We start from the raw sequence: 56529 nt of genomic DNA on the forward strand, positions 1-56529 counted from the left end.
CCAGCAGGCGCTCAGTCCGCCGAGAAGAGTCGGGGGCTGCCTGGGTCGTCACGCGCGCCGAGTCGGGGCCTACTGTTACGGTTTGGGCATGCAGAGGTCCGCTGCCCGCAAGCCAGAAAAGTACCGCACCCATCACCTGAAGAAAGCGCCGAAAGTTCATGGCAAGAGTTGGGACGAAGTAGGGAGAGGGAAGTGAAACCCGATCGGCATACCCGGGGCTGGCGCCGCACTTCGGGTGGTCAGGAGAGTGGATGGGAAACGAAGCGCCAGGTTTTCACTCACGCCGGGGTTACGTAAGTGGGCGGCGGTTATTGCGTCCGGAATTTATAGCCCGTAAAGTGCCGTGGTGTTGCCTGCTGCCCGTGGCTACCGGTGCCAGCAGCGGAGCGAGCGGTAATAGGAAAGCTATAGGGCCTGATCCGGGCGTAAAAAGCGAAAGGAAAGGCGAAACCTGAGTTTCGCCTTTTCAATGGGTTAAGCCGGCTGCAGAATGTGCAGGATGCGCTGCATATCCTCCACCGAGTCGAAGGCAATCTTGATTTCGCCGCGTCCCTGAGGGCCGGGCTTCACCATTACCCGGCTGCCAAAGCGCTCGGAGAGGTGGCGCTCCGCCCGCTTTAGCTCGGCGGGGGGCACTACGGGCGGAGCAGGTTGGGTAGGCTTTTTCTCGGTTTCGGGGGTAGCACCGGCACCGCTGCGCACCAGCTGCTCTACACGCCGCACCGAGAGGTCTTCATCAACGATACGGCGGAACAGGCCCAGCTGCTGCTCAGTGTCTTCCACGTTTACCAGGGCCCGGGCATGACCCATGCTGATAACGTTGTCGCGCAGGCCAATCTGAATGTCGGGGGGGAGCTTGAGCAGGCGCAGGTAATTCGTGACCGTCGAGCGATTTTTGCCCACCCGGTCGCCGAGTTCCTCCTGCTTCAAATTGCACTCGCTCACCAGCCGCTGGTAGCTAAGGGCAATTTCGATGGCGTTGAGGTTTTCGCGCTGGATGTTCTCGATGAGGGCCATTTCCAGCATCTGCTGGTCGTCGGCCTTCCGGATGTAAGCCGGAATGGCATCGAGGCCCGCCAATTTCGAGGCCTGCAAGCGTCGCTCCCCGCTGATGAGCTGGTAAGAGTTGGTACCGGTCTGGCGCAGCGTGACGGGCTGAATGATGCCCTGGAGCTTGATGCTTTCGGCTAGTTCCTGCAGAGCCGCCTGGTCGAAGTGAGTGCGGGGCTGATAGGGATTGGCCTCGATCTGGCTCACGGCAATCAGGCCCACGGAGTTCACCGGGTGCGGAACCAGGCCCAGCCGCTCGCTTTTCTTTTCGTAGCTGCCTTCAATCAGCGCGTTCAGACCCCGGCCCAGACCGCCGATTTTGCGCTTGGCGGCGGCAGGAGCGGCGGCCGGCGTATTCTTCTCTTCGTTTTTCTCTGACATACCTACAATCAACCCTCGCCCAATAGCACGGGACGAAAGCGGAATTCAAAAATACACAAACGCCCGGGATGCCGGGAGATTTTGTTCCACGCCGAAAAAAAATTGTGGAACATGCAGGCAAAAACAAAGTCGGCCAGCAACTTAAGTTACTGGCCGACTTTCAGGGTGCTGCGGCAAACGAATTATTGCCGCGCTATTATTTCTAGGCTGCCGTATCCTCGGCCGTTTGTTCCTGCTCGGGGTCGGCGGCTAGCACGTTCTTTTCCACGATTTCGCGAGCCAGGTTGAGGTAGCTGATGCTGCCCTTGCTTTCGGCGTCGTGCAGGATAACGGGAATGCCAAAGCTCGGCGACTCCGACAGCTTCACGTTGCGCGGAATGATGGTATCGAACACCAACTGCTGGAAATGCAGCTTTACTTCTTCCACTACCTGGTTGGAGAGGCGCAAACGCACGTCGTACATCGTCAGCAAGATGCCTTCGATTTCCAGCTCCTCGTTCAAGCGGCTCTGAATGATTTTGATGGTGTTGAGCAGCTTGCCCAGGCCTTCCAGAGCGAAGTACTCGCACTGCACCGGCACAATAACTGAGTGCGCGGCGGTCAGGGCATTCACCGTAATCAAGCCCAGGGAAGGCGAGCAGTCGATAATGATGAAGTCGTACTGATCGGCGAGGGGGCGCAGGGCCTCCTTCATCTTCTCCTCCCGGTTAGGCAGGTTGATCATCTCCACCTCGGCCCCTACTAGGTCGATGTGGGAAGGAATCAGGTCGAGGTGGGGCAGGAGGGTAGTTTGCAGGATGATGTCCTGCACGTTGATACCGTCCACCATGCACTCGTAAATGCTGGTCTGAATATCCTTCGGGTCGAAGCCCACGCCGGAGGTAGCGTTGGCCTGGGGGTCGGCATCCACGAGCAGGGTCCGATACTCCAGCGCCGCCAAGGAGGCCGCGAGGTTAATCGAGGAGGTGGTTTTGCCTACCCCGCCCTTTTGGTTGGCTACCGCAATGATTTTGCCCATTTTCGTTTGTTGTGAGTTGTCAGTTGCCGGTTGTCAGTGGGTGCAAGCTGCAGTTTAAGCTAGTAAACCGGCAACTGGCAACTGACAACTGGTAACTCATAAGGTAATCGTTTCGCCAATGGTTAGCAGCACCAGCTCTTTGCCGGCTTGCTGGGCCTGGTTTTTGGCTTCGTCGTGGTTGATGACGAGGGGAGGGAAGGTGTCGTAGTGCATCCCAATCACCTTGGCAGCGCCCGTCCAGTCGGCGGCAATCAGGGCATCGGCCACGCCCATGGTATAGTGCCCCCCGATGGGTAGGATGGCAAAGTCGAGCCGGTGTTGCTCGCCGATGATTTTCATGTCGTAGGTCAGGGCCGTGTCGCCGGCGAAATAGAAGGTTTTGCCTTCCGTTTCGATAACGAAGCCAGCCGCCAGCCCACCGTACGAGCCATCGGGCATGGAGCTGGAGTGCGCCGCGGCTACCATCTTCACCGAGCCGAAGGGCAGCTTCACAGTACCGCCCAGGTTCATGGCGTAGGTGGCTTTCAGGCCTTTCTGCCCAAACCAGCCCAGTACTTCTACCATACCCACCAGCTCAGCGCCCGTGCGCTGCCCGATTTCTTCTACGTCGCCGACATGGTCGCCGTGGCCGTGGCTGAGCAGAATGAAATCCGCCTCGATTTTATCTACATCAACATCCTGAGCCAGGGGGTTGTGGCGGATGAAGGGGTCGAAGAGCACTTTGCTGCCACCGGCTTCCAGCAGGAAGCAGGCGTGGCCGTAGTAGGTCAGGTTCATAAGGAAAGGGTAGTTGAGCAGCGCAGTAGCTGCAAACCCCGGATGTGGGATACCTTTGCAAATATACACTGTTTCGCCGTTCCCATGCTTTCGTTTTCGCGCCGTGTTGCCGGTTTTGCTTTGCTTTTGACCGGCCTGCTCACGGGCTGTTCCGAACCGACTACTACCACCGATGCGCGCCGGGTGTTTCGCTACAACCAGCCCGAAAGCCTGACCTCTCTCGACCCGGCGTTTGCCCGCAACCAGGCCAACACCTGGGCCGTGACCCAGCTCTACAACGGGCTGGTAGAACTCGACGACAGCCTCAAGCCCGGCCCCTCCCTGGCGCACCGCTACAACATCAGTCCCGACGGCCGCCGCTACACCTTCACGCTCCGGCCCGACGTGTTCTTTCACGATTCGGAGGTTTTTCCGAGCGGCAGGGGTAGGCGCGTAACGGCCCAGGATTTCGTGTACAGCTTCCGGCGCTTGCTGGACGGAGCTACGGCCAGCCCCGGTGGCTGGATTTTTCGGGGCAAAGTGCTGGAGCAGGCCGACGGGGAACCCTCGGATACGTGCTTTGTGGCGGTCAACGACTCTACCCTGCGCATTCACCTGAAGGAGCCGTTTATTCCGTTTCTGGGCATCCTGACCATGCCCTACGCCTACGTGGTGCCGCGCGAGGCAGTGCAGAAATACGGCAAAGACTTCCGGGAGCACCCGGTGGGCACGGGCCCGTTTCTGTTCAAGGAGTGGGACGAAGGCAACGCCATTATCTACCACCGCAACCCCGGCTACTGGAAGAAGGACGCCCAGGGCCAGCGCCTGCCTTACCTGGATGCCGTGCAGATCAGCTTTATTCAGGACCGCAAAACCGAGTTCCTGACGTTTATGCAAGGCAAGCTGGATTTCCTCAGCGGCATCCGCTCGGGCTCCCGCGACCTGATTATGTACCCCGACGGCACGGTGCGGGAGGACTTCCGGGGCAAGTTTCGGCTGCAGAAAGTGCCCTACCTCAATACGGAGTATCTGGGCATGCAGCAGGACCTGAAGAACCTGCGCGGCGACAACGCCGAAACCGGCCGCGCCCTCCAGGACAAGCGTGTGCGCCAGGCCCTGAACTATGCCCTCAACAAGCCTGAGTTTCTGGCTTACTTCCTGAATAATGTAGGCAAGCCCGGCAGCTCCGGCTTCGTACCCGCTTCCCTACCCTCCTTCGACCAACAGAAGGTGCCTGGCTACACCTACCAGCCTGACAAGGCCCGGCAGCTGCTGCGGGCCGCAGGCTACGGCCCCGGCAAGCCGCTGCGGCTACGGCTGAGCACGGTAGCCGAAACCAAAGAGTTCTGCGAGTACTACCAGAAAAAGTGGGCCGAAGTAGGCGTGCAGGTGGAAATCGACGTGAACCAGGGCGCGGCCCACGGGGAGCTGATTGATAACGGCCGGGCTGCCTTCTTCACCCGCAGCTGGCTGGGCGACTACCCCGACGCGGAAAACTACCTGGCCCTGTTCTACAGCCCGAACTTCGCCCCGGTCGGTCCCAACAAAACCCACTTCAAAAGCCCCGCCTACGACCGGCTCTACGAACAAGCCAAGCTGGAGCAGGACGCCGCCCGGCGCTACGCCCTCTACCAGCAGATGGACCGTATTGTGGTAGAAGAGTGCCCGGTAGTAGCAGTGTATTACGATGAGGTAGTGCGCCTGACCCAGAACAACGTGCAAGGCCTCACGCCCAACCCCATGAACCAGCTAGTGCTGGAGCGGGTGCGGAAAAACTAGCCGCCTCCGATTCCGATCCGACGCCGGAGGCGTCAGACCGGTTGACGCCTGCGCCATCCGTGCCGAAAGAACGAAGGGGGCCTACCCTCGGCACCAACCTGAATCCTTTGGGATGCGGGCGTCAGCACGAAACCAACCGGTTGGACGGGCTCCGCCCGTCGGACCGGACCGGGTAGGCGGCGCGGATATCCGGTAAAACAATAACGCCCCGCAGCCAGAGGTTGCGGGGCGTTGGAGGGGTAGGGGGAGGCTACGAATTACGAGCGGCGCGTTTTGCGCGGGCGCTTGGGCGAGATATCCGAGGCGCCGGTGCCGGGTTCAGCATCCGTATCGTCGGTGTCATCAGCGGCGGGGCGGCCACCCTGGCGGGCCTGGGCTTCTTTTTCCTGGGCGGCTTTCATGGCATCGGCCAGGCGGGCACTGAAGCCGGAGGGCTTCTTGTCCTTGTTCTTCACCTTGTTGGCTTCCAGCTTGGCACGCACCTTGGTGTCGTCGACGAAGCGGCGGGTGAGGGCCTGCTGGCCCAGGGTTACGAGGTTGGAAACGAGGTAGTACCAGGTTAGGCCGGCGGCGAAGTCATTCAGCACGAAGAAGAAAATCAGCGGCATCAGGTAGCTGTAGAACTTCATCGGGCCCTGCATGGCCGTGGGGTTCGCCTGGTTGCTCTGGTAGGTCATGGCCAGCGTCGAAATCGTCATCAGCAGCGTAAACAGGCTGATGTGATTGCCGAGGAAGGGCACGGTGAAGGGCAACTTGATCAGGTCGTCGTAGGTGCTCAGGTCATTCGCCCACAGGAAGTGCTCCTGCCGCAGCTCAATGGCATTGGGGAAGAACTGGAACATAGCGAACAGAATCGGGATGGTGAGCAGCGTGGGCACGCAGCCGCTCAGCGGCGATACGCCCATGGTCTGATACAGCTTCATCTGCTCCTGCTGCTGCTTCATGGCGTCATCGGGGTACTTTTCCTTGATGGCGTCCAGCTCGGGCTTGAGCACCTTCATGCGCGCCTGCGACTCGTACGTTTTGTAGGTCAGGGGCCAGGTTACCAGCTTAATCAGCACTACCAGCAGGGCGATGATGATACCGTAGGAGCTGACAAATTTCTCCAGTACGTGGAACACGGGCAGAATCACGAACTGGTTTACCCAGCGGAACAAGCCCCAGCCCAGGTACACGTTCCGGTCGAAGCCCGGAGTTACCTCCTTCAGAATGTTGAAGGCGTTGGGCCCGAAGTAGAAGCGGAAGTTGGCTTTACCCTGCTGCACGTCGGCGGCCGGAATGGTCAGCGTTGAGGTCAGCGTTTTAATGAAGGTCGTGTCATTCAGGTCAACGGTAGAGTTGAACTGACCGGTGCTGAACTCCTTATCAGCAATGATGCCGGCCACGAAGAAGTCGTGCTTGTGCGCCGCCCACTTCAGTGGCTCGGCCACCTTGATTTCCTCGGGGTTCTCCGAGGCCTCGGCCAGGGCCGTATGGTCGCCGGAAACGAGGTAGTGGTTGATGGTGGTGTGGTTGCGGTTCTGCTTGGCCATCTTCTCCGTCTGGCGCACCCGGTCGAGGAAGGTGAAGGTCAGGGGTTCCTGGGCCAGGGCGTTATTCAGGCCATTGAAACGCAGATTGTAGCTCAGCTCGAAGCTGCCAGCGGGCAGGGTGTAGAGCTGCTCAATCTGGCCACCGGCTACGTCGGCCACAAAACGCAGGGCGTTGCTACCCTGGGGCTCGGGGCGGAAGTACAGGTCGGAGAGCTTGATCTGGCGGCCATCGGTAGTGCGGAAGCGGGTATCCAGCTGGGCACTCTGGGCATCGAGCAAATCCAGGGGCTGCCCACGGAAGGTCTTGTACTTGTTCAGGCGCACGGCTTCCACCCGGCCCCCCTTCGAAGAGAAGGTGATGGTAAGGTTTTCGTTCTGCAGCTGGGTAGTCTGGGCGGTGCCTTGCGCGGCTCCTGCAAACGCGCCCAACTGCTGGGCCAGAACCGCCGAGTCCGGCGCCGCGGGGGGAGTGCCGGGGGCGGCCGCAGTGGTTTTGGCAGGCTGAGGTGCCGGCTCCGGTTTCGGCTTGGGGGCAAACTGCAGGTAAAGCAGGAGCAAGGCGGCCATCAGAAAGATGCCTATTGCTGAATTTCGGTCCATTCAGGTACTAATGAAGGCGAATAAAGGAAGTGAGATGGTGCGCCACCAGCAAAAACCGGCGCCGCTGCCGCAAAGGTCGGACTTGTCAGGCGAATATTTTTCGCAGCGGCGCTTTTGTCAGGTAGAAATGGGGTGATGGGGTAAATGGTGAAGAGGTGACAGGTGAACGGTCTGGCGGCAGACTTCTGGCCGCCGGCCGGGCCTCTGCCCGCCGATAAATGGGGCAAGTCTCCCGACTTGCGGCCGCCGCAGGCGGCCACCTCGCGTTTGGTTCATCCGCGCAGCTCCCCTGAGTAACCCCGCTCATTATAAAGCTAAAAAGGAAGCCCATGCTGGATTGACAGCACGAACTTCCTCTTAATTGAACGTTGCGTTAAGTGCCAAAATTGGCCGAACGGCGCAAACGCGAGGTGGCCGCCTGCGGCGGCCGCAAGTCAGGAGACTTGCCCCATTTATCGGCGGGCAGACGCCTGGCCGGCGGCCAGAAGTCTGCCGCCAGACCGTTCACCTGTCACCTCTTCACCTCTTCACCTCTTCACCTCTCCTACCCCTTACGGTTCTGGATGGCGGCGCGCACGAAGCGCACGAACAAGGGGTGAGGGTTCTGAACCGTGCTTTTCAGTTCGGGGTGGAACTGGCCGGCCACAAACCACGGGTGGTTCGGAATTTCTACGACTTCCACCAGGCCGGTTTCAGGGTTGAGGCCCGAGGCCAGCATACCCGCTTCCTCGTAGCGCTTCAGGTACTCGTTGTTGAACTCGTAGCGGTGGCGGTGCCGCTCACTGATGTGGTTACGGCCGTAGGCTTTGGCCGCTTTCGAGCCCTTGCGCAGCTCACAATCATAGGCCCCCAGGCGCATGGTGCCGCCCTTTTGGGTGATGCTTTTCTGCTCCTCCATCATGGCAATGACGGGGTCGGGCGTCTGGGCGTTCATCTCCGTGGACGAAGCTTCTTTCAGCCCCAGCACGTGGCGGGCAAACTCTACCACCGCCACCTGCATGCCCAGGCAAATGCCGAAGAAGGGGATGTTGTTTTCCCGAACGTGCTTCACCGCCAGGATCTTGCCTTCAAAGCCCCGCTCGCCGAAGCCCGGCGCTACCAGCACGCCGTCTACGCCGTGCAGCAGCTGAGCCACGTTATCGGAGTTGATGTGGTCCGACTGGATGCTGCGCACCGTCACTTTGCACTCGTTCTGAGCGCCGGCGTGCACAAAGGCCTCGTTGATGGACTTGTAGGCGTCGGGCAGCTCCACATACTTACCCACCAGCGCAATGGTCACTTCCTCGGTGGGGTTTTTCAGGCGGCCCAAGAAGTCTTTCCAGGCTTCCAGATCAGGCTGAGGGGCGCCGCCCGGCAGCTTCAGCTTCTTGATAACCCGCTCGTCGAGGTGCTCTTTGAGCATGAGCAGGGGCACCGAGTAAATGCTGTCGGCGTCGAGGCTCTCGATAACCGAGTTGATGTTCACGTTGCAGAACAGCGCAATTTTGCGGCGCATTTCGGCCGGAATCGGGTGCTCGGAGCGGCACACCAAGATATCGGGCTGGAGGCCGGCGCTGCGCAGGTCGCGCACCGAGTGCTGGGTAGGCTTGGTTTTCAGCTCGCCCGCCGCCTTGAGGTAGGGTAGGAGGGTGAGGTGGATTACTAGCGAGCTATTTTCGGGCAGCTCCCAGCGCAGCTGGCGCACCGACTCCACGAAGGGCAGCGACTCAATATCGCCAATCGAGCCCCCGATTTCGGTAATGACCACGTCGAAGTCGCCGGTTTGGCCCAGCAGCAGCATGCGACGCTTAATCTCGTCGGTGATGTGGGGCACCACTTGCACGGTTTTGCCGAGGTAGGCGCCTTCACGCTCCTGCCGGATAACGTGGTCGTAGATGCGGCCAGTGGTGACGTTGTTGGCCTGGGAGGTCGGTACGTTCAGGAAACGCTCGTAGTGACCCAGGTCGAGGTCGGTTTCGGCGCCGTCGTCGGTTACATAACACTCGCCGTGCTCATACGGGTTGAGCGTGCCGGGGTCAATGTTGATGTAAGGGTCGAACTTCTGGATAGTGACCCGGAAGCCGCGAGCTTGCAGCAGCTTGGCTAGGGAGGCCGAGATGATGCCTTTACCCAGTGAGGACGTAACGCCGCCCGTTACGAAAATGAACTTGGCCGTAGTGGCAGCCGCGGAAGTGGAGGTTCGGTCTGGCATAACGGGAAACAAAGTTAGCGGATATATCCGGGGGCGCCCACGAAACTTTGTGCTACGCGCGTGGCTAAACCCATCATCTTCCTGTTTCTTCTTTATAAACGCAACAATGTTTCATATATTCGCATCCGTTTTATTCTTTCCCTTATCACTCCGGTACCCATGGAAAACAACCTTGTTGCGGACGTACTCATTATTGGGGGTAGCACGGCGGGGCTGAGCGCGGCCCTATCGTTAGGACGTGCCCTCCGGAGGGTAGTAGTGCTGGATGGCGGCCAGCCCTGTAACCGCCAGACGCCCCATTCGCATAATTTTTTCACCCGCGACGGTGAGACGCCAACTCAGCTGTTGGCTCTGGGGCGGGCGCAGCTGCAAGCTTATCCAACGGTGCAGGTGCTGGCGCATACGGTAATAAAAGCCGGCCAGGAGGATGGGCTGTTTCAGGTGACTACCGCTGAAGGAACCCTGTTTCAGGGCAAGCGTTTGCTGCTGGCTACTGGCCTTCAGGACCAGCTGCCACCTATTCCGGGTTTGGCCGAATGCTGGGGAATATCGGTCTTGCACTGCCCTTACTGCCACGGCTACGAAGTGCGCGGGGAGCAGATAGGAGTGCTCGGCAATGGGGACATGGGCTTCGAGTTTGCCCGCCTCATCCACCACTGGACGCCTAACCTGCACCTGCTAACCAATGGTCCATCCACGCTATCGGCGGCACAAACCGAGCAATTGGTAGCCCACGGCATTCAGATTGTAGAAGCACCGTTGGTTGAAATTGAGCATGAGAAAGGGCAACTGCACCATCTCCACTTAGATGGGGGAAAACGCCTGGCGCTTACAGCTCTGTACGCCCGGGTGCCCTTCGTACTGTCGGGCAATCTGGTTCAGCAGCTTGGCTGCGAGCTGACTGAGCAGGGACTTATCCGGGTAAACGAGTTCGGACAAACCTCCGTGCCGGGTGTGTCGGCGGCCGGCGACAACAGCTCGCCCATGCGCCAAATGATACAAGCCGCTGCCAACGGTTCCAAGGCCGGCGCTTTCCTCAATAATGAGTTGATAGCAGCCGAATTTTAAGTCCGGCGCTTTCCTCAATAATGAGTTGATAGCAGCCGAATTTTAAGTCCGGCCAGCACACAAAAGCGCAATGGCCTCCTCAGAATAGCTTTATTCCGGGGAAGCCATTGCGCTTTTGTGTGCTGGGTTGAAACTGCTTTTACGCCTCTTTAGGCTCCGGGCCACGAAAAGCATCGGTGCCTTTCACTTCGGTCAGCTTCACCGGGCGGCCTTCGCGGGCCGACTGATAAATGGCCTCCATGATGCGGTGATCCTGCAGGCCCTCCTCGCCGGGAGTGTGCGGCGGCTTATCTTCTAGTACGCACTCCGAGAAATGGTCCATTTCGGCCGCAAACTGATTTTTCTCGCTTAGAACTATCTGGTTTTTCATCTTGGCCAGCCCCTCAGCGTGGGAGGTTTGCAGCTGCTGGCCGGTGTAGGCGTAGGCATTGTCCACGTGAATCCAGCCCCGCTCGGTGTTCACGCGGTAAAAGCGGGAGTCGTGGGTATTGTAGTGGGTAATGCAGTTGACGATAACGCCGTCCGGGAAGCGCATCTGCCACGACATGGCTTCCTCAATTTCCTTGAACAACGGGTTGCCCGGCGTGCTGTAGGAATAGGCAAATACCTCGGTGGGCTCGGTGCCCAGCACGAAGCGGCTGGTGTTCAGGCAGTACAGGCCAATATCGGGGAGGGCGCCGCCGCCGGCCAAATCCTTTTTGTGGCGCCAGTGGTCGGGGTTGGCGGAGCTTTGGCTGTTCTGGGCTTCGATGTACTTGGGCTTGCCGAACTTGTTGCCCCGCACCATCTCCTTTACCTGCCGGTTGTAGGGCTCGTACTGAATGCGGTAAGCTACCATCAGCTTTTTGTTGGCCTTTTTGCAGGCGGCAATCATGGCCTCGCACTCCTGGGCGGAGTTGGCCATGGGCTTCTCGCAGAGAATGTGCTTGCCGGCCTGGGCCCCCCGAATGGTGTACTCGGCGTGCATGGAGTTGGGCAGCACAATGTAAATCACCTGCACCTCGGGGTTATCCTTGAGCTTGTCGTAGTCCTGGTAGCTGTAGCAGCTTTCGGGCTTGATGCCATACTGCTGGGCTACTTTCTTAAGCTTTTCCGGCGAGCCGCTGACCAGGGCCACGGGCTTCGATTTTTTGCACTCCCCGAAGGCCGGCAACAGTTCTTCCAGCGTTAGGTGGCCCAGGCCCACCAGGGCGTAGCCCACCCGTTTGTCCGGGGGCAGGGGGGTAGGCACCGGGCCCGATTGGGGGTCCACATCCGACTTCCACGCTTCCAGCTCAATGGGCTTGCTGAGGTCAGTGGGTACTTTGGCCGGGGGCGATACCGCTTCGGAAGAAGGAATTTTCTGGCCGTCGGGCGCGGTGTAAATCGTCGAGCCATCTACCTCCGAGGCGGGCGTGCCGGTAGTGGGCGTGGTGGCCGCCGCAGCCGAGCTGGCTTTGTCCTGGCAGCTGGCCAGGGCACCGGCCGCTACCCCTACGGCGAGGCCCCGACCCGCGAGGCTTAGAAACTCTTTGCGCGAAACCTCCTGGCCGGCGTGGCGCAGAACGGTGTTGAGTAGTTCGTTGGTGACAGACATAACCAGCCGGTAGTTCGTGACAGATATACCATCTCATACTGACAGGGAGTGAGCAGGTTGCCTTTGCTGATCGTGCTGCCGCTATGAAATTATGACGTTCGGGGGCACAGGCGCTGAAAAGGGTGGCGGCGATTTAGGAAAACAGCCAGGGGGTAGGGCCGGAGAGAGGATAAGATCAGCGAGGGTAGTATGTGGACAGTTACTGAAGAAAACGCTTTTCGTTTCGGTGAAAATCAGCTGTCATCCTGAGCGGAGCGAAGAACTTCTACTATTAATCACTCCCGGTAAAGGTCCTTCGCTCCGCTCAGGATGACAGGGTTTTCCGTTCTCATCTACGCTTCTCAAAAGGAGAGACGGTTGAAAACCATCGTGGTTTTGCCCAAGTTGCGGGCGTTTTGCCTATTGCTGCTGCCCTGATGTCGTTCTTTTGCTTTCTGCAACGTGCCGTGTTGATGCTCTTGTGCCTGTCGGCTGGCGCTGTTGCGGCCCAAACGCTGCCTGTTGCTACCCCCGTGCCTGCCCCCAACCTGCCTTGGCTGGAGCAACTGTTGCACGAGTCGGCGGTGCTGGGGCGGCACCATGTGGGCGTGTGCCTCACCGATGCCACCACCGGCCAGCAGCTATTCGGGCAGCATGAAGACCGGTACTTCACCCCGGCCAGCACCATGAAGCTGTTCAGCCTGTACGCCGGCCTGCGGATGCTGCCCGATTCGCTGCCCGCCCTGCGCTACGTACTGCGCCCCGATACCCTCCTGTTCTGGGGCACCGGCGACCCTACCCTGCTCCACGGCGACGTACCCTCCCGGCGGGCGCTGGCGTTCCTGCAGAGCCGCCCCGAAAAGCTGGTGTACGCCGAAGTGCCTACCGGTACGGCCTTCGGGCCCGGCTGGAGCTGGGACGACTACAACTATTACTTTCAGCCCGAGCGCGGCGCGTTTCCGGTGTACGGGCACACGGTACGCTTCTACGCCAAAGCCGGGCAGCCCCTGCCCCGCGTGTACCCGCGCTTTTTCCGCCCACTGACGGAGGCGGCACCGGCTGGCACTCCCAACCTTGCCGACGACCACGTGCGCCGCGCCCAGCTGGAAAACCGCTTCACGGTGTTTCCGAGCACCAAAAATTGGGTTGATGAAACGCCTTTCCGCACCAGTCCGGCCTTGCTGCTGCAGCTGCTGCAGGATACCCTGCGCCGGCCGGTAGTGCAGGCGCCGTTTCGGCTGCGGCCCCAGGATGCGGTGTACACCCTGCGCGGGCTGCCCGTTGATTCGCTGTACCGGCGCATGATTCGGGTGAGCGACAATTTCCTGGCCGAGCAGCTGCTGCTGCTGTGCGCCTCCACCCTGAGCCCGGATTCGCTTAGTGCTGCCCGGGTGATAAAAGCCATGCAGGCCAACTATCTGCGCAGCCTGCCCGACCGTGCTATCTGGGTAGATGGCTCCGGTCTTTCGCGCCTGAACCTGACTACGCCCCGTACCCTCACGGCCCTGCTGGTGCGCCTACATCAGGAGGTGGAGGAGCCGCGCCTGCTCAGCCTGCTGGCAACCGGGGGCGGGCAGGGGACGCTGCGGCGGCGCTACCGCCCGGTGGCGGGCAACCCCTGGCTGTGGGGTAAAACCGGCACGCTCACCAACAACCACAACCTGGTAGGGTACATCCGGACGAAATCGGGCCGGCTGCTGGCTTTCAGCTTTTTCAATAACAATATTCCCGGCGACGACGCTCCTGTGCGCAACGAAATGGAACGCATCCTGACCCAAGTGCGGGAGCGGCTGTAGGCCACTTGTATTCAATTCTTCTTAAGAAGCGCCCGGCTTTCAGCGGGTTTATTGCTCATCCGTGAACCGCATTTCGTCCTTCCCAATTTGTGCCCTGAGCGTGGCACTGGCTGTATCAGTGCTAGGCTGCCAATCAAAGCCCGAGTCGGCCGTAACGCAAGCGCCTGCAGCAGCCCCGGCTGCTACCCCCTCTACCTCGGCCAAGCCTCCATCAACTCCCGTGGGCCCCGATTCAGCGGCTTTGGTGCGACAATTTGTACCGGCTGGCTACCGCTTGCTCGACATGGAAACCGGCGACCTGAACCGCGACGCCTACCCCGATAAGCTGCTGGTGCTGGACAGTGTGCAGACCGATTCGACTGCTTTCGGCAGCGAGGCTCGCCGGCCCCTGCTGGTACTGACCTCCAACGTGCAGGGCCAGTACACCCTTGCCGCCCGCAACGACAATGCCGCTATGTGCAGTGGTTGCGGTGGCATGATGGGCGACCCCTACCAGGGCCTGACCATCAAGAATGGCTATTTCTCGGTGGAGCACTACGGCGGCAGCGCCTGGCGCTGGACCCACATCGTTACGTTCAAGTACAACCCCGCTGACCACCACTGGTACCTCCACCGCGAAGGCGGCGACAGTTTCCACGCCGCCGACCCCGAGAAAGTAGAAACGCATGTCAAAACCACCCGCGACTTTGGCCGGGTGCGGTTTGAGCAGTACACGGGAGAAGAGGCAGGAGAGAAATAACCCGGGCGTTAGTCTGTAGTTACTCCGGCGCCTATGGGCTAATGTCTGAGCGCTACCCTCGTCGGCTACCCTGAGTCTGCGGCCGGTTGGTTCTCTATTCTACGTAGAACGCCATGCCACATTGGGCTCTCTGGCTAACGTAGAACATTGCAACGAAACTGTAAAGATGCTTCGACCGCACTCGGTATGAGAGTCTTTTGCTCACGATTCGCACTCCGGTTTGGCGGGCAGGCGGCCCTTTTGCGGCTCTCCACCAGTGCCAGTGGTCTTGACAGAATGCCGCCCACGGACCCGAACCTACATTCGTTAGTACCAACAGCCCCCGCCATTTCAGGGTAGCACTGAAGCGGCGGGGGCTGTTGGTAGTGTTACGAGGAAATGGCGGAAAGGCTATAACGGTAGTACCCGGGTGCTTTCTTCGCCAAATTGGCTGATAACGCGCACCGCCACCCGGCGGCCTTTCTGTTGCGGGATAGGATGAGAGCGGAAGCCGTACAGGCGTGCCCACGCATCTTCGTCCAATTCTACGCGCAAGGCGGCTTCGGCGCGTTTTTTAGCCGTAGCACTGGCCTGATTATCCAGCTTCTGTCGCCACTTGCGAAACTCGGTTTTCTCTCCGCCGCAGAAAAATACCTGCCGCACCAGAAAGTTGGAGCCGTCGTAGTCGTCGTCGAGCATCCAGTAGGCAATGTCCTCCACCGAGCGGGCGGCCAGGCGGTTGTGAATGGGGTCCCAGATGTCGAGGCCACGCACCTCCACGCACACTTCGCCGGGCGTTTCGGCGGGCACTACGGCAATTTCCGGCTCGCCAATGGTGACGAAGGAAGCCGCTTTCTTGTCCTTTTTCAGCAATCCTTCCTGCAGCAAATCCTCGCCGATGCGCACCCGCGTGACTTGGAACGTGCCGGCCGAGAAGGTTTGCTCCCGGTTTTCAATGCTATCATCGAAGGCGAAGCCCAGCAGCACCAGCCAGTCGGCGTCGCCCAGTTGGCGGCACTCGCGCACGGCTTCGTTCACTTGGCTCTTACTAACCGTACCGAAGCGCGGACCCAGCAGGAAATAGGCCTTCCGCTCGTGCCCACCGGCGTCGCGCCAGTAGCCCTCGGCCGGCAGGGAGGGCGAGGCGCGCTGCTCCACGCGCAGGAACACGGCGTGCTCATTTTTGGCCCCGTTGCGAATGCCGGCCGAGGTGAGGCCGGCAAACACCCGCTGCTCAAACTGCTGCTGACTTTCCAACTCCTCCGGCGCAGCCGCCGCGGCCGTTACCTCCTCCGGCGCTACCGGATTGAGGCTCTGCAGCGTTTCGACGGTGAAAGGGCCCGCCACGCGCAGACGCTTCTTGTCTTCCTCGGGCTGGTCGTAGAGCTTTTCGGTGGCCGGCGGCTCGTCGTTGGCCAGGCTTTTCAGGGTGATGTGCGGAACTTCCTTGTAGATGAAACCCTGGCGCAAATCCTGCCCGCTTTCGTCGTAAAGCTTGTAGTAGGGGAAAGCCGCAGTCATCAACCGTGTTTTAGCAATGTTGAGGGCAATGCGCGAGGTGTCAATAGTAATCCAGCGCCGGCCCCACTGCTCAGCCACGTACGCTGTGGTGCCGCTGCCGCAGGTCGGGTCAAGCACCAGGTCGCCGGGGTCGGTGCACATGAGCATGCACCGTTGGATAACCTTCGCTGAAGTTTCGACAATATATTTTTTATCCGAAGCGAAACCTGCTATGCTGGTGTCATTCCAAATATTAGAAATAGGAAAAACCGGAAAATCGTTGAAGTAGCGACGATAATACAAATTAGTACCTACTGCCTCAAGGCGATTTTTAGCAGCTAGATTCCTAAGGCCTTTTTCGTCGGTTTTGAAAGTGCCCTTTCCTGGTGTGAAAACTTTATTCCAAAGATGAAATTCTCTTAAATCAGTTCCCGATGCACCTCGTTGGCTGGTTAGGTTATCTATGCGATAAATCTGAGCGCCCAAAGGTAAACGGCCAATATCTGCTCTTTCTTCAGCTGTAAGACTGCGCTTAGTCCCATCTACCAATTCAACTTTGCCATAAGCTGTTCCGCCCTCACCACCTACTACCTTGAGGTTATAGAGTTGACGGTATTTTAGGCTTGTTTTCGCTCTAGCATACCAAATAATATAATCGGCAACGCTTTCAAGTAATTGCTCTCCCGTGCTAGTGGTAGTTTTGTACGAAATCTGAGCTACGAAATTTCCTGCACCAAACACCTCATCCATCAGGTTCCTTACCAAATGCACGTTCTCGTCGGAAATCTGCACGAAGCAGGAGCCGGATTCGGTGAGTAGCTCGCGGGCCACCAGCAGGCGGTTGCGTAGGTAGCTGAGGTAGGAGTGGATGCCCAGCTCCCAGGTGTCGCGGAAGGCTTTGATTTGCTCGGGTTCGGAGGACAGGTGCTCGTCCTTACCGTCCTGCACGGTGCGGTTATTGAGCTTGATTTGCCAGTTCGAGCCGTATTTGATGCCGTAGGGCGGGTCGAGGTACACCATTTGCACTTGGCCGTTAAGGCCTTCCCGTTCGAGCAGGGAGGTCATGACGGCCAGCGAATCGCCCAGGATGAGGCGGTTTTCCCAGTCGGAGTGGTGCTGGTAGTAGCTCAGGGGCTTGTCCAACTCGTCCACGTCCTGGTAGCTGGGGCCAAACAGGTCGAGTTGGGGCGCGCCGGCCTGGCGCTGGCGGTAGAGGCGCTGCATGAGGGCCTCGGGGCGCACATGCTCGTGGCGGTACAGGGAGCGGATGTCGAGGCGGAGGTAGTCGGGGCGCTGCTCGGGGTCGTCGTAGTCGTACTTGCCCAGCCAGTTCAGGTGCGGATCCTGGCCGCGGTGGATGATGGGGTCTTTGTCGAGCACTTTGGTAGCGTGGTGTTGAACTTTGGGATTGATTTGCTCGGCGCCAGCCTCGGCTTCCGACGGGATAAGGGGCCGCTGGTCGCGGTGGTGGTAGGCGGCAGTAGCTTTATCAGGCATAGAGATAAAAATCAGAGGGCTTCAATCTTGGCCACCAGCTGGTTGCGGAAATACTTCTCGTCCTCGCTGATTTCCACGAAAGCCCAGGGCTCGTCGGCGGGTAGGCCCAGGGCGGCGAGGTGCTCGTTCACGGCGGGCAGCCAGTAGTGCTCGGTGTAAAGCTTCTTGGCCTGCTTGTCCTTGTTCATGCCCGTCACCTCGATGATGAGGTTGACCACCTGGCCCGTCTGGGTGCGCACGCGGGCCAGAAAATCGGGCACGTAGTCGGCCTCGCGCCCGTCGCGCAGGTAGGGAATGCGGAAGTCGAGAAAAGCATTCTTGACATAGCACAGCACCTGGGGCAAGTCTTCGAGCACCTTGGCGCAGATCTGCTCCCAGCTTTGGGTGTCGGCCACCACATAATTGACGTGGCTTTTCGTGGTTTCAAAGACCGGCCTGGAGGTCTGGCCCTGCACGTAGCGGGTGCTGCCGCGCGGGTTGTAGTAGCTGGGCACGGGCCGGATACGGCGCTCCGTGGCCGGCTGTCCCACCACAATGGCTTGGTTGATGTGGGCTGCCACCTGGCGGGCGTCCCAGCGGACCACCAGCCGCTTAAAGGCCGGGTCGGTTTGGTGCACCAGCGTCAGGCACTGGTGGTACCACTGCTCCACCAACTGGCGCACCGGCGCGAAGTAGTGCAGCAATGGCTGCCCGTCGAGGTCGGTGAAGTGGTAGCGAATCACCTTGCTGGCCAGGTCGTAGAATACCTCATGGTCGCGCAGCTCGTCCTGGCTTTTGAGCGTGATTTCCTCGGTCTGGTCGGAGAAGGCCGTGCCCAGCACCGTATGCGTCGGAATCTTCGAGTAGTCTAGCTCGAACTTGCCGGCCGCCGCGAAATCAGGGCGCAGCTCCCCGGCCGGAATTTCCTCGCGGTAGCCGGTCAGGTTAGGGAAGATGATTTCCAGCGGCTGCCGTTCCGGCACCGCCCGAATCACCGTCAGGTCGGGTCCGGGGGCGGGGCCGCTGCCGCCGCCCGGCCCGCGCCGAAAGGCTTTGAAGGGAATACCGATGATGCGGGCATATTCGGGCGGAAACTTGTAGGTCACGTCCCGGGCCCGGCTGGTAGTGGGCTGGCCCTTGGCATCGTAGCCCTGCAGCTCGTAGGAGCGGCGGCGCAGGGCGCGGCCCGCTACCTGTTCGCACAGCAGTTGCGAGCCGAAGGCCCGCAACCCCAGAATGTGGGTGACGGTGTTGGCGTCCCAACCTTCGGTAAGCATGCTCACGCTCACCACGCAGCGCACGTGGGCGCCCAGCTTGCCGGGCCGGCCCACCGTGTTAACCACCTCCCGCAGCAGGTCGGCGTCGGTGAGGTCGTCGGCGGAGCGGGCGGGGTAGAGGCGGCGGTACTCCTGCCGGAACTGCCGGATTTCGTCCTGAAACACACGCCGGAACTCCTCGTCAATCTGCCCGCTGTTTTCCAGGGCGTCGGAGTCGATGAGGAGGGTAGGCGGGCGGTGCTTGGCCTGGCCGGTGGCGTGGTAGTTCGAGAAAATGTCGTGGTGGCCCTGCACTACCGTGTGCCCGTGCTTGGGGTCGGGGTACTCGTAGCCGGCAATGTGCTTGTACACTTCCTTGGACACGCTGGTGTTGTTGCAGACCACAATCAGCACCGGCGGGGCCGTGAACAAGTCGGCCCGTTGCTCGGTGCGGGTGCGCACGTTGCGGTCAAACTCCTCGTAGTGGGCCACCAGCTGGTCGAGGGCAATGACTACTTCCTGGGGCAGGTCAGGGCGCTTTTCTGTGTATGCTGCGCCCTTTTCGCGGCGCTCGGTGGCCTTACCTATCTTGGGTAGCTTGTCCTTGACGTGCTCGTAGAGGTTGCGCAGCACCGGCATGTCCAGGGCCTGGGTATCGTCCTTTTCGGGCAGATAGGGAATTTTCACCAGCCCGCTTTCAATAGCTTCTACCAGCCCAAAATCCGTCACAATCCACGGAAACAGGGTATAGGGCCGGTAGCCCGAGCCTGTGAGGTAGTAGGGCGTGGCCGACAAGTCGTACACGGCCGCGAGCTGGAAACGGTGACTTAGCTCACGCAGGCCGCTAAACCACACGGCGGCGCGGGCATTTTCCTCGGCACCAGCTTCTTCGCCCTCGGCGGTTTTTTTCTTTTTGCCGGGTGCGGCTTGCGGAAGGTAGCAGTGGTGGGCTTCGTCGTTGAGCACCAGCAGGCGGCCGCCCGGCCGAAAGTTGCCGAGCAAGCGCCGGAAAACCTGGGCGTAGTCCTCGTATTCTTCCTGCTTCTTGCCGTCGACCCCAATCTTGCCGTCGAAGACACCGCGCTTGTTGCCCTGCAGGGTGCGCGGCTCAAACTGGTGGTAGTTGACGATGACCAGCCGGTCGTTCAGGGCCGGCAGCCAGTCTTCGTAGGCGGGCGGTACCAGCTGCCGCTCGTGGTAGTAGTCCTTGGCCGTGTGGTAGGTGCCGGTGGTATCCACGCGCAGCACGCCCAGCCGGTCGCGGATGGTGATGCCCGGGGCTACCAGCAGAAAGTAGTCGGCAAAGCGCACGTCCTGCCGGTACTGGCGGCGGTTGAGGTAGTGGTACAGGATAAGGCCAGCCATGACCACCGTTTTGCCGGTACCCGTCGCCATCTTGAAGGCAACGCGTGGCAGCTGGTCGGTGGGCTGGCTGGATGCCGTTTGCTGGCCCAGGCGTAGCTGATTGAGGACGTGGGTGCCGGCATTGGAGCGGGCGGCTACTTCGTTCAGCCACACGGCGGTTTCCACGGCTTCGCGCTGAGCGAAAAACAGCTTTTTCTTGGGCGAATCGGAGTCGGGAAACCAGTAGGCCAGTAGCTCACGGGTTACGCGAGTAGTATCGGGGTAGCCGGCAGCGCGCCACTGGCCTACCTCCTTGCGAATCAGGTTGATGAGGTGAGTGCCGTAGGCCGCGGCGGCCTCGTTGAAGGCAAACACTTCCTTCTGGCCCTGGTGCTTGCCGGGCACTACCTGCACCTCAGGTACAAATAGCCGTCGGCCTTTCTCAATGGTACCGTAGTCGAGGTTGCCTTGTAAGTCGGTAGCGTAGTGCTGGGCGGGTTCCTGATAAGGATTGTTGAGGATGGGGTTATCGGGGAGGCGTAGCGCAGTTGATTCCATAAGACACACTTATGGGACAAATATGCGACAATAAAAGAGCAAAAGAGCTCTGAAGCGTCCCGTATTGGCCTAAAAAACGACCTGGCTGCGTCACGGGCGTTGTCCGAATTTTGTCCAACGCAACTCAGTTAAGGCAATGGCGGCGCAACACCGGGGCGAAACTCTACTCACCATTATCCGCAAAAACGGCGTCAACCAAACCCAATTGGCGCGCGACCTGGGTATGTCGCGCTCCAACTTGTACCGGCGCTATGAGGTGGCCAACCTGTCGCCGGCATTTCTGCGGCAGGTGGGCGCGGCCATTGGCCTCGACCTGTCAGGCTACTTCCCGGAGTTGCGGTCCGAAACGAATGTAGTGGCCGAGCCGCTGGCTGCCTACGAAATCCCGAGCCCAGTTGACTGCCAGCAGCGGCTGCTGCAGGTGCTGGAGCAGTTTGCCGAGAAGGTGCGGCAGTACGATGAGTTGAAGGCCCGCTACGACGCGCTGCTTAGCAGTCAGGAGCCCGCCCGCTAAGCCCCAAGCCTATGAAGTTTTATGTTGGGTTGACCGACACGCGTTGGTTTGATTTTCTGCGCCAGGAACCCCGCGAAGACGTAAATTTCTGGAAGCCATTGGGCGGTACCAATTTCGGGGCGGTGCCGGCTGGGGCGCCGTTTCTGCTGAAGCTGCGCAAGCCTGAGCACTGCATTGCGGGCGTGGGATTTTTCACCAACCAGATTATGCTGCCCGTAGCCACGGCCTGGGACATGTTTGGCCCCCGCAATGGTTTCCGCGACTATGCCGAGTTTGCCGCCGCCATCCAGGCCTACCGCAAGGCCGCGGGCAAGGAGTACAAGCCCGACCCGGAAATCAACTGCCTGGTGCTGACCTCGCCCATTTTCTTTCGGAAGCCCGACTGGATACCCGCCCCAGCCGATTGGCGTGACCCCATTGTGACAGGCAAGGTGTACGGCACCGACACTACAATCGGCGCTCAACTCTGGGCCAACGTCAGCGCCACGATGATGCGCTACCAGCAAACTCCGTTCTTGCAAGAGCTGGCTACCGATTCGTTGGTGCTCGAATCGCCGGCTATCTACCGCGAAGCCCTTACCAAGGTGCGCATTGGACAAGGGGCATTCCAAGCGTTGGTTACGCAGGCCTACGGGAAGAAGTGCGCTATTTCGGGCGAGAAAACCCTGCCGGTACTCGAAGCGGCGCACATTCAGCCCTTCTCACAGGCCGGTCCTAACGTACTGCCCAACGGCCTGCTCTTGCGTTCCGATTTGCACAAGCTCTTCGACCGGCACTACCTTACTATTGACGCCGACGACCATACCATTCATGTGAGTAGTCGTATCCGGGAGGAGTTTCAGAACGGCAAGGAGTATTACAAGTTCGACAAGCAGCCGCTAGCCGTGCTACCCCACAACGTTCTGGATCGGCCGGCTCAGCAGTATTTGCAGTATCATAATGGGCTGTTCAGGCCGTAAGATGCCTCCAACGCAAGGCAAGGCGCACTACCTTGAGTGCAGGATTATTCCGCGCAGACCAAGAAATCGGGGTACCTGTGAATGGTTTCCCCAGCTTCCTGGCTCTGCTTGGAATGACCGTTCTGTTTTCTATCCTGCTACCCCTAGTACAGCACCCGGAACTTAATGGTGTGCTCTACTTTGCGCAACTCCCCGATTACTTCCGGCTCGTACTGCTTGTCGATGTCGGTAATCACGTAGCCGATGTGCTCGTTGGTTTTCAGGTACTGGCCCAGGATGTTGACGTGGTGCTGGGCCAGCACGTTGTTGATGCGGGCCAGTACGCCGGGCACGTTGTGGTGGATGTGGATGAGGCGGTGGGCCTGCTGCTCCGGCAGCTGAATGTTAGGGAAGTTGACGCTCTGCTGGGTGTTGCCGGTGTTCACGTACTGCATAATCCGCTCGGGCACAAACTCGGCGATATTGCGCTGGGCCTCGGCCGTGCTACCCCCTACATGGGGCGTAAGCAGCACGTTGGGCAGGCCGCGTAGCTCACTCTCAAAGCTTTCCTGGTTGGTTTTGGGCTCGTAGGGAAACACATCCACGGCGGCGCCGCCCAGGTGGCCGGACCGAAGTACGGCGGCCAGGGCGGGCACATCTACCACGTGGCCGCGGCTGTTGTTGAGCAGCAAGGCGCCGGGCTTCATCATAGCCAGCTCAGCCGCCCCGATGAGGTTGGTGTTGGCCGGGCGGCCATCTACGTGTAGAGTCACAATGTCGGACTGACGTAGGAGCTCCTCCAGGGTGCGGCACTTTACGGCGTTGCCTAGCTGCAGCTTCTCGGCCACATCGTAGTAGAGCACCTGCATGCCCACGGCCTCGGCCACTACCGACAGCTGGGAGCCAATGTTGCCGTAGCCCACGATGCCCAGCTTCTTGCCCCGGATTTCAAACGAGCCCTTGGCCGACTTATCCCACTCGCCCTGGTGCATTTTGGGGCTTTTCTCGGGGATGCGGCGGGCCAGCATGATAATTTCGCCCAGGGCCAGCTCCACTACCGAGCGGGTGTTGCTGAAGGGCGCATTGAACACGGCCACGCCCTTTTTCATGCAGCCCGTCAGGTCAATCTGGTTGGTGCCGATGCAGAACGCCCCGATGCTGATGAGGCGGTTGGCCGCGTCGAGCACCCGCTGGGTTACCTGGGTTTTGCTCCGGATGCCCAGAATGCTCACGCCCTCAATCTGCTGCACTAGCTCGTCTTCGTCGAGGCCGCCGGGCACGGTATCTACCTGGTAGCCTTCCTGGCGGAACAGCTCGGCGGCGCGCGGGTCGGGGTTTTCGAGCAGCAGGACTTTGATGCGGTTTTTGGGGTAGGAGAGGGTCATCGGAAGCTTGTTCTGGTAGAGAAATTCGTCGAAGGAAGGCAGCACCTCATCGGCGCGGGCCACTACGGCCTCGCGGTGCACGTTTTCGGTGAAGGCGTAGAAGCGGTGGGCCAGCCCGGCCTCCCGGATCTGGTAGTCGGTGTAGCCGTCGCCGAGGGCGTACACGTCGCCGTCGAGGTCCAGTTGGCGCAGCTGCAGGATTTTGCCTCCGTCGCGGCTCAGTACGTTTTCGGGGTCGAAGCCCGTGATGCGGCCGTCGGCATCGAAGGTGAAGGTGTTGGCCAGCACATGGTCGGCATCGATGCCGAACTCGGCTACCACCGGCTCAATAAACTCCCGGAAGCCGCTGCTGACAATATACACCCGCCCGTGAAACCGCTCGAAGAAGCTGCGGTTGCGCTGGATGCTCTCCGATACTTTGCCGCGCAGGCGCTCCACCAGCAGCGGCAGGTGCTCGCGCCGGGCCGGCAGCAGGGCCAGCCGCTGTTTCAGGGACTCCGAGAAGTTCAGCTCCCCGCTCATACCCCGGTCCGTGAGGGCCCGGATGGCGCCTACTACCTCCTCCCGGTTGGGCTGCCCGGCCAGGGCAATGTCGGCCAGCTCGTCGAGGCCTTCTACCTGGGTGAAGGTGCTGTCAAAATCAATAATGAGGTAGGGGAGAGGCTGCGGTTGCTCGGGCATAGTGGGGGCAAGGTAGAACGGAAAGCGCAATGGCCGGAACGCCAGTGACGCACGTTCTACGATTTCAAACGAAAAAGAACCGCTCCTTACCCGTCTGGCAAGCTGGCGCCCTACCCCTCGTAAAACTCCAAAGGCAGCCCATCGGGGTCCTGAATAAAGGTGAAGCGCCGGCCGGTAAGCTCATCGGTGCGCACGGGCTCGGCCGCTACGCCGCGGGTAGTGAGGTGGCGCACGGTGGCATCGATATCGGACACGGCAAAAGCCAGGTGGCGCAGACCAGCGGCTTCGGGGTGGCTGAGGCGGGCCGGCGGGGTAGGAAAAGAAAACAGCTCGATGACGTACTGCCCGCCCAGGGCCAGGTCCAGCTTCCAGGACTGCCGCTCCGCCCGGTACACCTCCCGAATGACACGTAGGCCCAGCACCTCAGTGTAAAACTGCTTGGAGCGGACATAATCCGAGCAGATGATGGCAATATGATGGATGTGAAGCAAAGGCAGCATAGAACGAAGAATAAGCCGGGGCAATGAAAACTGCCCTTACACCAGCCGGGCCACCGGGCCCGGCGCGCGGAGCGGTTCAGATGCGGGGCAATGGTTGCAATATTCGGCAGCTTACGTTTACTTATAGCAGGAACTTGCCAACCGGATGCGGCCTATGAAAGCGCTGTGCTGCCTGAGAATATTGCTGGCGCTACTGAGCACGGGCCCGCTTGCCCTGGCGCAGGCAGACAAAGTCGTTTTTCATACCCTGGACCGTAGGAGGCTGCGTCCCTCAGAAATTGACTGGCTGGTACGGCAGCGTATGGAAGCGGCCCGCGTGCCGGGGCTGGCCCTGGTCCTGCTGGAAAACAACCAGGTGCGCTACCTGCGCACCTACGGCCGGCGCAACCTCGAAACGGGCGCCCCGCTGGAGCCCAGCACCGTTATGTACGGAGCCTCCTTCAGCAAGGCCGTTTTTGCCTACCTCGTGCTGCAACTGGTACAAGAGCAGGCCCTGGAGCTCGATAAGCCCTTGTACCAGTACCTGCCCAAACCCATTCCGGCGTACGAGCAGTACCAGGATCTGGGCCCGGATACCCGCTGGCAGCAGCTTACGGCCCGGATGGCGCTTACCCACACAACAGGCCTGCCCAACTGGCGCTGGATTGAGCCCGACAAGAAATTGCGCTTCAAGTTTGCGCCCGGCACTCAGTACTGGTACTCCGGGGAAGGACTGCAGCTGCTGCAACTGGTGGTAGAAACCGTAACGGGTAAAAGCCTGACGGAGCTAAGCGCCGAGCGGGTATTTCAGCCGCTGCGCATGTCCCGGACCAGCTACGTCTGGCAGCCCGCTTTCGAAGATAACTATGCGCTGGGCTACGACGAACAGGGCCAGGTAGTGGGCATCCGGAAGCGCACCAAACCCGGGGGCGCCGGCTCTCTGAGCACCACGCCCGCCGATTACGCGGCCTTTCTGGCAGCCGTTATGCAAGGCCGGGGGCTTACTCCCGCCGCCAAGCAAAGCATGACCTAGGCCCAGGTGCGTATTCCCTACCAGGCCCAGTTTGGCCCCCTGGCCACCGTAGCCGCTCCCGACAGCAACCGCGCCATTCAACTGGGCTACGGCCTGGGCTGGGGTACGTTCGTTTCGCCCACCCACGGACCCGCCTACTTCAAAGAAGGCCACGATGATGGGTGGGAAAACCACAGCGTGGTGTTTGCTGACCGCGGAAAAGGACTCCTGTTGGTGAGCAACAGCGCCAACGCCGACCTGCTGTTCAAGGAGCTGCTGGAAAAGCTCCTGGGCGACACGGATACCCCCTGGCAGTGGGAAGGCTACGAGCCCTACGTGGCCGGAAAGAAGTAGCTACCCCAGAAGCGGGCGGACCGCCCCGGGCTCCCTACTGAATGCGTTTCTCGGCGCAGGCAGGAACCCAGGCTTCCTGCTGGCACACCTCACAGCGGGCGGTGCCGCCGCGGGGCAGCTCCTGCACGTGCCCGCAGCAGGCGCAGGCCTGGGGGCCCGCCTCCTCGGGGCGGCGCCGCGTCTCTCCGAACCGCTCGGGCCAGATGGGCAGACCGGGCCGCACCTGGTCGTCGGCAAAAAAGTAAATGCTCACGTTGCCGGTCGCCTCAATGTAGGCCCGGCGCACCTGGCCCAGGTGTTCTACCTGGTACTGGCGCAACTCTCCGAACAGTTCTTTTTGGGTCAGGTTCTGCTTTTTCAGGATTTCGTGCTTGATTTCACCGTCCTCGATAAGCAAAACCGGCGCGCCCTCCAGCCAGTCCGAAAACCGGGGGTAGTGCTCGGTCAGGCGGTTAAAAACCAGGTACAGGCCGGTAACCATCACAAATACCACGGCCACATGCAGCAGGGGCACGTCGTCGTAGAACATGGCGTCGCCGGCGGCGGAGCCCAGGGCCAAGATAATGCTCAGCTCAAAAATAGACAGCTGCCGGACCCCCCGCCGCCCCGTTACGCGCAAGGCGCCCAGAATCAGGAGGTAAGTAACTAGGCAGCGGAAGGCTATTTCCAACAGAAACAGCACGGGCGCCTCATCAGAAATCAGAATACGTTTCCAGTCGAAAGGTTCGATAGTGGTGGCAAGCAGCATGAGCAACGAAAAAGCAGCCCGGCCAATCCGGCCGTATCTGGTCTAACGCAAGGGGTAGCTCCGCAGTTAATTTAATTGACATGAATGCCCCGGCCCGCTGCGGGACCGCTCTGCTAACCCCGTGAGGTAAGCGGCAGCACCAGATGGTGGGTAGAGGGCGCAAATCCCAGAGCCGTCCAGAACTGCAAGCCGCCGGGGTTGGCCACGGCTACCTGCAGCTCCAGGTGGTCAGCCCCCTGCCGGGTCAGCCACTCCCGGGCCGTCTCGAATAGCAGGCGGCCGAGGCCCGTGCGCCGGTACTGAGGGCGCACAATGGTTTCGGCAATGTAGCCGCGCCGGTTGAAGTGCATGCCGTTGTTGCCGATCTGGTACATGGCCACCAGCAGGCCCATAAGTCCCCGCTCGTTCTCGGCCACAAAAAACCGGGTGTACGGCTCCTGCAGGCGCTGAAGCAGCACGCGCTTTAGCTCCGCTTCGGCCTGCCGGTAGTAGCCAAAAACAGGATGATAGGCTTCGTGCGAGTCCATGAGCTCACACCAGATGGCATACAGGGCGTCGAGGTCGGGGCGGGTAGCGGTACGAATGGTCATGGGCGAACACCAGGGAAGAGCAAGCGCAAAATTTGCGGAAGGTAGCCGGAAAACGACGCTAACCCAGGCCCCGCGTTGCAACAGGCGGCTTGCCGTAGTGCCTGCCCCATCTGAACAGGCTACCCCCGCTACGGTTGTGCTGCGGTGCAGGTGTCCGGTTTTCGGCGGCGCACCAGGGCCTCGCAACCTTGATAAGCTACAGGCCGAACCCGGCTCAGCTCTCAGTGGCTGAATCCGGATTCGGCCTGTAGCTATAAAAGGAGGTAGGGCTAGAAAAGGAGGTAGGGCTAGGCGCTGGCCTGGTTTAGCTCTTGGAGGTCGGCGGGGCTCAGGCTCAGTTCCGTGGATTTGAGCAGCTCCGTTACCTGCTCGGGGCTGGTAGCACTGGCAATGGGGGCCGTGAGGCCGGGCTGGGCCAGTATCCAGGCCAGGGCTACCTGGGCGGGCGAGGCCTGCTGGCGGGCCGCCACGGCATCCAGCGCGCCCAGAATTTTCAGACCCTTATCATTCAGGTATTTCTGGCCTACCCCACCGCCGCGGGCGCTTTTCTGCAGGTCGGCTTCGGTGCGGTACTTGCCCGTGAGGAAGCCCGCGGCCAGGCCGTAATAGGGAATTACGCCAATGTGATGCTCCTGCACCAGGGGCAGCAGCTCCCGTTCGAACTCGGCCCGGTCGTAGAGGTTGTAGAGGGGTTGCAGCGTTTCGTAGCGGGGGAAACCGTGCTGCTGGCTGGCCTCCACGGATTCGCGCAGACGAGCGGCATCGAAGTTCGAAGCCCCAATGACGCGCACTTTGCCTTCTTTCACCAGCTGGGCGTAGGCCTCCAGGGTTTCCTCCACGGGCGTGGTCGGGTCGTCTTTGTGCGACTGATACAGGTCGATGTAGTCGGTTTGCAGGCGCTTGAGGGAGCCCTCCACGGCGCGCAGGATGTAGTCCTTTTTCAGGCCCTTGTTTTCGGGGTTGACCTCCCAGCCGACTTTGGTGGCAATCACCACGTCGTCGCGGCGGCCACGCTGCTGCAGCCACTTGCCGATAATGGTTTCCGACTCGCCCCCGACGTGGCCCGGCACCCACACGGAGTAGCCGTCGGCGGTATCAATGGCGTTGCCGCCCCCGGCCACAAAGGCGTCGAGGATGCGGAAAGAGGTAGCCTCGTCGGCGGTCCAGCCGAAGACGTTGCCACCCAGCACGAGGGGAGCGATGCGCAGGCCCGAGCGGCCCAGTTCACGGTGTTGCATGCACGTAAGGAGTAGAAATGAAGGAGGATGAATATCTTAAACCAGACCAACGCGGCAAGGTTGGCTACTTTTAGGCTCCTTTCATGCTGATGCCCATGGCCCGCAAGCTCGATACGTTGGAAGTGGTGGATGTTCTCAGCCGGCCAGCGTGGCGGGCGTGGCTGGTTGCGCACCACGAGCAGCCCGTGGGCGTGTGGGTGGTGCTACACAAGAAAAACAGCGTATCGGGCACGCTCAGCTACGCCGAAGCGGTGGAAGAAGCCCTATGCTTCGGCTGGATTGATTCCTTACCCCGCAAGCTCGACGAAACCCGCTACCAGCTGTACTTCTCGCCCCGCAAAAAAGGCAGCGTGTGGTCGGCGGTGAATAAAAAGCGCCTGGAGCAGTTGCAGGCCGCCGGGCTGCTGATGCCGGCCGGGCAGGCCAAAATCAACAAGGCCCAGCAGGACGGTAGCTGGACCGCCCTGGATGAGGTAGATGCCCTGCTGCTACCCCCTGATTTAGCCGCTGCTCTGGCTGCTACCCCTGCGGCGGAGCAAAACTTCCAGCGCCTGGCTCCCAGCGTGCGCAAGCAACACCTGCAGCAGCTGACCGCCGTGCGCCGGCCCGAAACCCGGCAGCGGCGCATTGCCCAACTACTAGAGCAGCTGACTGCCGTAAAGTAAGCTCGGGTGCCCAAGGCCGTTATCTTCGCTGCATGCTACGGTTTCGCTATCTACTGTTCGCCTCGGGTATTTCGCTGCTGCTGGGCGCCACACCTGCTACCTCCGTCACCGAACGAAACTTCCAGAAGCAGTTCGAGCAGTACGGGGTGGAGGGCTCTTTTCTGCTGTATGAAACGGGCACGGGCCGCTTTACGGCCTATAATGAAAAGCGCTGCCGCCAGGGTTTCCTGCCCGCTTCCACCTTCAAGATTCCGAACACGCTCATTGGCCTGCAAACCGGCGCCCTGCCCGACACGGCCACCATTTGCAAATGGGACGGGGTGAAGCGCGACTTCCCGCAGTGGAACCAGGACATGAGCTACGCCCGGGCTCTGCGCGTGTCGTGCGTGCCGTGTTACCAGCAGTTGGCCCGGCAGGTGGGGGTAGGAACGTATAAGCAGTGGCTCCGGAAGCTGCGCTACCCCGGCATCCTGGTCACGCCTGCCACCCTCGATACGTTCTGGCTCGATGGTAATTCGCGCATCAGTCAGTTCGAGCAGATTGATTTTCTACGTCGGCTGCAGGCAGAAACCCTGCCCGTAGAGGTGCGGCATCAGCGGGCCGTGAAGCAGCTTTTGCTCCTGCAGAAAACGCCCGGCTATGCTCTCTACGGCAAAACCGGCTGGCGCTTCCGCTCCGCCACCAACCCTGATAACGGCTGGTTTGTGGGCTGGGTGCAGCGCCCCGACGGCCGTACCGCCCTCTTTGTCCTTAATGCAGAACCCGCCGGAGGGCAGGCCGCCGATACACGTTTTGCCGCCGGCCGCCGGGCCCTGACGGAAGATATACTGCGCGAAATTGGCTGGATGTAATGCTGCCTTCTGGGTAAGAATGGGAGCCGCCGTTTTACACCTACACTTGCTTTTCCAGCACCCGCCAACCGTGGGGTGGTAGCACCACCTCTTGGCCTTCCTTGAGCACAAGCTGTTCACCGCTGAAAACATCCAGCCAAATACCAACCGCATCAGCCGGAATGAGAAGCGGCTGCGGCTCCGGGCTAGTGTTGATACCGGTGAGTACCGCCGCCAAGCCTTTGTGGCGCAGGAAGCTGTACGTGTCAGCAGGGCCCGGCAGGCGCTGGAAGCGGCTGAGCGGGTCGCCGTTCTGGAGGGCAAAGTGGCGGCGCTTGAGCTGAAGCAGGCGGGTATAGAACTCCTGCAGGGGATAGTCCTGCCAATCAATAGTATCTTTCTCGAAGAAGGCAAGACGCTTGTTCAGGCCTGCTTCCTGACCGGTGTACACCAGGGGCATACCGGGCAGCAGCACCGTCAGGACCGCAAACGGCAACGCCAGCGGACCCAGGCGCTCATATTCGGTGCCATCCCAGCTGTTCACGTCGTGGTTGCTGGTGAAGTGCATCAGGTACACCGAGGGCGGATACTTGGCCCGCTCGGCCGCCAGGTACTCGTCAATATCGTGGAGCGGCTGCTTGCCTTCCGCAATGTGGTCGAGGAGGTAATGCAGGCGCAGGCCAAAGGTCATGTTGAAGGCCTTTTCCAGCAGCTTGGTATCGGAGTTAAACTGCTCCCAGGTCAGTCCGCCCGAGGGGTACAACTCGTCCCACTCGGCCAGCATAAACAGGGGCTTCACGGCGTCCAGCTCCAGGCGGGCAGCATCCCAGAAATCGGTAGGCACCAGGCCGGCCACGTCGCAGCGGTACCCGTCAATGTCGGCTTCGCGCACCCAGTAGAGCAGGGCATCGGTCATGTAGCGGCGCAGCCCCGGCTGGGCGTAGTCGAAGGCAACCACGTCGGTCCAGTCGGGTACGGGGGGTAGGAGGTTGCCCTGGGCGTCGTGCTGGTACCACTCGGGGTGCTCTTGCACCAGTGGGTTGTCTGGGCTGGTGTGGTTGGCTACCCAATCAAGCAGAACGCGCAGGCCGAGGTCGTGGGCGGTTTTTACCAGGTAGCGCAAATCATCCAGGGTTCCGAACTCAGGGTTCACCCCGAAGTAGTCTTGCACCGCGTACTGGCTGCCCAGCGTGCCCTTGCGCTCTACCTCTCCAATGGGGTGAACGGGCATGAGCCACACCATGCTGATGCCCATGGATGCCAGCCGCGGCAGGTGTTCCGCAAACGCTCTAAATGTACCTTCTGGCGTGAATTGGCGCAGGTTTACTTCGTAGATGGTGGCGTTGGCAGCCCAATCGGGGTGGCGCACCTGAAACAGGTGGGCGCTAGGATGCAGCTGAGGTTCAGACACGGCAGAGGGTAGGCGAAAACAAGTTGGACTGCACCTGCCTACGCGAAATCAGCCTTTCATAGCCGAAAAATGCCTCTCCTATAGTGTAAGTGAGCAGTATAAAGAAAAGTCATGTCGAGCTTGCCGAGGAATCTCGCGTGCGGATGGTGGGCCTTACCCCAGCCCCCTCTCCACAGGGAGAGGGGGAGTAGATACTTTGGCAACGTCAGCCCAGCGAGATGCTTCGACTTCGGCTCCGTATGACAGTTACCAATGCAACATCAGCACGCGAGATGTCTCGGCAAGCTCGACATGACGTTCTGGGGAAGCCTGTGAGATACTGCGGTGTAGGCTCTGCTCCTAATATTTCAGCCTAAAACCAGCTATTGTCGGGGTCTGGGAGCTGCTCATACACGCGGTAGCTATGTGGGGTCAGCAGGAGGTCGGAGCCGGAGCCGAGCTTGGTTACCTGCCCACTGAACACGTCGCGGTACACGCCGGGGCCCAGGTCGCGCAGGCGAATCTGGTGGGGTTGCTGGCCTAGGTTCACGGCTACCAAAACTGCCTTTGGTCCCTTGCGGCGCACGAAGGCGTAGGTTTCCGGGCTGGCCTCGGGCGCCATTCGGATAAATTCGCTGCATGGGTCGCCGTTGCGCAGGGCCGGGTGGCGCTTTTTGAGCTGCAGCAGGGTAGTATAGAAATCCTGCAGGGGGTAGTCTTGCCACGGAATGGTGTCCTTATCAAAGAAGCGCAGCCGCTTTTTCAGGGCTGCTTCCTGGCCGCTGTACACCATCGGGATGCCGGGCAGCAGGGTTGTGAGCACGGCCTGGGGTAGGGCATCTTTGCCGAGACGCTCGTACTCGGTGCCATCCCAGCTGTTGATGTCGTGGCTGCTGGTGAAATACATCAGGTAGGCCGAAGCCGGGTAGCGCGTGCGCTCTACTTCGCGGTAAGCATCGAGGGCCGTGAGGGGCTGCTGGCGGCGGCTGATGCTGTCGAGAAGGTAGCGCATGCGCAGGGCGTAGGTGGCATCAAAGGCCTTTTCCAGCATACCGGTATTGGGGTCGAACTCACCTTTTTTGAGGAAGGGCGGGTTGTGCAGCTCATCCCATTCGGCCAGCATAAACACGGGCTTTACTTTCTCCAGAACGGGGCGCGTCTGGTTCCAGAAGTCCATGGGCACAAGGCCAGCCACATCGCAGCGGAAGCCGTCGAAGCCCACGTCGCGCAGCCAGTACACCATGCTTTCCTGCATGTACTGGCGCAACTCCGGCTTGCTGTAATCCAGGTCGATAACGTCCTGCCAATCGGACACGGGCGGCACAAACTGGCCCTGGGCGTTGCGGGTAAACCACTTGGGGTGCTGCTGGCGGAGCTGGCTGTCCCAGCTGGTGTGGTTGGCTACCCAATCCAGGATAACGTGCATGCCGAGCTTGTGCGCGGTCTGAATCAGGTGGCGTAGGTCGTCCAGAGTGCCAAACTCCGGGTTTACGGCCCGGTAGTCCTGCACGGAGTACTGGCTGCCCAGGGTGCCTTTGCGGTTGAGCTTGCCGATGGGCTGAACCGGCATCAGCCACAGAATGCCTACCCCCATTTTCTGGAGGCGGGGCAGGTGCGCCTCAAAGGCCCGAAAAGTGCCTTCGGGGGTGTATTGCCTAATATTGACCTCGTAGATACTGGCCGAATCGGCCCAGGCCGGGTGCCGGATGGTGTAGGCTTCGGGAGCCGCCGGGGCGCAATCGGTGGTAGGCTCCATGCGGCAGGCCGCCAGAAGCAGCAGGCCGAGCAGATAGGAAAGAACAGTGCGGGACATGCCGAAAAGTACCCCTTTTCCGGCACTTGGGCTCCCAATGGGAGGTAGCAAAAGCGCCGGGCAGCAGGTCATGCAGCTCGGCGTGAAGGTTTTGAAAAGTAATACCTGGATATTGAACCGCCGTCATTCCGAGCGCAGCCGAGGAATCTCGCGTGCTGACGTTGTAGTTACTATTGCAACATCAGCACGCGAGATTCCTCGGCTGCGCTCGGAATGACAGTCTATGAGCAGCCGGCCTGCTACCCTAGCCAGCTTTCAGGGCGTTCCGCGGTTCGTAGCGGACGCCGCCGAACCAGTACAACATCAGGGTGCGGGAGTAGCGCAGGCTAAGCGGAGTCAGGAGCACGGCCACTACGGCTACGCTGGTCACATATACCCACACGGCCGGGTCGTGGAGCAGGAAGTACACCAGAAAGCCCGTTACCAGCATAATGGCTGTGGAAAAGGCATAGCTGATAAACATAGCGCCCCAGTAAAAGCCGGGCTCAGGCTCGTAGGCTTGGGCGCAAACCGGGCACCGCTCCGGCATCTCGGCAAAGTGGATAGGGTTAGCGGCAGAGTGTGTGAACAGGTGGCCTTCGTGGCAGCGGGGGCAGCGTTGCTGCAGCATAGCCAGGCCCGTAGATTGTATCTTCGTCATGATTTCCAGGTAGTTGGTGAAATCGTTATGCAAAGATAAAATCCCCTTCCTGCGCCCGTAAGAGCCATTTCCGGGTTTGTCCGGTACAAATCAATTCGTGGAATGGGGGGATTGGGTGATGAGGTGAAGGGCGGTCTGGCGGCAGACTTCTGGCCACAGGCCAGGCGTCTGCCCGCCGGCCAATGGGGCAAGTCTCCTGACTTGCGGCCGCCAACGGCGGCCAGCTCGCGCCCACGCCGTTTGGGTGATTCTGCGATTCCCGTTAGCTGGAGTTTAATATGGAAAAGCAAGCAGTGTGATATTCTCGTGCTGGCTGCCTTTTAGCTTTCGAGGAAGGGTAGCAGGATGTGCAAAACGGCGCGGGCGGCCCCAACGCGAGCTGGCCGCCGTTGGCGGCCGCAAGTCAGGAGACTTGCCCCATTGGCCGGCGGGCAGACGCCTGGCCTCCGGCCAGAAGTCCGCCGCCAGACCGCCCTTCACCTCGCACCTCATCCCCATTTACCTCATCCCCTCATCACCCCCATACCGAAAGCCCTCCGGAGTTTGACCGGTGTGCTTGCGGAAGTAGCGGCCGAAGTAGGAAGCGTCGTCGAAGCCGAGTGTGTCGGCCACCTGGGCTACGGTGGCGGAGGTGTGGCGGAGCAGGCGGCGGGCCTCCATCAGTACGCGCTCCTGCACCAGGGCACTGGCGGTTTTACCCAGGTGGCGGCGGCAGAGGGCGTTAAGATGGTTGGGCGAAACGTGCAGCAGGTCGGCGTAGTGCTGCACCTCGCGCTGCGTGCGGAAACGCTGGTTGAGTAGGGCCCCAAACTCGCGCAGCAGCTGCTGAGCGTGGCGCGGCTCGCCACCTGCGGGTTGGGGTACGGGGGTAGGGTAGTGGCGGGCGGCCAGTTCCAGGCAAATGTGGAGGTAGGAGCGAAACACCTCATCCTGCTGCGGGGCCGGGGTAGTGTGCTCCTGCCACATGCGCTCAAATAGTGGCAGCAGCTCGGCCTCCGAACTGCCCAGCTGCAGCACGGGCGCGTGAAAGTGGTTAAAGAATGGGTACTCATAGAGCCGCCCTCCGGGGTAGCGGGCCAGGTAAAAATCAGCCTCGAACAGCACCACATACCCCTGGGCACCTTCGGAAAGCTGCCAATGATGCACCTGCCCCGGCGTCATGAAAAACAGGCTGCCCGGTTGCAGGTCGTACGTCACCAAATCAATGGTGTGCGTGCCCTGGCCCTGCGTAACGTAGAGCAGCAGGTAGAAGTCGTGGGCGTGGGGCCGGCTGGTTCCGGGGAAGTTGGCCACGTGCCGCGCCAGCTGCTCCAGGTACCAGGGGCGGGGCCGTTGCTGCGGAAACGAGTCGAGCGTCAGGACGGGCAGGTGGGGCGGTTGCATACGGGCACGGGTTACTCGCCGAAGTTACGGAGCCGCTTCTTGCTGAGCTCGTAGCTGATAATGGCTGGAATGTAAAAGGTGATGTCGGCCAGAAACTTAGCGGCCAGTATGCCGCCCGCCCGGCTGCCCATCCAGCGGGGCAACCAGTACATGAGAGCCGGCCGAATCAGGAAGCTGTCGAGTACCTCGGCGGGCCCGAACTCCACGGCCAGGGCCCGCACGTTGCGCCCGAAGGTGCGGGACGTATAGCGCCGGCCCTGAGCCTGCAGCTCCCGGCGCGCCAGCCGCACATCCTGCCCCAGCAGCCACCCAAAATAAGCCACATTGCCGGCCCAGGTGCCCGCCAGCGCGGCCCGCAAATCCTGCTCCGGCGCCAGGTGCCACGCCAGCCCGGCTCCGGCCAGCGTAGCCACCACCGAGAGTACCTCGGCGGGCAGGTAACGCCGAAGCCATTCGCGGATTTTGGGTTTCATAGGCACTGCAGAAAACCGACTATTTTGCTGGTCAAAGATACAGGCTCACCTCTCACGCAGCGGCCCCCATGCTGATACCCTTTACCCCATTGGTAGTTGTGCTGCTGGCCGTAGTGGCGCAGGCTCTTTTTGCGGCCGGACTGCTGTGGGTGGCCCCGGCCAACCGGGTGCCCAACCGGTTTCTGGCTTTACTGATGGGGTGTATCGGGCTGTGGCTGCTCGACGGCTTCTTCCGGGTGGCCAACATCTATGGGCAAAACGCCAACTGGTATTTTGCTCCCATTTATTACTCGTTTGCCTTCGGGCCGCTGCTGTACTTCTACGTGCGCAGCCTGATCAACCACGATTTCCGATGGCGGCCGCGCTACTGGTGGCATTTCGGGCCGGTGCTGGGGCAGGCCGCGCTGTACGGGTGGCTGCGCCTGCAACCCTACGAAACCCGGCTGTGGTTCTGGGCGCAGGTGCATCGGCCCTACACCTACCGCCTGGAGTTTATTGGCACCTGGTTTTCGCTGGTGCTGTACCTGGGGCTGAGCTGGCACCTGCTGCGCCAGTATCAGCGCTGGCTCCCCGATAATTTTTCGGAGACGTCGCGGCTGCGGCTGCAGTGGCTGCGGGTGCTGCTGGCAGCCGTGGGGGTAGTGAGCCTGCAGTGGCTGCTGGAGGTGGTGCTGCGCGAGTTTTTCGGGGTGTATTATCAATACGACTACTCCACCGAGCTGCTGGGCATTGTGCTGTTTCTGATTGGGGTAGTGGGCCTGCGCCAGGCCGATATGCGGGCCGTACACTTCGCGCCCGAAGCAGACGCCCCCTCCAAATTCCTACCCCATACCTCGTCGCCAACCCCGGCAGCCGAAGCTGCGGCCGGCGCGGAACCTGCCGTTTCGCCTACCCCCGCCCCGGCCGTAGATGCCTCGGTTCTGACTCGTATTCAGCAAGCGCTAGAAGAAGAGCGCTTGTATCTGAACCCCACCCTGACCCTGGCCGAGCTGGCGGCGCATACCGGCCTGCCCCCGCGCCTGATTTCCTATACCATCAACGCCGGCCTGGGCCAGTCGTTCAACGACCTGGTGAACGGCTACCGGGTGGCCGAGGTGAAGCGTCGCCTGGCCCTGCCCGACGCCCAGCGCCTGACCCTGCTGGGTATTGCCCTGGAAAGTGGGTTCAATTCCAAAACCACATTCAACCGCATCTTCAAGCAATTCACCGGGGTGGCTCCCCGCGACTGGCAAGCCACCTAACAAAGACTGCAGCCGGTTACTATTTGGTTGGTAAAGTGTTGTTTGAAGGAGTTTTATATGGGCAATGCTGCTCGGTCGGTTCCGATGGCAGAGGTTCAGGCCCCACTAAGGGGTAGGAACAAATAGGGTTCAATGCCGGATCTGGGACGTCCCGAAACCGAAAATGGGGCGTTTCGGCTGCTTGCTGCCACCACCTTTGGGTCCTGCATCAACCCTTGCAATGCCCCATGAAAACGCCCCTGCTCCTGACCCTGGTGCTGCTGCCCGCCGCCGGGGAGGCCCAGTCCAATCCGCCCGCGGCGGCCTGGACCAACCACTCCCGCGTATTGCCCGACAAGCTCCGGCAGGTACCCGTGGGGCTCACGCTCTGGCACACGCCTAACCCCAACTACCCCGAGCCCAACCCCGCCCAGCCCGGCGGCTACGTCTGGAAGCACAGCACCCGGGTGCGCTCCGAGGTAGGCGAGCTGGAAGTGGTGGAGTGCGGCAGCTTTATCTGGTACAATGAAACGGGCTGGCAGGCCAACATGCGCGAAACCCCCGCCGAGTTTGCCGAGCTGTTTCGCTGCCCCGGCGGCCGCCTGCGCCCCGGTCGCACCTACACCTTCGCCAGAAACTACCGCTACGCCGACAGCCGCCAAGCCCTCTACGGGGGCGACGCGCTGTGGTATGTTCTGGCCCGCGACAAAGCCGGCCGCCTCTACAAAGGCCTGGGTCTTATTGAAACCGAAGCGGGCCGGTAGGGGGCTCCGTGTGCTAACCTCTACCTCCCTGCTGCTCATGAAAATGCCCCTTCTATTCTTGTCCCTGCTGGTCTTGCTGGCACTGACTGCCTTTCGGTCTCCGTTCATTTCCTACCATGCCCTGCCCTCGGAAAGTCGCCTGACCTGGACGGGCTACGCCGAAACCGGTGCCTATGCCCCCACCGGTACCGTGCAACTGCGCAGGGGCACCCTGGAGTATGATGGCCGCGCCGTGCGCCAGGCCCGGTTTGAAGTTGATATGCGCACCATTCAGCATGAGCAGGCCACCCTGGCCGAGCATCTGCGCGGCGCCGATTTTTTTGCCACCGACCGTTACCCCACGGCGGTGTTTGTATTGCGTGAGTTCCGGGCGGGCACGGCCCTGGGGCAGCTCACGGTGCGCGGCGTTACCCGGCCCGTAACGTTTCCCGTAACCCTGACGCCGCTGCCCGCCGGCCGGCTGCGCCTCACCGGCGTGGCCACCCTCGACCGCACCAAGTTCGGGGTGAACTACAACTCCAGCAGCTTTTTCCAGAACCTGGGCTCCTATGCCATTCGCAACGATTTTAAGCTGACCATTGATGTAGTAGCGGCCCGCCAGACTCCGGTCGGTTGAGGAGCCGGGAAAGCGCGGGCCGGGAGGGTTGCCACGTAAGTTGGGGGTAGGATACCGGGGAAGCAGTGCGGGCAGAACAAGCAGCCAAGGCAACGTCCGCCCCGCCGCTGGCGTACAGTTCTCCTACCTACCTCATTCTTCCCAACTCCCTGCGTTATGAACCACGCCGACCGCATCGAAGAAACCATTGAGGGCATCTACCATGCCCTGGAGCAACACAGCAACCACCCCGTAGATGCCGGCCTGGGCCACATCGACAGCTGGATTCAGGCCCTCGATGGCCTCGGGGGCTCGGCCCTTACCGGCCTGCAAACCGAGCTGCGCAATCTGCGCACCTTCGTGGAGCGCGACGACCGCCCGGCCATGGCCAACTCCCTGCAGCTGCTGGGTCAGCAAACCTCCCTCATGGCCCGCGACATGCACGATGGGGTAGGCGACCACCTGCGCCACCTGGGCCAGGTACTGATTACGGCCGCCGGCAACCTGAAAGTATCCTAGCCAACTTCTCTGCCTTGGTTAGCAGCCTCGCCCAGCGGGCGGGGCTGTTTTTTCATCCGGGGCGTAGTACCCAAAATCCCTTTCCTATGACACCTGATTCATCCGCTTCGGGCCAGAGCCACGCCCCTGGCTCCGTGCTGGCGGGCAGCCAAACTCACCTCGAAGCTACCCTGCACGCCCTGCAAACCGACCATCTGCCCAACCTGCGTCCGGCGGCCGGCGACAACCTCTACCGCTGGATGCACCTGCTCCAGACCGTGGAAGGCGACCGGTTTGCCCCGCTTGTTGCCGAATTGCAGAACCTGTACAATGCCATCGGACACGACGGCCCTCCTGATGGCTCCCTGATTAAGCAAAGCCTGCAAAACCTTGCCGCACTTACCACTCAGGCCGCCACTAGTGCTGACGCTGGTTCCCAGGCTAAGCTGGTGCAGTTAGCAGAGGCCCTCCGGGCGGCAGCCGCTACGCTCTAGCAGCACTGCGTCCCAGATTGAGGGTAGGCGCGAAGTTGTAAACCGGGCCGGAAAATGCTTTTGCAAGTCGGTGAGCCGAGGGCTAAGCCGGGCCACAAACCAAATGTTGTACGGGCTCCGTTGCCAACCCTGCACGTAAGGAGGTAGTAAACAAGAAGATTCCTGTTGTTTCACCCAACTTCCTACCCCATGTCCGTATCCCATTCTGCCAGCGCCGACCAACTGGAAGCCACGCTCCGCATTCTTCGCAGTGAAGATGTAACCCAAGTGCTGCCCCGGGCCACTGAAAACATCGACGGCTGGATTCAGATGCTGCGCGCCTCTGGCGAAACCGCTCATGCCACCATTGCCGCTGACCTGGTAAGGCTAAAAGGCTTTCTGGCCGGTACCGACCCAAACCCCATCAGCGACGTGCTGCAAACCCTGGCCGAGCACATCCACAGCTTCGTGGATGACGCCAATCCGCGCTTCATCGAGTCCCTGGACCAACTCTCCAAGCAGCTCACTGATGTGGCCCGCAACCTGCAAACCGCCCGCGACGCGCAGCAAGAGCAATTAAGTTGACTTGCCTACCGAGTATGAACAGAAAAGGCCCCGCAATGTGCGGGGCCTTTTCTGTTCGTGTATTCTCAAGTCGCGCCAAAAGAGGTTAGTACCCTTGGGCTGAATCATCGCCGCGCGGGTCGGCGCCGCCCTCCAGCTTACCGCCGGGCAGCACCCGAATTGCCTCCACCCGGCCCCAGGGGGCGCGCGGGTTCAGGCGGTAGCCACGGGCCTGCAGTGTGTCCTGGGCGGCGGGCCGCAGGGCGCCTGCTTCCACGTCAATCTGGTCGGGGAGCCACTGGTGGTGGAGGCGGGGGGCGCCTACGGCCTGCTGAGCATTCATGCCGTAATCAACGGTGTTGAGGATGGCCTGCAGTACGCTGGTAATGATGGTGCTGCCGCCGGGCGTACCCACTACTAGGGCCACTTCCTTATTTTTAGTCAGGATGGCGGGCGTCATGGAGGACAGCATGCGCTTGCCGGGCGCAATGGCGTTGGCCGCGCCGCCTACCAGCCCGTAGGCATTGGGCGTGCCGGGCTTGCTGCTGAAATCATCCATCTCATTGTTGAGCAGAAAGCCGGCCCCGGCTACCACCACCTTGCTGCCATAAGCCCCGTTGAGGGTAGTGGTGCAGCTTACGGCGTTGCCCTGGGCATCCACAATGTTGTAGTGCGTCGTCTGGTCCGACTCGTAAGCGGGCAGGCCCGCGCCGGCCGCTATCTGGGCGCTGGGCGTAGCCCGGTAGGGTAGGGTAGAGGCCATGCGCTGCTTGTTGTAAGGCTTTTCGAGCAGCTGGGCCACCGGCACCCGCCCGAAGTCCGGGTCGCCGAGGTAGGTAGCCCGGTCGGCGTACACGCGACGCTGGGCTTCGGTAATCCAATGCGTGGCCTGGGGCGAGTGCCAGCCGGCTTTGCCCAGGTTGTAAGGCTCCAGCATCTGCAGCATCTGTAGCAGCGCCACCCCGCCGGAGCTGGGCGGCGGAAAGGTTAGCACCTCGTAGCCCCGGTACTGGCCGTGCAAAGGCGTGCGCCACTTGGGTTGGTAGTTGGCTAGATCCTGCTTGCTGATGATGCCCTTGCCCCGCTGCATTTCGGCTGCAATCAGGTTGGCCGTTTCGCCTTCGTAGAACCCCGCCCGGCCCTGGTCGCGGATGCGTTCCAGGGTGCGAGCCAGCTCCGCCTGCACGAAGTTTTCGCCGGCTTTCCATTCGCCCTGGGTGCGGAGTAGGGCGGCGCTCTGGTTTACCTTAAGAAACGTGTCGCGGGTGCGGTTCAGGCCGGCGGCTTCTTTTTCCGTCAGCACCACGCCTTTCGCCGCCAGGTCCACGGCGGGCTGCACCACGTCTTTCCAGGGTAGCTTGCCCAGCTTCTGGTGCAGCTCCACCATGCCCGCCACGGTGCCCGGCACACCCGCCGCTAGGTGGCCCAGGGTGCTGAGGTCCGGAATTACGTTGCCCTGCTGGTCCAGGTACATGTCGCGGGTAGCAGCCGCAGGAGCAGTTTCCCGAAAGTCGAGAGCTCCTTCGCGGCCATCGGCCCCGCGGTAGAGCAGAAAGCCCCCACCCCCAATGTTGCCCGCCACCGGAAACACCACGGCCAGCGCAAACTGCACGGCCACGGCCGCATCGTAGGCATTGCCGCCTTTGCGCAGAATGTCCACGCCCACCCGCGTAGCCTCGGGGTGCGCCGATACTACCATGGCTTTGTCGGTGATGACGGGGGTAGCGGCTGGCACCGGAGTGGCCAGCGCGGCGGACGCAGTTGGTGCGGTTGTATTCTGAGCCGTGGAGCAGGCCAGCAGGCCGGCCAGAGCCAGGGGGTAAAAAAAGCGTTTCATAGGGTAAAGGTAAAGCCGCCCGCCGACCTCTCGTTGGTCGCCCGGGGGTAGCAGCCGGCCAGGCAGGCCAACGCCGCCATGCCCCAGCTAAAATTAAAAAAACCGATGCTGGATAAGCGAAAAACACCGCCTGGCAAGTGTAAGTCGGTCAACCAGGAAAGTGCCCCGGGGCCACCTGAAATTCACGGTCAGCAGGTAAACCCCGCCATGCCGCGATGGTTTGCCGTATGAAGCCCGGCTCATCGTCCTACTGCAACTTAAACGAATCCTGTAGCTTTGGGCCCGACCGACTTGCTACCCCGTGCTATGACTCCAGACCTGCTGACCGCCGCCGACACCGCCGAACCTACCTTGCCGCTCGTGCAGCAAGACCCCTGGCTGATGCCCTATGAGCCCGTACTGCTCCAGCGCCAGCAGCGCCTGGCCCAGCGCCTCAGCGAAATTATAGCCGAGTGCGGTTCCCTGAGCCGTTTTGCCCAGGCCCATCAGCGCCTCGGCCTCAACCACGATAAACGCCGCCGCGGCTACTGGTTTCGAGAGTGGGCGCCGGCCGCCGAAGGAGTATTCCTAGTGGGTGACTTCAACGGCTGGGACCGGCAGGCTACCCCCCTCACGCGCGGCGAAGATGGAGTGTGGGAAGTGTTCCTGGCCGATAAAGACTACCAGGACCGCCTAACCCACCACTCGCTGTATAAAGTGCACATCGTAACTCCGGAGGGTGGCAAAGACCGGCTGCCGGCCATGCTGCGCCGGGCCGTGCAAAACCCCGAAACCAAGGACTTTGCCGCCCAGGTCTGGAAGCCGGAAACTTCCTTCGTCTGGACCGATCAGAAGTTTCGGGTGCCAAATTGCGTGCGGGAGCCGTTCATCTACGAGGCCCACGTAGGCATGGCCCTGGAAGAAGGAAAAGTAGGTTCCTACCTTGAGTTTGCCGAGCAAATCCTACCCCGCATTCAGCAGGAAGGCTACAACTGCCTGCAGCTGATGGCCGTGATGGAGCACCCGTACTATGGCTCCTTCGGCTACCATGTGGCTAACTTCTTTGCTGTGTCCTCGCGCTTCGGCACGCCCGAGGAGCTCAAACACCTCATCAACGAGGCCCACAACCGCGGCATTGCCGTGCTGCTGGATGTGGTGCACTCGCACGCCGTGAAAAACGAGGCCGAGGGCCTGGCCAACTTCGATGGCTCCGGCCACCAGTATTTCCACGAAGGCGCCCGCGGCGACCATCCGGGTTGGGACTCCAAGCTCTTCGACTACGGCAAGCCCGAAGTGCAGCAGTTTTTGCTCAGCAACCTGCGCTACTGGCTGGAAGAGTTCCACTTCGACGGCTTCCGTTTCGATGGCATCACCTCCATGCTCTACCACCACCACGGCGAGGGGGTAGCGTTTGGCTCCTATGACCAGTATTTCGGGCCTGATGCCGACGATGACGCCATTCTGTACCTGCAGCTGGCTACTACCCTGGTGCGGGAGGTGAAGCGCAGCGCCTTGCTGATTGCTGAGGACATGAGCGGCATGCCCGGCCTGTGCCGGCCTATTGAGGAAGGCGGCATGGGCTTCGATTATCGGCTGGGCATGGGCATTCCGGACTACTGGATTAAGCTGCTCAAGCACACCCGCGACGAAGACTGGAACCTGCACGACCTGTGGTACACGCTTACCAACCGCCGGCTGGGCGAGAAAACCGTAGCCTACGCCGAAAGTCACGACCAAGCCCTGGTAGGCGACAAAACATTGGCCCATTGGCTGCTGGACAAGGCCATTTATGAGCACATGCACAAAGACGACCCCGACCCGATTGCGGCCCGGGGCATTGCCTTGCACAAGCTCATTCGGCTCGCTACCCTTAGCTTGGGCGGCGAGGCCTACCTCAACTTTATCGGCAATGAGTTCGGCCACCCCGAGTGGGTCGATTTTCCGCGGGAGGGCAATGGCTGGAGTCACCACTTCGCCCGCCGCCAGTGGAACCTGGCCGACAACCCCGACCTGAAGTACCAGTTCCTGCTCCAGTTCGATAAGTCCATGATTAAGCTGGCGAAAACCACCCGCCTGCTGGCCGCTACCCCCGCCCGGGAGCTAAACATCGACTCTTACAATCAGGTCCTCATTTTCGAGCGGGGCGGGCTGATTTTCGTGTTCAGCTTCCACGTGGATCGTAGCGTGCCCGACTACCGCTTCTACGTGCCCCACGCCGGCCGCTACCGCATCCTACTCAACTCCGACGATGCCGAGTTCGGTGGCTTCACCCGCATCGATAACAACTACATCTACGAAACCTTTGAGGAAGATGGAGCGCACCGGCTCAGCCTCTACGTCACGAGCCGCACAGTGCTGGTACTAGGTCGGGTATAGCTAGTTGCTAACGTAAAACGGGTCTGGCGGCAGACTTCTGGCCACAGGCCAGGCGTCTGCCCGCCGGTAAATAAGGCAAGTCTCCCGACTTGCGGCCGCCGCAGGCGGCCAGCTCGCGTTAGGTTCATCCGCGCTGCATGGGGCCGCTAGCAATTCATCCGCAGTTTACAACAGCGTAACCGGCAGCAGTGCTTCCAGCCCGGCATATTGGCTGGCGCTGCTGTACAAATAATCCTCGGCCCGGTAGCAAATGCCAGCGCGCACCGGATTCTGGTGTGTATAGTGCAGCCGTTGCTGTACCATTTCCTCATTTCGCAGTTCAACTCCATGGCTGCGCTGCTGCCATATCTGCGCAGTGCTGTTGTTAGAATTGAAGCTGCCCTGACTCCGAAATATCCAGTCCAGCCAAGTGCGGCGGCTTTCTTGTTGATTAAGGTGAATGGCTTCAAAAAGCTGTCGGGAAGTATATTTCTTGAAATCACGCACTATATCAGAAAGTGCTTTTCCGTCCTCGGCCCGACAAATTAAGTGTAGGTGGTTTGTCATTAGGCAAAAGGCAAATAGCTCCAACCCTTTCCGCTGCTGACAAAAGCGCAGGCTGTCGATGACGATGTCTTTATATAGGGGCCGGGTAAAAATGTCAACCCATTCTACCACTGAGAAAGTCAGAAAATAGAGCGCCTGTTGGTCTCGAATAGAATACGCCATAAGGGGAATAGCTTTCAGATAATCGTTGAAAGCTATTCCTCTTATGGCGTATTCGCAAGGTTGCTGCCGGCTACCTAATGGCTCCTGGCGGCGCGGTACCGGGTGGCCGCCGTTGGCGGCCGCAAGTCGGGAGACTTGCCCCATTTCCCGGCGGGCAGACGCCTGGCCTGCGGCCAGAAGTCTGCCGCCAGACCCGTTTTACTGTTTGGTTTTGCGGCCGGATTGGGCTTGTTCCAGGGCATCTTCAATGCGCTGGGCGCGGGCTTCGGGCTTTTTGGTGCGGGCTACCCGTTGGGCCAGCTCTTTGCGCTGGGTGTAGGGTAGGGCATCAAAGTTTACTTGCAGGCCGGCCCGCTCCAGGGCGTATTTCAGGTCGTCGGGCAGCTCAATACCGCTGGAGTCGGTGTCGCGCTCCAGCACCACATGTACCGTGTCGGTCCAGGTTTTGTTGATGGCGTTGCGTACTTCCTTGCGGATGCTGATCATGTGCTGGCCGTCGCCCATGGGCACCAGGTTCAGCCGAATGGGAAAGCCATCGACGGTACCGCGCACGGGCAACGGGCCCTTGGTGCCGTACACCTCAGATACGCTGAAAGGAACAACCAGGAAAACGCCACTGTCAGCCCCATCCATTTCCATAGGGGCGTCGAATTCGTGGCGGAGAGGAGTTTCGGTACTCATGCAGTAGGAGAAAAAAATGGGGAGGGCAGCTGACGAACGGGTAAGCCATTGCCCAATTGGTGCAGGGTAGTATGTAAAGTTTCCGTATCGGCGGGGTCCAGAACTTGCAGGCGCGGGGCCAAGTAGGCGTAACAGCTCAGGAGCCGCTCAGCCACCTGCTCCGTGGCGGCCAGCACCACGTCGGCGCGGCGCAGGGCCAGGCGCTCCAGGGCCAGCGCCCAGCCCCGGTCGGCGGGGGTGGTGCGGTCCTGGGCCAGGCTGTGCACATGCAATACCAACGGCCGGCCGGTCTGTTGGCGGATTTCCATGGCCGCCAGCCACGTCGTCCAGTCGGCAGCATAAATCACCGAGAAGTCTTCCAGCAGGGCCCGGCGAGTGGCAAAGCGCGCGTACTGAATCACCTGAAAATTAAGGTCGGCCGCAGCGGGTTGCTCCTCGGCCAGCGAAGCCAGGGCCTCGGGCAGGGTGGCTAGTTGGGGAGGCGTAACCGGCGGGGGCGTGGGTTCGGTCGTCAGGTCGGCGGCTTCCGTCGCATCGGGCTCCACGGCTTCGCCCGCAAATTCATCCTCATTTAGCAGCAGCTCACTGGCCGAAAGCTCCGTAACCGGGGTAGGGTCCGGGGCGGCGGCAGGGGTAGGAAAGTCGGCCGAAGCTTCCATTTGCGCCGCCGCCGGGCTGGCTTCCGGCAGCACGGCTATCGTCAGATCAACCGGCAGGCTGGCACTAGCAGGGGTAGCGCCCAGGTAAGGCGCCGCCGGCGACTGCCAGGTGCCATCGGATGCGGCCAGGTAGGAAGTTGGTCCCGAATCCGCCGCTGCAACCTCCGCAGCGCCCAGGTAGGGCGCCGCCGGGCGCTGCCAGGCTCCGGGCCGCTGGTCGGGGCGCGGGCGCGGAGCTGCCGCCTCGGCTGGCGTCAGCGCGGCCAGGGCCGTAAGGCGCGTAGTGGGAAGGGTTGCGAAGGGCGGATGGGGTAGGCGGGGCACCATCACGGAAAGAGGAAGGCGCGGCGCCAGGGCCTGCACCAACGAGCGGATACCGGGCGCGGACAATTCGCCGGTCCGGGGAGCCTCATCCCAGCCAAGCAACAACACAGAAAACGGAGCGGAAATCATACGGTGGATAAATGAGCGGCGGGCAGCACGAGGTATGGCAAGGTAGAGAAAAAAGCCGCCCATCGTGCTTTTACGGCAGCTGGCCGAAAACTACGGTTGAGCCGGTTCTACGGTAGCCCGGAACATTTTTACCTTTGCCAGCTGTGTAAGGCCCAGGCCGGCACTCCCAACTGCTGCTTGCCTTCTCTCCCTAGAACCCTACCCCGTATGGCCGACAATATTCAGGAAAACAATTACATGATCAATGACCTGGCCGCGCAAGCCAGGCAGGAGTTCTACCCCGGCCGGGTAGTGCAGGCTGAGCGGCAGGGCACCGATTTTATTTTCCGCTGCGATAATGGCGTCCAGCTCAGTCTGCAGGTCATCACCGATAAGGTACTGCGCTTCCGCTACGCCACCGAGGCTGGCTTCCCCGCCGATTTCAGCTACGCCTTCCCTGAGGGCGTGCCCTCGCGCCAGGAGCTGGAGTTTCTGGAGTTCCGCGAGAAGCCCGACCACTACCGCATCACCACCGACCGCCTCATTTGCGTGGTGGACAAGGAAAATCTGCGTACCCGCGTGCTCAACCGCTCGGGCCTGGTGCTGAGCGAAGATGAGAAAGGCTTCCACTGGGAGTACGAGTACGAAACCGGCAACGACATCGTGAAGATGAGCAAGCTGGTGCAGAGCGGGGCCCACTACTACGGCCTCGGCGACAAGCCCGACAACATGAACCTGCGCGGCAAGCAGTTCACCAACTGGGGCACCGACACCTACGGCTACCAGAAAGGCTCCGACCCGCTTTACAAGAACATTCCGTTTTTCCTGGCCCTGCACCAGAAAACGGCTCACGGCATCTTCTTCGATAACACTTTCAAGGCCGGGTTTGACTTTGCGGCCGAGCGGGCCGATGTGGCCTCGTTCTGGGCCCAGGGTGGCGAGATGAACTACTATTTCATCTATGGCCCTTCGCTGCTGGAAGTAACCCAGGAGTACACCCGCCTGACCTGCCCGCCCGAGCTGCCCCCGCTGTGGGCCCTGGGCTACCACCAGTGCAAGTGGAGCTACTTCCCCGAGAGCAACGTGAAAGCCATTGCCCAGGGCTTCCGCGACCGGAAAATTCCCTGCGACGCGCTTTACCTCGACATCGACTACATGGACGGCTTCCGGTGCTTTACCTGGAGCCCTACCCATTTCCCCGAGCCCAAGCGCATGGTGCGGGAGCTGGCCGAAGATGGCTTCAAAACCATCGTCATCATCGACCCCGGCATCAAGATTGACCCCGACTATCCGGTGTACCGGGAAGGGCTTCAACACGACTACTTCTGCCGCCGCGCCGATGGCCCCCTGATGAAGGGCTCGGTGTGGCCCGGCCTCTGCAACTTCCCCGACTATACCCGCCCCGAGGTGCGCGAGTGGTGGGCCGGCCTGTTCAAAGGGCTGATTGCGGAAACCGGCGTAAAAGGCGTGTGGAACGACATGAACGAACCGGCCGTGTTCGAGAAGGGTACTTTCCCCGATGACGTGCGCTTCCACTACGAAGGCCACGCCGGCTCCCACCGCAAGGCCCACAACATCTACGGCATGCAGATGGCCCGCGCCACGGCGGCTGGCGTCAAGCAGTTCAGCTACCCCAACCGGCCCTTCACCATTACCCGCAGCACCTACTCGGGCGGGCAGCGCTACTCCTCCGCCTGGACCGGCGACAACATTGCTTCCTGGGAGCACCTGTGGCTGGCCAACATCCAGTGCCAGCGCCTGAGCATTTCGGGCTTCAGCTTTATCGGCTCCGATATCGGCGGCTTTATTGACACGCCCGACGGCGAGCTGTACGTGCGCTGGGTGGCGCTGGGAGCCTTCCACCCCTTCTTCCGGACCCACAGCTCCGGCGACCACGGCGACCAGGAGCCCTGGTCGTTCGGCGAAGAGTTCATGGCCATAGCCCGCAGCTTTATTGAGCTGCGCTACCGCCTGCTCCCCTACATGTACACCACGTTCTGGCAGTACACCCGGCAGGGCACGCCCATGCTGCGCCCCCTGGCTTTCCTCGACCAGACCGACACGGATACCTACCTGCGCATGGCCGAGTTCAGCCTCGGCGACCACCTGCTGGTGTGCCCCATTACCACGCCCGGCGCTGATGGCCGCTGGATGTACCTGCCCAAGGGCGAGTGGTTCTACTACTACACCGACGAGCTGAAAGCAGGCGGGGCCGAAGTGTGGGCTGCCGCCGACCTCACCCGGATTCCGCTGTTCATTAAGGCCGGAGCCGTGGTGCCCATGTACCCCTTAATGCAGTACGTGGGCGAGAAAACCGTGGAGGAAATCACCCTGCATGTGTACTACAAGAAGGGCACCGAAGCCAGCGTGCTCTACGAAGACGGGGGCGAAGGCTACGGCTACGAGCAAGGCCAAAGCACCACGCGCCGCTTCACGGTAACCGGCACCGACAAAGGCCTACTGATTCAGCAGCACACGGAAGGCGACTTCCAGCCCACCTGGACCACCTACCGCGTAGTGCTCCACGGCCTGCCGTTCGCCGCTACCGCCTTCAGCACCGATGGGGAGCCTGCCGAGGCCACGGAGGCAACCACCGAAACCGGCCTAACCCTGCCCGCCGTGGTAGTAAGCGCTGGCTTTACGGAACTGGCGGTAGGATAAACCTACTGATTTTCTTGCCCTGCTGAGCAGCGCCAAGGACCTCTGCTAAGGGTAATAGCCTACAGTAGAGGTCCTGGGCGCTGCTCGGAGTTGCAGGGTTTCAGGGACTTGCAACCCCAGTCGCACGTCACTACCTACAGAGTGGCCGCCCACGAAATGCGAGCTATTCGGCCACCTGTTTCCGCAGGTACTGGTACACCTCGGGGCTACTGAGCAGGGTGCCGTGGTGCAGCTGAGAATACACCCGGGTACTAATCAATAAATCGGGTGGGGCGGCGGGGTCCTGGAAGATGCGGCCCCGGGCGCTGCTCCCACCTACCAGCCCGTCGCCAAAGTAGTCGTGCAGGGCCGAGGAGGCCGTTTATGATAGACAAATGCCTGCTGAGAAAAAGATTTTGTGACCTGATATACAACCAGTATAGAGGGTTCCTATATTGGCCAACACATTCGGTGGAATGCATCCGTAGGAATTTGCGCCACTCCCATACCTATTGTTACTCAAGCTTTACAAAACGTGTAAAGCACAGTTTCACTTGCTAACACTGGCACGGAGCCTTTGTTATTATATACTTACCCATTATGAAAAAATTATCCTCTAGAGTTTTTTTGGGGGGGCACTGCTCGTAATAAGCAGTTGCATGCATGACCCGGCCATAGCGCCAGTGTCTCAGACAGCAGGGCAACGCGCAGAGAGTGCAGCCTCAGGTAAAGCTGTTACTGGTTCAGCCTGGCTACGGTTTGTGGAGCGGGTTGAACACGGTCAATTACTTGACCGCTTAGGTCAGTATGTGAGCAAAGAAGTGAGTGGCTTCGCCTCTTCAGGTCAACGAACCATGCGACCAAAATTAGAGCCGTCACAAAGGCGGATGAGTGTCGTGCGTGGTAAAAACGCTCCTGGCACTGTTTGGGGTACTTGGGAACAACCGGATTTAAACGATGGGTCTGGTGGTCGATTTATTGCCAGCTACCAGTCTAAAGATGTACGAGATGGGGGACCAATAGAGGTTGGTGTAATTGCTGGGAACAGCAGTAGTATTTCTCCTCCCATGGGTTGGATAAAAATCGATAACGTTAATGGTTATGGAGTCGATTTGAATGAAGGCGCCGGTGGAGATTATATTTATTTCTGCATCAAACGCCGTTGAACATGAAGCACATTATATTTTCATTGCTTTTCATAATACCTGGCTTAACATACGCTCAACAGGCTCCTGCTCCAAAAGCATTTGTAGGTGTGCAAGTAGCGGCGCAACGATATCAGGTCCGTTATCCGGCTACCGGAGGCAACGAAATTGGCATAGTTCCCTGGATGGCTTTTGCCGGTTACAAATTCACGCCTCGTCTAGCCGCACAACTGGGAGTTTCATATCGGAAAACTTCGCAAAATGTAGTGCCTGTTCAAGGCAGTAGTAGTGAGCGTGAAACGTACTCGCATTTGGCGCTACCCATCACGCTGCGCTGGACCCTTACCCAGAATTTGGAGCGTAGGTTTAGCTTGGACGCAGTTGGGGGAGTCGCTCTGTTGTTCTCACGGCATAAGTATCCGCTTTTCGTGGAGAGCCCCACACCAAATGTAATGGCAATGACCGAGAAGCTGACGCAGCCCTACCTGACCTTTGGGGTAGGGGCAAAGTATCGGCTTGGGAGAAGAATAGAAGCAACGGGTGATTTATTGCTCAACAAAACCACTCGCACGGGCGGAAGACTAAGCCCCTCCTTCTACACTTTGGGTCTTGGAATACGGTATGGTTTGTAGCAGGTAGCCTTTCTCTTCCTCTATAGCAAAAGAAGAGCCTCCCTGGGTGCGTCTGCACCCAGGGAGGCTCTTCTTTTGCGGCCATCCAGAAAGCTGATCGTAGCTATGGCAGCATATAAGCTGCAATAAATTAAATAGTTGATTGCCCATTATCACTCTCTAGACTGTCCCGCAAATACTGGTACACCTCGGGGCTACTGAGCAGGGTGCCGTGGTGCAGCTGAGAATACACCCGGGTACTAATCAATAAATCGGGTGGGGCGGCGGGGTCCTGGAAGATGCGGCCCCGGGCGCTGCCCCCACCTACCAGCCCGTCGCCGAAGTAGTCGTGCAGGGCCGAGGAGGCCGATTTCAGCAGGGAGCCCACCAGCACGTGGTAGCGCACCCCGGGCAGGGGCGGTACCACCGTGCGGGGCGGAAACAGGTCGTCGGCGTGCTCGTGCTGCCAGTCCTCGTCTACCAGCCGGGCAAAGCGTAGGTCCTTGATGCCATTGCTGCGCTTGTCGAGCAGCCCACTGATGGCGCGGGTAGGCCACAGGTTGATTTTGCGCAGAATCAGGGAGGTCAGGTGGCTGTTCTGCTCCAGAAACGAGCCGTCGTTGGGCACGCCCAGCAGAAACACGTCGCGCAGGCGGGGCAGCCAGCTCAGGTTTGTGCCGACAGGGTTGGCGGCCGGGACGGGGGTAGCAGCGGCGGCTTCCTGGGCGGCGTAGTAGCCGGCCGAGCGAATTACCAGTCCGCCCATGCTGTGGCCCACCAGTACCAGCTCGCCCACGGCCGCCGGAAACGTGCGCACCAGGTCCGTGAGCAGCTGCTGGAGCAGGCGGCCATTTTCGGAGATGTGCAGGCCGGAGTTGTAGCGCACATATAGGCAGTGCACGTCCAGCTCCCGCTGCAGGCGCGGCCCGAAGCGCACGTCCTCGGGCCCCTCGCCGGTTTGCCAAATGATTTCGTCGCCCATCAGGCCGTGCAGAAACACCACGGTTTTGCGGGGCCGGCCCTGGGCGTTGGGCAGCAGGCGCAGCTGTTCCACGGGCACGTCGGCTGCATGGCGGCGGAAGCTCATCCGGATGGCGCGCCGGTCGTGGCGGGCCGCCAGCTGGTCGCCGAAGGCGCCGTTGAGCACGGGCAGAGTAAAGTGCAGATTCTGCTGGCCCGTGCGGTACAGCAGCCCTACCCCTTCCAGCGGAGCCAGGGCCGCCCGGCCCACGGCTGCGGCCGCCCGCTGCCAGCGCGAGGCCGGCTCGCCGGACCCAGGCAGCGCGGCGGAATCGTCAGGTGTGGTCATGAGAGCAGAGGAAGTATAACCCCAAAAACGCGCTTCAGACCGCGAAGGTGCGAAAGTTTCAGTGGGAGACGGCCCGGGTCTGGCAAACTGTGGTGACAACAAAAAGCCCTGCCCCGGCTTGCGGCCAGCAGCAGGGCCGTAGCACCCGAAGAAAATCTAGCGAATGACAAGTTTGCGCGTGAGTACGCCAGCAGGGGTGTGCAGCTGCAGCAGGTACACGCCGCCGCGCTGTCCGCGCAAATCAACCAACCGGCCGCGGGCAGCGCTGAGCGGCGCTTTCTCCTGGCGCAGTACTACCCGGCCCGTTACGTCCGTGACGGTGAACGGGGCGGTAGAGAAGGCCGCATCCGCGAGAGAAGCCAACGAAAACTCGCCGGTGGCGCTGGGGTTGGGGTAAATCTGCAGCGCCGCCTCGGCCTCCGGGTTGCGCGTAGCCGTGATGCTGCCCGTGAGCTGGATATCATCGAGGAGCAGAGAGGTGCCGGCATGAAGTTCGTCGGCCGTACCGGAAAACGCGTCAATGCTCACGGTGTCGGGCGAGAGGCTAAGCGACTCGTATTCCAGCGGCTCGCTCACCAGGGTGTAGGTGGCCGCCGGGGGCAGAACCAGGCCTATGCCTCCGATAAGCTCGGTTTTTCGGCTTTGGTAGCGCGTCAGAACGGCCTGAATGTAGGCCTCGTCGGTGGCGGCGCCGGGGCCCGTTAGCTTGTACCAGAACTGCAGCCGGGCGGGCCGGGCCGTGTAGGGCACCCCCACGCTGGTAGGGGAGCCATTGCCCACAAACCCGAATATCGGATCCTTAAGTCCGGGCAGCAGCACCGTATTCAATGAAACGGCCAGGCTGCCCTGGCGCGCGTCCGTTGATTTGGTCACGAAACCCAGGTCGGGTAGCTCAACAGGTTCTTCCTGCTCAACCAGGTCTTCGGTGGTTACCCAGCCGCGGGGCACCTCGCGCTGCGGGTTGCGGGCCTCCCACACCTCAAAGGAATTATTCGGGTTGGGCGCCGGCGTCTGGCCCCAGGCTGCGGTGGCTCCCGCGGATAAGCCGGCGCCTACTATCAGAAAGCGTAAGAAGTGTCGCATATACGTCAGATGCTGAAGGTAATAGAAAGGAATACGAGCAAGTTAAAACAATAGCCATTACATATGATACGTATGGTATTCTATTTGCGGAATGGCTATGGCTTGATTATGAGTTGTTTAGCGGCGGCCCGGGAGTAGGCCCAATAAAAACCCCGTCAGGAGGCCGCCCACGTGGGCGGCATTATCGGTGGTATGAGCCTGCAGGCCGCTGGTCAGGCTGCCTGCCAGCAGGTACAGCACGAAGAGCAGCACGGTGTAGCGCTCGGGGCGGGTAAAAGCGGCCGGCCGCCGCAGCAAGGTAGTCAGCAGCAGCCCGTAGAGGCCAAAAATGGCGCCGGACGCGCCCACCGAGTTCAGGCCCTGGGTGTGCCAGAACCAGCTCAGCAGGCTACCACCCACCCCACTCAGCAAGTACGCAGTCAGCAGCCGGCGGCTGCCTACCAAACTCTCCGCCAGCAACCCCAGAAACACCAGCGAGGCCATGTTCAGCAGCAGGTGAGCCGGTCCGCCGTGCAGGAAACAGCTGGTTAGCAGGCGCCAGGGCTGGGCCGGCAGGGTCAGGGTCGAGAAGTTGGAGCCCCAGCGCACCAGGTCGGGGCCGGTGGGGTGCCAGGCCCCGGCGCCGGTAGCCGCCAGGGCCAGGTACACCAGCACGTTCAGCCAAAGCAGGAGAGGGGTAACCCGGTACCCTTGCCGGGGCCAGAACACGCCCCGGAAGGCACCCCACGTCACGGACTGGCCAGTGGGTGCGGTTCCTGGCGTTACCTCCGGCGGCTGGCGTAGCGGGCCAGTAGGCAGCTCAGCCGGCACCAGGCCCCGGCGTTGCAGCTCCCGCACGGCGGCCTGCCCTACGGCTGCCGGATACTGCTGGGCGTGCTGGGCCAGGTAGAGCAGCTCGGCATCCGTTTTCTGAGCAAAAAGCGTGGTGGGGTCGGCGGCCATAGGTAGGAAAGCAGGGGACGCCGCCCGCCCGATAAACCGGCCAGACGGCGCCCTGCTGGGGCTTCATAAACCCTGCCAGCCTACCCCGGCCTGACAGGTTTGCGCACTGGCCCGCTACAGGTCCGAAATATTGCCCTGCATTGGGGCCCGCTTGCTGGGTTTGCCCAGCAATTCGTCCCCGATATCGGAGGCCTCAACGTCGGCCCGGTTCAGGTCCCGGTCCAGATAGGTTTCCCCGTACATATCGTAGCGGGTTTTCAGGTTTTCCAGCGAGTTGCGCCGCAACACCAACCCCTGTTGCATCAGGGTCAGGCGGTCCTCCATGGTAGGAGTGAGGTGCTGATTGTAGGCTTTGGCCCGCATAAACCAGGTAATGCGCTCCAGCGTGAGGTCAATCTGGCCGGGAAAAACGCCGGTAACGGCGCCGCTGCGGGCCTGTTTGATTAGGTGAACGGACGCGTTTTCGGCCAGCCAGTAGCGCCGGGCCATGCGCAGGTAACGGCCGGTGGCCGTTGTGTCGGCGCGGTCGGGGGTGGGCAGCTGCTGGCGCACTTTGGCTACCTGGCCGGCCGTTTCAGCCTCGAAATCGGGTAGGCGCTCGGTTTTCACGGCTTCCAGCTCAATGGGGCCCGTAAGCTTTGGGCTGGGAGCCTGGGTAACGGCCGGGGCAGACTGGGAAGAGCGCAGGCCCCACCAGGCCAGGCCCAGCACCAGGGCCGCCAGTACCACGGCTGGCCACCAGCGGGCCACCCTGGAAGGCGTTGGCTCAACGTAATCAAGGGACGAGGGCGCAACGGGCTCGGGAGCGGCAGGTTTGGGCAGGGGGGCGCCCCGGCGGCGTAGTTCCCGACCGGCCTCCGCTACCAGGGCCGGGTGGTAAAGCTCGGGGTGCTGCACCAGGTAGAGCAGTTCCTCGTTGGTTTTTTGCAGGAAAGAATCGGGCGCGGAAGAGGTAGCCATGCGAGGGCGGTAACAGGATACAGTAAAAAATCTCCCGAAAATGGCGAAAAGCCCCCGGACTACCAGCAACCCCGCCCCAACGCCCCGGCGGGGCTTGCGTATAGCCAGGGCCGGGCTTCACTTGCCCGCTTCCTTCACCTTACAACCGCACCGTATGATTACGCCCCGCGAAGAACCCATGGATGCCAGCAACCTGCCTGAGGGCACCGACTCGCAATCCAGCCAACGCCAGCCCGACGGCCGCTTGTCGCCGGGTAGCCACGATACCGGCCTGAACGCCGATGACAACTCCGGCAGCGGCGGCACCGAAGGCGGCCAAGCCATCAGCGGAGCCCGCGTCCGCTCGGGCGCGCCTAATTACGATGCGCCCGGCAACGCCCAGGACGGCGACGTGGGCGGCAACAGCATCAGCGCTGGCACCGGGGTATCGGGCGGCGAAACCGGGCAGGTCCCCCAACTCTAACTCTCTTATTTTCTTTTCCATGGCAAACCCAACCCAGAACCCCCAGCCCCGGCAGCAGGACAACGCTGCCGCTTCAGGCGCGCAGCCAACGCAACCCGCTACTACCCAGGAAGAACTCGCGCAGGACGATGGCGCAGGCATTCGGGGCGGTTATGGCAACAGCGACCAGACCAATGGCCTGGAAGGGGGTGGCCAAACCACATCCGACCGCTCCGATCCTCAGCAATCGGCCCAGGAGTAACCAGGCCGGCCGGTAACAGGCCAGGCCCCCGGACTTTTGCATACGCTGACCACGCCCGGCGGCCCGGAAACCCACAACGTGTGGGCCGGGCCGCCGGGCATGGTTTTTTGCCGTTATCAGATCCGTAACGGGTTCCTTGTACCTTGCCGCGGCATGAAAAACTTTTGGCTCGGACTGCTGCTAAGCGTGGGCAGCCTGCTACCCGGTGCGCCAACGCGGGCCCAGAACCTGTTACGCCGCCAGCTCGCCGCCCCCGATTCGGTGCTGACCCCGGTGCTCCGGCAGGCCGCCGCGCACCGGGTACAAATTCTGTACACCCGCATCCGGCGCGATGCGCGGGGACGGCCCCACTTCCGGAGCTACCGCTACCGGGTGCGGCCCCGCGAATACTTCTACCCGGCCAGCGCCATCAAGCTGCCCGTGGCAGCACTGGCCCTGGAGAAAGTACACCAACTCAGTCAGCAGATTCCGGACCTGAGCAGCAGCTCGCCGCTTCGCATTGATTCGGCCAGTTGGGGGCAAACCGCCGTGCTGCTTGATACCAGCAGCCTGACCGGCCGGGCCAGCGTAGCGCAGTACGTGCGCAAACTGCTGCTGGTCAGCGATAACGACGCCTATAACCGCCTTTACGAGTTGCT

General features: G+C 61.0%; 50 protein-coding genes (2 of these 50 cut by a window edge). 23 read left to right on the forward strand and 27 right to left on the reverse strand.

The genetic code is table 11. The features are described from left to right. From GGU46_RS05210 to GGU46_RS05225, 4 genes are all read right to left on the reverse strand, one after another. Positions 1 to 160 carry the start of a DUF5683 domain-containing protein gene (locus GGU46_RS05210; protein WP_183402459.1) on the reverse strand. 488 nt of this gene lie to the left of the window's left edge, so 160 of the gene's 648 nt are visible here — the first part of the coding sequence; it begins with the start codon at positions 158 to 160; its stop codon lies beyond the left edge, outside the window. A gap of 314 nt (positions 161 to 474) precedes the next feature. Beyond that, the gene (locus tag GGU46_RS05215) at positions 475 to 1431 is read right to left on the reverse strand and encodes a ParB/RepB/Spo0J family partition protein (protein WP_183402460.1); all 957 of its coding nucleotides are present in this window, start codon (positions 1429 to 1431) and stop codon (positions 475 to 477) included. A 202-nt stretch (positions 1432 to 1633) separates the two neighbouring features. Then, positions 1634 to 2449 (reverse strand): ParA family protein, encoded by an 816-nt coding sequence (locus tag GGU46_RS05220; protein WP_183402461.1) that lies wholly within the window; start codon positions 2447 to 2449, stop codon positions 1634 to 1636. A 96-nt stretch (positions 2450 to 2545) separates the two neighbouring features. Beyond that, positions 2546 to 3226: a metal-dependent hydrolase gene (locus GGU46_RS05225; RefSeq protein ID WP_183402462.1), complete on the reverse strand. Its 681-nt coding sequence runs from the start codon at positions 3224 to 3226 to the stop codon at positions 2546 to 2548. Between the two features lie 120 nt (positions 3227 to 3346). On the opposite strand from GGU46_RS05225, the gene GGU46_RS05230 reads away from it, so the two are divergent. Continuing rightward, positions 3347 to 4984, forward strand: coding sequence for an ABC transporter substrate-binding protein (locus GGU46_RS05230; RefSeq protein ID WP_246398594.1), 1638 nt, complete (start codon positions 3347 to 3349; stop codon positions 4982 to 4984). 257 nt (positions 4985 to 5241) lie between these two features. Here the strand turns inward: GGU46_RS05230 and yidC are convergent, their stop codons facing one another. Next, positions 5242 to 7116 carry a membrane protein insertase YidC gene (gene yidC / locus GGU46_RS05235; protein WP_183402464.1) on the reverse strand — a complete coding sequence of 625 codons (1875 nt, stop codon included), beginning with the start codon at positions 7114 to 7116 and terminating at the stop codon, positions 5242 to 5244. Positions 7117 to 7660: 544 nt separating this feature from the next. Next, positions 7661 to 9307: a CTP synthase gene (locus tag GGU46_RS05240; RefSeq protein WP_183402465.1), complete on the reverse strand. Its 1647-nt coding sequence runs from the start codon at positions 9305 to 9307 to the stop codon at positions 7661 to 7663. A 159-nt stretch (positions 9308 to 9466) separates the two neighbouring features. Between GGU46_RS05240 and GGU46_RS05245 the strand changes: the two genes are divergently transcribed. Beyond that, complete coding sequence (locus GGU46_RS05245; protein ID WP_183402466.1) at positions 9467 to 10375, forward strand: NAD(P)/FAD-dependent oxidoreductase; 909 nt, start codon at positions 9467 to 9469, stop codon at positions 10373 to 10375. Positions 10376 to 10514: 139 nt separating this feature from the next. Here GGU46_RS05245 and GGU46_RS05250 read toward each other — a convergent pair whose 3' ends face one another. Next, a complete protein-coding gene (locus GGU46_RS05250) occupies positions 10515 to 11951 on the reverse strand; it encodes a Gfo/Idh/MocA family protein (RefSeq protein ID WP_183402467.1) in 1437 nt (478 codons plus the stop codon). A 395-nt stretch (positions 11952 to 12346) separates the two neighbouring features. On the opposite strand from GGU46_RS05250, the gene GGU46_RS05255 reads away from it, so the two are divergent. Continuing rightward, positions 12347 to 13726 carry a D-alanyl-D-alanine carboxypeptidase/D-alanyl-D-alanine-endopeptidase gene (locus tag GGU46_RS05255; RefSeq protein WP_183402468.1) on the forward strand — a complete coding sequence of 460 codons (1380 nt, stop codon included), beginning with the start codon at positions 12347 to 12349 and terminating at the stop codon, positions 13724 to 13726. A gap of 61 nt (positions 13727 to 13787) precedes the next feature. Beyond that, positions 13788 to 14465 carry a hypothetical protein gene (locus tag GGU46_RS05260; RefSeq protein WP_183402469.1) on the forward strand — a complete coding sequence of 226 codons (678 nt, stop codon included), beginning with the start codon at positions 13788 to 13790 and terminating at the stop codon, positions 14463 to 14465. A gap of 390 nt (positions 14466 to 14855) precedes the next feature. Here the strand turns inward: GGU46_RS05260 and GGU46_RS05265 are convergent, their stop codons facing one another. Both GGU46_RS05265 and GGU46_RS05270 read right to left on the reverse strand, forming a co-directional pair. Next, positions 14856 to 17441, reverse strand: a complete 2586-nt coding sequence (locus GGU46_RS05265; protein WP_183402470.1) for a site-specific DNA-methyltransferase — start codon at positions 17439 to 17441, stop codon at positions 14856 to 14858. Between the two features lie 11 nt (positions 17442 to 17452). Next, positions 17453 to 20578: a BPTD_3080 family restriction endonuclease gene (locus GGU46_RS05270; RefSeq protein WP_183402471.1), complete on the reverse strand. Its 3126-nt coding sequence runs from the start codon at positions 20576 to 20578 to the stop codon at positions 17453 to 17455. Between the two features lie 136 nt (positions 20579 to 20714). Between GGU46_RS05270 and GGU46_RS05275 the strand changes: the two genes are divergently transcribed. Together GGU46_RS05275 and GGU46_RS05280 are read left to right on the forward strand one after the other, a co-directional pair. Further along, positions 20715 to 21092 carry a helix-turn-helix transcriptional regulator gene (locus GGU46_RS05275; protein WP_183402472.1) on the forward strand — a complete coding sequence of 126 codons (378 nt, stop codon included), beginning with the start codon at positions 20715 to 20717 and terminating at the stop codon, positions 21090 to 21092. A gap of 11 nt (positions 21093 to 21103) precedes the next feature. After that, complete coding sequence (locus GGU46_RS05280) at positions 21104 to 22051, forward strand: HNH endonuclease (RefSeq protein ID WP_183402473.1); 948 nt, start codon at positions 21104 to 21106, stop codon at positions 22049 to 22051. Positions 22052 to 22194: 143 nt separating this feature from the next. Here the strand turns inward: GGU46_RS05280 and serA are convergent, their stop codons facing one another. Both serA and gloA2 read right to left on the reverse strand, forming a co-directional pair. Continuing rightward, entirely contained in the window at positions 22195 to 24096 is a 1902-nt protein-coding gene (gene serA, locus GGU46_RS05285; protein ID WP_183402474.1) for a phosphoglycerate dehydrogenase, read from the reverse strand. Positions 24097 to 24206: 110 nt separating this feature from the next. Then, positions 24207 to 24596, reverse strand: a complete 390-nt coding sequence (gloA2, locus tag GGU46_RS05290; RefSeq protein WP_183402475.1) for an SMU1112c/YaeR family gloxylase I-like metalloprotein — start codon at positions 24594 to 24596, stop codon at positions 24207 to 24209. A gap of 154 nt (positions 24597 to 24750) precedes the next feature. Here gloA2 and GGU46_RS05295 point away from each other — a divergent pair, with 154 nt between their 5' ends. Beyond that, positions 24751 to 25608: a serine hydrolase domain-containing protein gene (locus tag GGU46_RS05295; protein ID WP_183402476.1), complete on the forward strand. Its 858-nt coding sequence runs from the start codon at positions 24751 to 24753 to the stop codon at positions 25606 to 25608. Positions 25609 to 25614: 6 nt separating this feature from the next. After that, on the forward strand, positions 25615 to 25941 hold the full coding sequence (locus tag GGU46_RS05300; protein ID WP_183402477.1) for a hypothetical protein: 327 nt from the start codon (positions 25615 to 25617) through the stop codon (positions 25939 to 25941). A gap of 34 nt (positions 25942 to 25975) precedes the next feature. Here GGU46_RS05300 and GGU46_RS05305 read toward each other — a convergent pair whose 3' ends face one another. The 3 genes from GGU46_RS05305 to GGU46_RS05315 form a co-directional block, all read right to left on the reverse strand. Next, entirely contained in the window at positions 25976 to 26689 is a 714-nt protein-coding gene (locus GGU46_RS05305) for a DUF421 domain-containing protein (RefSeq protein ID WP_183402478.1), read from the reverse strand. Positions 26690 to 26802: 113 nt separating this feature from the next. After that, a complete protein-coding gene (locus GGU46_RS05310; protein WP_183402479.1) occupies positions 26803 to 27279 on the reverse strand; it encodes a GNAT family N-acetyltransferase in 477 nt (158 codons plus the stop codon). A 287-nt stretch (positions 27280 to 27566) separates the two neighbouring features. Further along, the gene (locus GGU46_RS05315; protein WP_183402480.1) at positions 27567 to 28517 is read right to left on the reverse strand and encodes an aldo/keto reductase; all 951 of its coding nucleotides are present in this window, start codon (positions 28515 to 28517) and stop codon (positions 27567 to 27569) included. A gap of 83 nt (positions 28518 to 28600) precedes the next feature. Between GGU46_RS05315 and GGU46_RS05320 the strand changes: the two genes are divergently transcribed. Both GGU46_RS05320 and blaOXA read left to right on the forward strand, forming a co-directional pair. Beyond that, entirely contained in the window at positions 28601 to 29182 is a 582-nt protein-coding gene (locus GGU46_RS05320; RefSeq protein WP_246398589.1) for a YdeI/OmpD-associated family protein, read from the forward strand. 32 nt (positions 29183 to 29214) lie between these two features. After that, positions 29215 to 30033, forward strand: coding sequence for a class D beta-lactamase (gene blaOXA / locus GGU46_RS05325; RefSeq protein ID WP_183402481.1), 819 nt, complete (start codon positions 29215 to 29217; stop codon positions 30031 to 30033). Between the two features lie 40 nt (positions 30034 to 30073). Here blaOXA and GGU46_RS05330 read toward each other — a convergent pair whose 3' ends face one another. The 5 genes from GGU46_RS05330 to GGU46_RS05350 form a co-directional block, all read right to left on the reverse strand. Further along, entirely contained in the window at positions 30074 to 31423 is a 1350-nt protein-coding gene (locus tag GGU46_RS05330; protein ID WP_215906255.1) for an alpha-amylase family glycosyl hydrolase, read from the reverse strand. Between the two features lie 352 nt (positions 31424 to 31775). After that, positions 31776 to 33215, reverse strand: coding sequence for an alpha-amylase family glycosyl hydrolase (locus GGU46_RS05335; RefSeq protein WP_215906256.1), 1440 nt, complete (start codon positions 33213 to 33215; stop codon positions 31776 to 31778). Positions 33216 to 33459: 244 nt separating this feature from the next. Then, positions 33460 to 33888, reverse strand: coding sequence for a DUF983 domain-containing protein (locus GGU46_RS05340; protein WP_246417564.1), 429 nt, complete (start codon positions 33886 to 33888; stop codon positions 33460 to 33462). 465 nt (positions 33889 to 34353) lie between these two features. Continuing rightward, positions 34354 to 35238, reverse strand: a complete 885-nt coding sequence (locus tag GGU46_RS05345; RefSeq protein WP_183402482.1) for an AraC family transcriptional regulator — start codon at positions 35236 to 35238, stop codon at positions 34354 to 34356. Between the two features lie 11 nt (positions 35239 to 35249). Beyond that, a complete protein-coding gene (locus GGU46_RS05350; RefSeq protein WP_183402483.1) occupies positions 35250 to 35711 on the reverse strand; it encodes a hypothetical protein in 462 nt (153 codons plus the stop codon). Between the two features lie 68 nt (positions 35712 to 35779). Between GGU46_RS05350 and GGU46_RS05355 the strand changes: the two genes are divergently transcribed. The 6 genes from GGU46_RS05355 to GGU46_RS05380 all read left to right on the forward strand — a co-directional run bounded on the left by GGU46_RS05355 (position 35780) and on the right by GGU46_RS05380 (position 39846). Further along, positions 35780 to 36952, forward strand: coding sequence for a helix-turn-helix domain-containing protein (locus GGU46_RS05355; RefSeq protein WP_183402484.1), 1173 nt, complete (start codon positions 35780 to 35782; stop codon positions 36950 to 36952). Between the two features lie 227 nt (positions 36953 to 37179). Then, the gene (locus GGU46_RS05360) at positions 37180 to 37695 is read left to right on the forward strand and encodes a hypothetical protein (protein ID WP_183402485.1); all 516 of its coding nucleotides are present in this window, start codon (positions 37180 to 37182) and stop codon (positions 37693 to 37695) included. 37 nt (positions 37696 to 37732) lie between these two features. Further along, the gene (locus tag GGU46_RS05365; RefSeq protein ID WP_183402486.1) at positions 37733 to 38311 is read left to right on the forward strand and encodes a YceI family protein; all 579 of its coding nucleotides are present in this window, start codon (positions 37733 to 37735) and stop codon (positions 38309 to 38311) included. A 156-nt stretch (positions 38312 to 38467) separates the two neighbouring features. Further along, a complete protein-coding gene (locus GGU46_RS05370) occupies positions 38468 to 38809 on the forward strand; it encodes a hypothetical protein (protein ID WP_183402487.1) in 342 nt (113 codons plus the stop codon). Positions 38810 to 38895: 86 nt separating this feature from the next. Next, entirely contained in the window at positions 38896 to 39282 is a 387-nt protein-coding gene (locus tag GGU46_RS05375; RefSeq protein ID WP_183402488.1) for a hypothetical protein, read from the forward strand. Positions 39283 to 39471: 189 nt separating this feature from the next. Then, positions 39472 to 39846 carry a hypothetical protein gene (locus GGU46_RS05380; RefSeq protein WP_183402489.1) on the forward strand — a complete coding sequence of 125 codons (375 nt, stop codon included), beginning with the start codon at positions 39472 to 39474 and terminating at the stop codon, positions 39844 to 39846. A gap of 85 nt (positions 39847 to 39931) precedes the next feature. On the opposite strand, the gene ggt is transcribed toward GGU46_RS05380, so the two are convergent. Beyond that, positions 39932 to 41662: a gamma-glutamyltransferase gene (gene ggt / locus GGU46_RS05385; RefSeq protein WP_183402490.1), complete on the reverse strand. Its 1731-nt coding sequence runs from the start codon at positions 41660 to 41662 to the stop codon at positions 39932 to 39934. Between the two features lie 306 nt (positions 41663 to 41968). On the opposite strand from ggt, the gene GGU46_RS05390 reads away from it, so the two are divergent. Next, positions 41969 to 44017 (forward strand): alpha amylase C-terminal domain-containing protein, encoded by a 2049-nt coding sequence (locus GGU46_RS05390; RefSeq protein ID WP_183402491.1) that lies wholly within the window; start codon positions 41969 to 41971, stop codon positions 44015 to 44017. 165 nt (positions 44018 to 44182) lie between these two features. Here GGU46_RS05390 and GGU46_RS05395 read toward each other — a convergent pair whose 3' ends face one another. From GGU46_RS05395 to GGU46_RS05405, 3 genes are read right to left on the reverse strand one after another with little or no spacing between them, the layout of a single operon-like run. Continuing rightward, positions 44183 to 44869, reverse strand: a complete 687-nt coding sequence (locus tag GGU46_RS05395; protein WP_246398584.1) for an REP-associated tyrosine transposase — start codon at positions 44867 to 44869, stop codon at positions 44183 to 44185. A gap of 54 nt (positions 44870 to 44923) precedes the next feature. Further along, entirely contained in the window at positions 44924 to 45406 is a 483-nt protein-coding gene (locus tag GGU46_RS05400) for a YdeI/OmpD-associated family protein (protein WP_183402492.1), read from the reverse strand. Further along, positions 45403 to 46518 (reverse strand): glycosyltransferase, encoded by a 1116-nt coding sequence (locus GGU46_RS05405; RefSeq protein ID WP_183402493.1) that lies wholly within the window; start codon positions 46516 to 46518, stop codon positions 45403 to 45405. Before GGU46_RS05405 ends, GGU46_RS05400 begins: the two co-directional genes overlap by 4 nt. 207 nt (positions 46519 to 46725) lie before the next feature. Here GGU46_RS05405 and GGU46_RS05410 point away from each other — a divergent pair, with 207 nt between their 5' ends. The 3 genes from GGU46_RS05410 (at position 46726) to GGU46_RS22560 (ending at position 50914) form a co-directional block, all read left to right on the forward strand. Further along, complete coding sequence (locus GGU46_RS05410) at positions 46726 to 49158, forward strand: glycoside hydrolase family 31 protein (protein ID WP_246398582.1); 2433 nt, start codon at positions 46726 to 46728, stop codon at positions 49156 to 49158. A gap of 662 nt (positions 49159 to 49820) precedes the next feature. After that, positions 49821 to 50303, forward strand: a complete 483-nt coding sequence (locus tag GGU46_RS05415) for a hypothetical protein (RefSeq protein ID WP_183402494.1) — start codon at positions 49821 to 49823, stop codon at positions 50301 to 50303. A 2-nt stretch (positions 50304 to 50305) separates the two neighbouring features. Continuing rightward, positions 50306 to 50914 (forward strand): outer membrane beta-barrel protein, encoded by a 609-nt coding sequence (locus GGU46_RS22560; protein WP_183402495.1) that lies wholly within the window; start codon positions 50306 to 50308, stop codon positions 50912 to 50914. Between the two features lie 130 nt (positions 50915 to 51044). Here the strand turns inward: GGU46_RS22560 and GGU46_RS05425 are convergent, their stop codons facing one another. The 4 genes from GGU46_RS05425 to GGU46_RS05440 form a co-directional block, all read right to left on the reverse strand. Beyond that, positions 51045 to 52202, reverse strand: a complete 1158-nt coding sequence (locus tag GGU46_RS05425; protein ID WP_183402496.1) for an esterase/lipase family protein — start codon at positions 52200 to 52202, stop codon at positions 51045 to 51047. Between the two features lie 156 nt (positions 52203 to 52358). Next, positions 52359 to 53285, reverse strand: coding sequence for a T9SS type A sorting domain-containing protein (locus tag GGU46_RS05430; RefSeq protein ID WP_183402497.1), 927 nt, complete (start codon positions 53283 to 53285; stop codon positions 52359 to 52361). Between the two features lie 117 nt (positions 53286 to 53402). Next, the gene (locus GGU46_RS05435) at positions 53403 to 54227 is read right to left on the reverse strand and encodes a rhomboid family intramembrane serine protease (RefSeq protein WP_183402498.1); all 825 of its coding nucleotides are present in this window, start codon (positions 54225 to 54227) and stop codon (positions 53403 to 53405) included. A gap of 114 nt (positions 54228 to 54341) precedes the next feature. Next, complete coding sequence (locus GGU46_RS05440; protein WP_183402499.1) at positions 54342 to 55187, reverse strand: hypothetical protein; 846 nt, start codon at positions 55185 to 55187, stop codon at positions 54342 to 54344. 154 nt (positions 55188 to 55341) lie between these two features. On the opposite strand from GGU46_RS05440, the gene GGU46_RS05445 reads away from it, so the two are divergent. From GGU46_RS05445 to GGU46_RS05455, 3 genes are all read left to right on the forward strand, one after another. Continuing rightward, positions 55342 to 55650, forward strand: coding sequence for a hypothetical protein (locus tag GGU46_RS05445; protein ID WP_183402500.1), 309 nt, complete (start codon positions 55342 to 55344; stop codon positions 55648 to 55650). Between the two features lie 19 nt (positions 55651 to 55669). Beyond that, the gene (locus GGU46_RS05450; protein ID WP_183402501.1) at positions 55670 to 55891 is read left to right on the forward strand and encodes a hypothetical protein; all 222 of its coding nucleotides are present in this window, start codon (positions 55670 to 55672) and stop codon (positions 55889 to 55891) included. Between the two features lie 153 nt (positions 55892 to 56044). Continuing rightward, a protein-coding gene (locus GGU46_RS05455) for a serine hydrolase (protein WP_183402502.1) crosses the window boundary here: on the forward strand, positions 56045 to 56529 show its 5' portion. The gene runs 733 nt beyond the window's last position; the window shows 485 of its 1218 coding nt (coding positions 1–485); its start codon is at positions 56045 to 56047; its stop codon lies off the right edge, out of view.

Source organism: Hymenobacter latericoloratus, assembly GCF_014199535.1.
In the GTDB taxonomy this organism is placed as follows: Bacteria; Bacteroidota; Bacteroidia; order Cytophagales; family Hymenobacteraceae; genus Hymenobacter; species Hymenobacter latericoloratus.

What these genes read in the sequence shown, in the direction of transcription:
- GGU46_RS05425 (WP_183402496.1), bottom strand. Translation starts at nt 52,202, where the DNA reads ATGACCACACCTGACGATTCCGCCGCGCTGCCTGGGTCCGGCGAGCCG.
- GGU46_RS05270 (WP_183402471.1), bottom strand. Translation starts at nt 20,578, where the DNA reads ATGGAATCAACTGCGCTACGCCTCCCCGATAACCCCATCCTCAACAAT.
- GGU46_RS05315 (WP_183402480.1), bottom strand. Translation starts at nt 28,517, where the DNA reads ATGCAACACCGTGAACTGGGCCGCTCGGGCCTGCGCATCGCTCCCCTC.
- GGU46_RS05265 (WP_183402470.1), bottom strand. Translation starts at nt 17,441, where the DNA reads ATGCCTGATAAAGCTACTGCCGCCTACCACCACCGCGACCAGCGGCCC.
- ggt (WP_183402490.1), bottom strand. Translation starts at nt 41,662, where the DNA reads ATGAAACGCTTTTTTTACCCCCTGGCTCTGGCCGGCCTGCTGGCCTGC.
- GGU46_RS05365 (WP_183402486.1), top strand. Translation starts at nt 37,733, where the DNA reads ATGAAAATGCCCCTTCTATTCTTGTCCCTGCTGGTCTTGCTGGCACTG.
- GGU46_RS05240 (WP_183402465.1), bottom strand. Translation starts at nt 9,307, where the DNA reads ATGCCAGACCGAACCTCCACTTCCGCGGCTGCCACTACGGCCAAGTTC.
- GGU46_RS05400 (WP_183402492.1), bottom strand. Translation starts at nt 45,406, where the DNA reads ATGAGTACCGAAACTCCTCTCCGCCACGAATTCGACGCCCCTATGGAA.
- GGU46_RS05295 (WP_183402476.1), top strand. Translation starts at nt 24,751, where the DNA reads ATGAAAGCGCTGTGCTGCCTGAGAATATTGCTGGCGCTACTGAGCACG.
- serA (WP_183402474.1), bottom strand. Translation starts at nt 24,096, where the DNA reads ATGCCCGAGCAACCGCAGCCTCTCCCCTACCTCATTATTGATTTTGAC.
- GGU46_RS05375 (WP_183402488.1), top strand. Translation starts at nt 38,896, where the DNA reads ATGACACCTGATTCATCCGCTTCGGGCCAGAGCCACGCCCCTGGCTCC.
- gloA2 (WP_183402475.1), bottom strand. Translation starts at nt 24,596, where the DNA reads ATGCTGCCTTTGCTTCACATCCATCATATTGCCATCATCTGCTCGGAT.
- yidC (WP_183402464.1), bottom strand. Translation starts at nt 7,116, where the DNA reads ATGGACCGAAATTCAGCAATAGGCATCTTTCTGATGGCCGCCTTGCTC.
- GGU46_RS05220 (WP_183402461.1), bottom strand. Translation starts at nt 2,449, where the DNA reads ATGGGCAAAATCATTGCGGTAGCCAACCAAAAGGGCGGGGTAGGCAAA.
- GGU46_RS05275 (WP_183402472.1), top strand. Translation starts at nt 20,715, where the DNA reads ATGGCGGCGCAACACCGGGGCGAAACTCTACTCACCATTATCCGCAAA.
- GGU46_RS05430 (WP_183402497.1), bottom strand. Translation starts at nt 53,285, where the DNA reads ATGCGACACTTCTTACGCTTTCTGATAGTAGGCGCCGGCTTATCCGCG.
- blaOXA (WP_183402481.1), top strand. Translation starts at nt 29,215, where the DNA reads ATGCTACGGTTTCGCTATCTACTGTTCGCCTCGGGTATTTCGCTGCTG.
- GGU46_RS05345 (WP_183402482.1), bottom strand. Translation starts at nt 35,238, where the DNA reads ATGCAACCGCCCCACCTGCCCGTCCTGACGCTCGACTCGTTTCCGCAG.
- GGU46_RS05305 (WP_183402478.1), bottom strand. Translation starts at nt 26,689, where the DNA reads ATGCTGCTTGCCACCACTATCGAACCTTTCGACTGGAAACGTATTCTG.
- GGU46_RS05445 (WP_183402500.1), top strand. Translation starts at nt 55,342, where the DNA reads ATGATTACGCCCCGCGAAGAACCCATGGATGCCAGCAACCTGCCTGAG.
- GGU46_RS05435 (WP_183402498.1), bottom strand. Translation starts at nt 54,227, where the DNA reads ATGGCCGCCGACCCCACCACGCTTTTTGCTCAGAAAACGGATGCCGAG.
- GGU46_RS05380 (WP_183402489.1), top strand. Translation starts at nt 39,472, where the DNA reads ATGTCCGTATCCCATTCTGCCAGCGCCGACCAACTGGAAGCCACGCTC.
- GGU46_RS05310 (WP_183402479.1), bottom strand. Translation starts at nt 27,279, where the DNA reads ATGACCATTCGTACCGCTACCCGCCCCGACCTCGACGCCCTGTATGCC.
- GGU46_RS05450 (WP_183402501.1), top strand. Translation starts at nt 55,670, where the DNA reads ATGGCAAACCCAACCCAGAACCCCCAGCCCCGGCAGCAGGACAACGCT.
- GGU46_RS05350 (WP_183402483.1), bottom strand. Translation starts at nt 35,711, where the DNA reads ATGAAACCCAAAATCCGCGAATGGCTTCGGCGTTACCTGCCCGCCGAG.
- GGU46_RS22560 (WP_183402495.1), top strand. Translation starts at nt 50,306, where the DNA reads ATGAAGCACATTATATTTTCATTGCTTTTCATAATACCTGGCTTAACA.
- GGU46_RS05395 (WP_246398584.1), bottom strand. Translation starts at nt 44,869, where the DNA reads ATGGGGCAAGTCTCCCGACTTGCGGCCGCCAACGGCGGCCACCCGGTA.
- GGU46_RS05440 (WP_183402499.1), bottom strand. Translation starts at nt 55,187, where the DNA reads ATGGCTACCTCTTCCGCGCCCGATTCTTTCCTGCAAAAAACCAACGAG.
- GGU46_RS05225 (WP_183402462.1), bottom strand. Translation starts at nt 3,226, where the DNA reads ATGAACCTGACCTACTACGGCCACGCCTGCTTCCTGCTGGAAGCCGGT.
- GGU46_RS05370 (WP_183402487.1), top strand. Translation starts at nt 38,468, where the DNA reads ATGAACCACGCCGACCGCATCGAAGAAACCATTGAGGGCATCTACCAT.
- GGU46_RS05215 (WP_183402460.1), bottom strand. Translation starts at nt 1,431, where the DNA reads ATGTCAGAGAAAAACGAAGAGAAGAATACGCCGGCCGCCGCTCCTGCC.
- GGU46_RS05410 (WP_246398582.1), top strand. Translation starts at nt 46,726, where the DNA reads ATGGCCGACAATATTCAGGAAAACAATTACATGATCAATGACCTGGCC.
- GGU46_RS05335 (WP_215906256.1), bottom strand. Translation starts at nt 33,215, where the DNA reads ATGTCCCGCACTGTTCTTTCCTATCTGCTCGGCCTGCTGCTTCTGGCG.
- GGU46_RS05245 (WP_183402466.1), top strand. Translation starts at nt 9,467, where the DNA reads ATGGAAAACAACCTTGTTGCGGACGTACTCATTATTGGGGGTAGCACG.
- GGU46_RS05360 (WP_183402485.1), top strand. Translation starts at nt 37,180, where the DNA reads ATGAAAACGCCCCTGCTCCTGACCCTGGTGCTGCTGCCCGCCGCCGGG.
- GGU46_RS05250 (WP_183402467.1), bottom strand. Translation starts at nt 11,951, where the DNA reads ATGTCTGTCACCAACGAACTACTCAACACCGTTCTGCGCCACGCCGGC.
- GGU46_RS05280 (WP_183402473.1), top strand. Translation starts at nt 21,104, where the DNA reads ATGAAGTTTTATGTTGGGTTGACCGACACGCGTTGGTTTGATTTTCTG.
- GGU46_RS05405 (WP_183402493.1), bottom strand. Translation starts at nt 46,518, where the DNA reads ATGATTTCCGCTCCGTTTTCTGTGTTGTTGCTTGGCTGGGATGAGGCT.
- GGU46_RS05320 (WP_246398589.1), top strand. Translation starts at nt 28,601, where the DNA reads ATGCTGATGCCCATGGCCCGCAAGCTCGATACGTTGGAAGTGGTGGAT.
- GGU46_RS05390 (WP_183402491.1), top strand. Translation starts at nt 41,969, where the DNA reads ATGACTCCAGACCTGCTGACCGCCGCCGACACCGCCGAACCTACCTTG.
- GGU46_RS05355 (WP_183402484.1), top strand. Translation starts at nt 35,780, where the DNA reads ATGCTGATACCCTTTACCCCATTGGTAGTTGTGCTGCTGGCCGTAGTG.